This window comes from Actinoplanes rectilineatus, assembly GCF_000962825.1.
GTDB classification, from domain to species: domain Bacteria; phylum Actinomycetota; class Actinomycetes; order Mycobacteriales; family Micromonosporaceae; genus Actinoplanes; species Actinoplanes rectilineatus.
The window spans coordinates 57,531-114,574 of record NZ_JZKF01000011.1; the positions used below are offsets into that span (position 1 = coordinate 57,531).

Consider the following 57,044-nt stretch of genomic DNA (forward strand, 5'->3'; position numbering starts at 1 on the left):
TGACAAACGGGGTGGGTGTGCTTGACGGCCTTCGAAAGCCCCTGGTAGCAAGTGGTCTCATGATCGGGAACACGCGTGACTGGCTGATCGAGCTGCGGCGGCCCGCGCGACGCTGGACCGATGCCCTGCCGGTGGGCAACGGCCGTCTCGGTGCGATGTGCTTCGGCGGCACCGCCGTCGACCGGGTGCAGATCAACGACGACTCCTGCTGGTCCGGTTCGCCGTCGACCGCCGACGGTGACCCGCTGCTCGACGACGGGGAGGCGCGGGCCGCGATCGGCCGGGCGCGCACCGCGGCGCTGGCCGGCGACGTCCGGACCGCCGAGGCCGAGGTGCGCCGCGCCCAGCAGGGCTACACGCAGTCGTACCAGCCCCTGGTGGACCTGATCCTGGAGCAGCCGGGCAGCGATCCGGCGGTGGTCCGGACCCTTGATCTGGGCCGGGCGGTCGCCGCCCACGAGTGGACCGCCGCCGGGAGCCGGATGCGGCAGGAGACCTTCGCCTCGGCGCCGGACGACGCGCTGGTCGTGCACCGCCGGGTGCGCAGCGGCGACCCGGTCACGGTTCGCCTCCGGCTCACCTCGCCGCACCCCACCCTGACGGTCCGGCACGTGGCGGGAGATCTTCACGCGGGGGTACGCCTACCGTCGCACGTCGAACCGTCGTACGTGCCGTTGCCCGACGCCGAGGCCGTCCGTTACGCCCCCGGCGAGGCTCTCGAGGTCTGCGTCGCGGTCGCCGTCACCACCGACGGCCGGGTCGGACCGGACGGACCGGACCTGATCGTCGCCGGCGCCACCGACCTGCTGATCGTCGTCACCACGTCACCGTCGCCGCTCCCACCGGACGCCGCCCGCGAGGTCGCCGCGCAGCCCCCGGCCGCCCTGCTCGACCGGCACGTCCGGGACCACCGGGCCCTGTTCGACCGGGTGCACCTGGAGTTCGGCGCGCCCGTCGCGCTGCCCACCGACGACCGGATCGCGGCCGAGGACCCGGCGGACCACGACCTGGCGGCGCTGGCGTTCCACTTCGGCCGCTACCTGATGATCGCCGGTTCCCGGCCCGGCACCCGCCCGCTGAACCTGCAGGGCATCTGGAACGACCAGGTCCGGCCGCCGTGGAGCAGCAACTACACCGTCAACATCAACACCCAGATGAACTACTGGCCGGCCCTGGTCACCGGCCTGCCCGAGTGCACCGAACCGCTGCACGCCTGGCTGGCGCGGATCAGTGTGCCCGGTGCGCGGACCGCCCGCCGCCTGTACGCCGCCGACGGCTGGGTGGCGCACCACAACGTGGACGCCTGGGGCTTCACCGGCCCGACCGGCCGTGGCACCGACAACCCGTCCTGGTCGTTCTGGCCGCTCGGCGGTGTCTGGCTGGCCCGCCACCTGGTGGACCACTACGACACCACCCTCGACCGCGACCGCCTGCGCGCCGACTGGCCGGTGCTGACCGGCGCGGTCCGGTTCGCCCTCGACCTGCTCGCCGACCTGCCGGACGGTTCGCTGGGCACCGCGCCGTCGACCAGCCCGGAGAACACCTACCTGGCCGGTGACGGGCGTCCCGCCGCGGTCTCGGTCTCCGCCACCGCCGACCGTGTCCTGATCCGTGACCTGCTCGCCGCCGCCCGCCGTCTCGCCCCGGTGGCCGGCGACGACCTGGCCGCCGGTTCGCTGGGGGACCGCATCGACGGGGCGCTGCGGCGGCTGCCGGCGGAGCAGGTCGGTGCCGACGGCCGGATCCGGGAGTGGCTCACCGACCTGCCCGACGCCGAACCCCTGCACCGCCATCAGAGCCACCTGGTCGGGCTGTTCCCCGGGTCGTCGATCGACCCGGACGTCACGCCGGCGCTCGCGGACGCCGCCCGCCGCACCCTCGACGCCCGCGGACCGGAGTCGACCGGCTGGTCACTGGCCTGGCGGATCGCCCTCGGGGCCCGCCTGCACGACGCCGAGCGGGTGGCCGCGACGACCCGGATGTTCCTGCGGCCGGCCGGTGACGAGTTCCGCGGCGACGAGCACCGTGGCGGTGTCTACCGCGGCCTGCTGTGCGCGCACCCGCCGTTCCAGATCGACGGCAACTTCGGGTTCACCGCCGGGGTCGCCGAGGCGCTGATGCAGTCGCACGGCCGGGACCCGGACGGCTTCCGGCGGCTGCGGCTGCTCCCGGCCTGCCCGTGGCCGGCCGGCAGCGTCCGTGGCCTGCGGGCCCGCGACGGCCTGACCGTGGACCTGAGCTGGGTGGACGGCCGGGTCACCGGGATCCGCCTGGCCGCCACGGCCGCTGTCCGTCTCCGGGTCCTGGCGCCGGGCGTACCCCCGCGGGAGATCGACCTGGCCGCCGGCGACATCCGGACCTGGTGATCGGGATTCGTTTCCGTACCCGCCTGGCATGATCAACATGTCTTCATCGTCCTGAGGAGTTCCCATGGCTCGCGCCCGCCTCGTCCTCGACCCCGCCTTCCGGGTCGGACCGGTCCACCGGAGGCTGTTCGGCGGTTTCGTCGAACACCTCGGCCGTCACGTGTACGACGGGATCCACGAGCCCGCCCACCCCAGCGCCGGGCCGGACGGGTTCCGCCGTGACGTGATCGACCTGGTCCGCGAGCTGGGCGTCTCGACGATCCGCTACCCGGGCGGCAACTTCGTCTCCGGGTACAACTGGGAGGACGGTGTCGGGCCGGTCGCCGAGCGCCCGCGCCGTCTCGAACTGGCCTGGCACTCGACCGAGACCAACGAGGTGGGCCTGCACGAGTTCCACAGCTGGCTGGAGCAGGTCGGCTCGGACATGATGCTCGCGGTCAACCTGGGCACCCGGGGCACCGAGGCGGCCATGGCCCTGGTGGAGTACGCGAACATCCCGGAGGGCACCGCCCGCACCGAGCAGCGCACCGCCAACGGCCGGGCCGAACCGTTCGGTGTGAAGATGTGGTGCCTGGGCAACGAGATGGACGGCCCGTGGCAGCTCGGCCACCGCAACGCCGAGGACTACGGCAAGCTCGCCTCCCGGACCGCGAAGGCGATGCGGCAGATCGACCGGGACCTGGAGCTGGTGGTCTGCGGGTCGTCGGCCCGGGACATGCCCACCTTCGGCGAGTGGGAACGCGTCGTGCTGGAGCACACGTACGAAGACGTGGACTACATCTCCTGCCACGCCTACTACCAGGAGCACGACGGCGACCTGGCGAGCTTCCTGGCCTCCGGCGTGGACATGGACGCGTTCATCGAGTCGGTGGTGGCGACCGCCGACCACGTCCGGGCCCTCAAGCGCTCCGACAAGAAGATCATGATCTCGTTCGACGAGTGGAACGTCTGGTACCTGACCAAGTGGAAGGAGCGGGAGGCGGAGTTCACCCTCGACGAGTGGCCGGTCGCCCCGCGCCTGCTCGAGGACATCTACTCGGTCGCGGACGCGGTGACCTTCGGCGGTCTGCTGATCAGCCTGCTCAACCACGCGGACCGGGTCACCTCGGCCAGCCTGGCGCAGCTGGTCAACGTGATCGGCCCGATCATGACCGAACCGGGCGGCCCGGCCTGGCGGCAGACCACGTTCTTCCCGTTCGCGGTGACGTCGGCGGCGGCCCGCGGCGACGCGCTGCGGGTGGCCCTGGACGCCGACACCGTGACCACCGAGCGTTTCGGTGAGGTCCCGGTGGTGGCGGCCGCGGCGACCACCGACGGCGCGACCACCACGGTGTTCCTGCAGAACCGGCACCTCACCGAGACGACCACGCTGACCGTCGACGTCACGGCGTTCGCCACGGCCGGCACGGTCACCGCCCGCAGCATCTGGGACGAGGACGTCTACGCCGTCAACGACCTGAAGGACACCCAGCGCGTCGCTCTGCGCACCAACGACACCGCGACGCTCGACGGCGGCGTGCTCACCGTCGAACTGCCCCCGGTCTCCTGGACCGCTGTCACGATCGCCTGACCCCCGATCGCCCGGGCCGTCGTCGTGGCGGCCCGTGCGGCGGCCCGTCAGCGGATCCCGGAGAAGAACGCGACCAGATCCTCCACCAGCAGATCCGGTGCCTCCAGCGCCGGGAAGTGACCGCCGCGGTCGTGCTCGGCCCAGTAACGGATGTCCGGGTAACGCCGGGCGGCCCACCGGCGCGACGGTCGGGGCAACTCGGCGGCGAAGATCGACCCGCCCACCGGCACCCGCACCGGGTCGTCGGCGGCACCGTCGATCCACCCGGCGACCTTCGCGATGCTCTCCGCGTAGAGCCGCGCCGACGACGCCCCCGTGCCGGTCAACCAGTACAGCGCGACCTGGTCCAGGATCTGGTCCCGGGTCAGCCCGCCGTCACTCCAGCTGATCATCTTTTCGGCGATCCACGCGCACAGCCCGGCCGGCGAGTCCACCAGGGAGTATCCGAGGGTCTGCGGCGCGGTCCGGTGCACCTCGGAATAGGCCGACGACGACTGCCCGCGCTCGCGCATCCGCTCCAGCGCCTCCCGCTCCCGGACGGTCGGCTCACCGAGATCGCTCAGGGCGGGACCGGCGAGCGGCGGGACCAGGTGGACACCGGCCACGTGCTCCGGATCGCGGGCCGCCAGCACACTCGACACGCTCGTGCCCCAGTCGCTGCCCGCCGCGCCGTACCGCCGGTAGCCCAGGCCGTCGACCATCAGCCGGGCCCACGCGTCCGCGATCCGCTCGACGCCCCAGCCCGGCTCGGTGGGCTTGCCGCTGAACCCGTAACCCGGCAGCGAGGGCAGCACCACGTCGAAGCCGCGGGCGGTCAGCGGCGCGACCAGACCGGCCAGCTCGAGCACCGAACCGGGCCAGCCGTGCGTGATCACCAACGGAAACGCGCCGGGCGACGCCGACCGCGCGTGCAGCACGTGGACCGTCAGCCCGTCGATCGTCACCAGGTACTGCGGGACCGCGTTGAGCCGCGCCTCGGCCGCCCGCCAGTCGTAGCCGGTGGCCCAGTGGCGGCACAGCTCACGCACGGTCTCCAGCGGCACGCCCTGCGCCCATCCGGGCACGGGCGCGGGTTCGGGCCACCGGGTCCGTTCCAGCCGGTCACGGAGCAGGACCAGATCCTCGTCGGGTACGCACACCCGGTACGGCCGTAGCTCGACAGCCATCGCACCTCCCGTCGTCGTGCACGCATCCTGCCCGTGACACGTGTCGTCCACGCATCCCGCCGGCACCGGGGTCGCCGGCCGCGGGGCCCGCGTGGGGGCGCTCCGGCGAGGGCGGTATCCACCGAAGGGTAGAGGCCGGTTCTGTCCCCGGGCCGAGGCGCGAGGTCGACATGCGCGCCTACCTTCAGTTCATGACCGTTGATTTCTCCGCCGACCGGCGTACCGGCCGGGTCCTGGCCGTCGCCCGTACGCTCGGGGCGGGCACCATCGGCACCGAACATCTGCTGGCCGGGCTGGCCGGCGTCGACTCCGGCGCCCGGGCGGTGCTCGACGACGTCGACCTGACCCGGCCGGTCGTCGAGTTCCTGCTCAGCGGGCGCGGGGGCCGCTGGACCGGACCGGACGGCGTCGAAGTGGTGGACATGCGGGTCGCCGTCGCCGGTAGCGCCCTGACGCCGGGGGCGAACACGGCGCTGGCCCGGTTCATGCAGCGGCCGGCTCCGGCGCGTACCCCGGAGAATCTGCTCGTGGCGCTCCTGGACGACGAGAAGGCCCACGCGGCGGCCATGCTCCGCGCGTGTGGCGCCGAGGTGGCGCGGGTGCGGCGCGCGGCACGCGGCGGGCAGCTCGTGCGGCCCGCGGACCGGGTGGCGCCGGAGTTGCGGGCCGCGCGGGACGTGCTGATCGGCCGGAGCCGCTACCGGGGGAACGGCCTGCGCGACCGGGCGGTGGCGGTGCTGGCCCGAAACCGGGCCGGCCGGGCGGTCACGCCGGTGCCGGCGCGGGCCCGGACCCGGATCGACTACGCGGCGGCGCCGGTGCTGTGGGCGCGGGCGGAGGCGGACGCCATCGCCGGGCGGCGGGGCGGGCGGGCGCGCACCGACGACCTCCTGGTCGGTCTGCTCGCCGCGTACCAGGTCGCCGAGGCCTACCCGCACCTCGTGCACGGCGGGGTGGAGCAGTACGACGGCGTCCGCGACCTGGTGGAGTCCGGTCTCGACTACCGCAGTGCGGCGACCGGCTCGGCGACCCTGGCGCTGGGGGAGGACGCGGTGCCGCCGAGCCGGCTGCTGCGGCCCGGAGCGGACTGGCCGCGGGACACCGCCGAGCTGCTCCGGCGCCTGATGCAGCACCAGGACAACCGGTCCGCGCGGCTGATCCAGGCCTTCGTCCGGGTCTGATCAGAGGGTCGTCAGCCACTCGCGGAACGTCTGCTCGCCTCGAGGCCCCGGGCCGGTAGGCAGCAGGCCGCCGTTGCTCATCGGCCCGGGGACGGGCAGCGGCAGCACCGGGCGGCGGCGGGCGCCACCCGCGGCGACGAGCTGCCGGGCCATGTCGACCAGCGACTCCTCCCGTGGCCCGGCCAGCTCGGGCGCCATCCCCTGCGGTGTCTGCAGCACCATGTCGGCGAGGGCGCCGGCCACCTCGGCGACCGCGATCGGCTGCACCCGCACGGTGGGGACGAGCGCCACCGGTCCGGGGAGGCGGCTCAGGATCTGCCCGGCGAACTCGTGGAACTGGGTCGCCCGCAGGATCGTCCACGGCACCGTGCCGGCCCCGACGAGGGCCTCCTGGCGCAGTTTGCCCGCGTAGTACGGGTTCGGCACCCGGTCGACGCCGACGATCGACAACGTCAGCAGGTGGCTCACCCCGGCGCGGGCGGCGGCGCCGGTCAGGGCCCGCCCGGCCCGGTCGAAGAACTCCACCGACACCGACTTGCTCATCGTGGTCACGTTGCTGACGTCGACGACCGCCTCGGCACCCGCGAGCGCGGCGTCCAGGCCGGTGCCCTGGACCAGGTCGACGCCCCGGGACCGGGAGAGGACGACCGCCTCGTGCCCGCGTGCCTCGACCGCCTCGACGACCAGTCGTCCCGTCAGTCCCGTACCACCGGCGACCGCGACTCTCATGACCTGCTCCCTCACTCGTTCCCGTGGCTGGTGCCATCAGGACGAGGCGCCCGCCCGGCGTGTGACACCGGGGAGGGTGAGCTGGGACACGGCTGTTCCACCCGTGTGCCCGGTGCGGCCGTCACGGCCGGCGGCGGCCGCGGAGCAGGTAGGCGACCGGGCCCAGAGGCTGGACCAGGAGCAACGGCCACCACACCGCCTTGTGGCCGCGGATGTTGGACGGATGGCGGCGCGTCAGGTCGACCGCGGCGTAGACGGTGAGTGCCAGCTCGACCGGCGCCACCACCAGGATCGTGGTGCGCTGCCAGCGGGGGAGTTCCTGCCACGAGGTGCGGGTCATCGCCTCACCGTAAACGCGTCCGGCCCCGGAGCGGGGAAAACCGGAGCCGCCGGTTCCGAAGGTCCCGGCGCGGGCCGGTCCGCCCTGCCGAAGGTCCCGAGCGGGCCGGTCCGCCCTGCCGAAGGTCCCGGGGCGGGCCGGTCCGCCGCGCGTGGCCGGGCGGGACCATCGGCCGCCAACCGATGCCAACCGGCTGTGCCGGAACAGTCACCGCCCGGCATAACGTCCGGTCATGGACAGCGCCGTGACGATCGAGAAGGACCTGCCCGTGGTGGTCGGCGTCGACGGTATGCCGACCGGGCTGCGGGTGGTGGACGTCGCCGCCGCCGAGGCGGCGAGCCGTGGGGTGCCGCTGGTGGTGGTGCACGCCTGGCCGGGCCGGTACGGGCCGTCCCACCGGCGCCGACCGGGTGTGCCGGACCGCGCGCAGGGGCACCACCTGCTGGAACTCGCGGTCATCCGGGCCCGGAACGCGGTGCCGGACCTGGAGGTGCGGGCCGAGCTCACCGACGAGAGCCCGCCGGAGGCGCTGCTGGCCGCCTCCACCCGGGCCGGGCTGCTGGTGGTCGGGCACCGCGCGGACGCCGGGCACGGCTGGGGCCCGACGGCGGCGTACCTGGCACACCACAGTGCCTGCCCGCTGATGGTGCACCGGGGGACGACGCCGCGCCGCGGTCCGGTGGTGGTCGCCGCGTCCGGGGTGCCCAGCGTGACCGTGGGCTGCGGGTTCGCCGCCGCGGCGCGGGCCGGGTCGGCGCTGGTGGCGGTGCATCTGTGGGACGACCCGGAGAGCGGGCGGGGCCGGGCCGCGGCCGACGAACGGCTGGCCGGTGCGGTGGCGCCGTGGTCGTCGGCCTGGTCGCAGGTGCCGTCCCGGCGGCTGCTGATCGGGGCGGTCGACGTGCCGTACACGGTGGACCGTGCCGCCCAGCGGGCCCGTCTCGTGGTGGCCGGCATGGGGCACAAGGGCTGGGTGGTGGAGGTGCTCTACCACACCGGCGCGGCGGGCTCCGGGCGTACGGCGTGCCCGGTGCTGCTGGTTCCGCCCGCCTGGCCACGGCGCCGTGCTCTGCCGCGTACCACCGAGGAGGCCGACGCCCCGCAGAGAGAGCGTGTGGGACACCGGGGTTGAGGCCCGCTGTTAGCATGATCATCGATCACTGCTGGCAGCGCAGAGCCCCGGAGCACGCTTGCTGTACGTCGGACTCGCCGCTCTCGTGACCGCCGTTCTCCTCCCGGTGGTCACGATGGCGATCAATATCAGTCAGATGGCCTGGATCCGTCACGTCATCCCGGTCCCGCAGAGCCCACCACCGCGCGGGCACCTGATCCGCGGCAATCGCCGGAACCCGTCCCGGATCACCGTCGCCGTGGTGGGCGACTCGTTCGCCGCGGGCTACGGCGCGTCCCGGCCCCGGGAGACCCCGGCCGGCCTGATCGCCGGACGGCTGGCCCGGCGTCTCGGCTGCCGGGTCGACCTGGAGTGCCTGGCCGTGATGGGTGCCCGCACGCCGGACCTGACCCCGCAGGTGGACCGGGCCGTCGCGCTGCGCCCGCACCTGGTCCTGCTGTTCGTCGGTGGCAACGACATCACCAACCTGTCCCCGCCCGGCCGGACCGGCCGGGAGCTCGGCGAGCACGTCCGGCGGCTGCGGGCTGCGGGCGCCCGGGTGGTGGTCGGCGGCTGCCCGGACCTGAGCGTGCCGCCGCTGGTCACCCGGCCGCTGACCTGGCTGATGGCCGGCCTGAGCCGGCGGCTGTCGCAGGCCCAGGCCGCGCACGTGCGGGCGGCCGGCGGCGTGTACGTCGACCTGTTCACCGCGCTGAGCCCGGCGTTCTCGGCCTGGCCGCAGCGGATGCTCAGCCCGGACGGCTTCCACCCGTCCGCCGACGGCTACGTGGTCGCCGCCTCCGCGGTGCTGCCGGCGGTGATGGACGCGTGCACGGGCCTGGTTTCTCCGGTTGAGCTGAGTCCGGTGGGGTGAGGATGCGAGGCTGGGCCGATGGCCCGGTTCCGTCTGCTGACCGACCGTCGCGTCGGTACGAAGATCATCCTTGTGGTGCTGGTGGTCGCCGTGCTCAGCGTGGGGGACGGGCTGTTCGCGATGAGCAGCCTCGGCACCATCAACGACCAGGTGAAGGCCGGCTATCAGCACAGCCTGGAGCTGGAGACGATCGGCAACCTGCGGGCCTCGGTGAACCGGGTCTGGCTGGCCGTCGGCGACGACCTGCTGGCCTCCACCACGGACGCCCGCACCACCGCGACCGAGGCGGTCAGCACCGCCGAGGGCCAGGTCCAGGAGTACGCCGACAGGTACGCGGCCTACCCGCTGACCAGCGAGGCAGCCGGCACCCTGGCCGCGTTCCGGACCGCCTGGTCCGACTATCTGAAGGTCCTGGAGAGCAGCCTGTTGCCGCTGGCCGGCACCGGAAGCGCGACCCGGATCAGCGCGGTACGGGCCGACCAGATCGCGCCGCTGATGACCGAGGTGCGCACCCAGCTGACCGCGCTCGCCGAGATGACCGTGCAGGTCACCGCGGAGCAGGAGGAGGCCGCGCAGAGCCGGTACCGGTCCACGGTGTGGCTGGTGCTGGGCATGCTGGTCGTCAGTGCGGTGGTCGGTGTGGTCCTGGCGGTGCTGGCCAGCCGGATGATCGTCCGGCCGTTGTCGCGGTGTGTCGCGGTGCTGGACCGGATCCGCGACGGTGACCTGACGGCCCGCGCCGACGTGGACGGCCGCGACGAGGTGGCCCGGATGGCCGGCGCGCTCAACGACACCGCCGAGGCGATGGCCGGCATGGTGAGCCGGGTGCACGTCAGCGCGGACGTGCTGGCCTCGGCGTCGGAGGAGTTGTCCGCGGTCTCCGGGGAACTGTCGAAGTCGGCCGAGGAGACCGCCGGTCAGGTCGGCGTGGTGTCCCAGTCGGCCGACCAGGTGTCCGAGGGTGTGCAGGCGGTGTCGGCGGGCGCGGACCAGATGGGCGTGTCGATCCGGGAGATCGCCGACAGTGCCAACGAGGCGGCGTCGGTGGCGGCCGAGGCGGCCCGCACGGCGGAGAGCACCAACAGCAGCGTGGCCCGGCTCGGGGAGGCGTCCGCGCAGATCAGCACGGTGGTCGCGTTGATCACCAGCATCGCCGAGCAGACCAATCTGCTGGCCTTGAACGCGACGATCGAGGCGGCCCGGGCGGGGGAGATGGGCAAGGGGTTCGCGGTGGTCGCCGCCGAGGTCAAGGACCTGGCGCAGGAGACCGCGCGGGCCACCCAGGAGATCACCTCGCAGGTCGGGGCGATCCAGACCGAGACCGACGGCGCGGTGGCGGCGATCGGGGAGATCGCCACGGTGATCGCGACGATCAACGACTACGCGACCACGATCGCCGCGGCGGTGGAGGAGCAGACCGCGACGACGGCGGAGATCGCCCGCAGCGTGGGGCGGACCGCGGAGGGTTCGGCGGCGATCGCGGGCACCATCGCCGGGGTGGCGCACGCGGCGCAGCAGGTCACCGCGGGCGCCGGCGAGACCCAGCGGACGGCGGCGGATCTGGCCCGCACCGCGTCCGAGTTGCAGGCCACGGTGGCGGCGTACCGCACCTGAGTGTGACCAGGGTGACCATGGCGTGTAATCCTATCGAAAGAGTAGGGTTGGTCCGGCGATCATCAAGATCAAGTTAAGGACCGACCATGACGGACGAGCATGCCCGCTGGCGGGAGGCGCGCCGCCGTGCCGTCACCGCGCCGACCGGAAACCTCGCACTGATCGAGACCCGGTGGGGCACCGACGACGCGCAGGCCGCTCTCGTGGGGCAGCCGGAGACCGTGACCAGCAGCACGCTGCGGCGCACGGACCCGCACACCGGCGCCGAACAGCACGGGATCCGGCTCTGGGACGCGGCGTCCCCGGCGATCCGGGACTTCGAGGACATCGACGTCTACCCGTACGACGAGAAGTGGGTCCTGACGGCCCGCTACCGTGACGTGCCCGGCGAGCGCCGGATCCCCTTCGCACACGCGCAGGACGTCGGGTTCACCCGGGACCTGCCGGTGCCGGGCGATCTTCACCTGACGCTCGCGGGACAGGACTACACGCTGAGCGCGTTCGACGATGACGGCCGGCTGCTGCTGGTCTTCGGCGACCCGACGAACCGGACCGAGACCTACGGCTCGGGGCGGTTCCTCTTCGTCGACCGCGAGCCGGGCCAGGAGACCGTCACCCTGGACTTCAACCGGGCGTTCGTGCCGCCGTGCGGCTTCTCGGAGCACTACAACTGCCCGCTCCCGCCCGCGCAGAACCGCCTGGCCGTGCCGGTCGAGGCGGGCGAGAAGCGCCCGATGTTCCGCCCCTCCCTGGAGATATAGAGACATGCAGAGAAGGACCCTGATTCGCGCGCTGGCGGCGGTCACCGCCCTCGGCACCCTGGCGGCCTGCGGCGACTCCTCCGATTCCGCCGCTTCCACGTCCGGCGCCGACGCGATCATCCAGATCGGTTCGCTGTACGAGCCGCAGAACCTGGACAACACCGCCGGCGGCGGCCAGGGCGTGACCGAGGCGCTCAACGGCAACGTGTACGAGGGCCTGTTCACGCTCACCGACAGCGGCAAGGTCGAGCCGCTGCTCGCCAAGGAGAACACGGTCAGCGCCGACGGCCTGACCTACACCTTCACCCTCCAGCCGAACGTGAAGTTCCACTCCGGCAAGGCGCTGACCTCGGCCGACGTCAAGGCCAGCATCGAAGCCGTGACCGCGGAGAACTCCAAGTCGGCCCGCAAGAGCAGCCTGCCGGAGATCAAGGAGATCGCCACCCCGGACGACGCCACGGTCGTGGTGACGCTCGGCGCGCGGTCGATCTCGTTCGTCTACAACCTCAGCTACATCTGGATCGTGAACTCCGCGGCCACCGACCGGACCACGGCCGCCGACGGCACCGGTCCCTACAAACTGGGCGAGTGGAAGCGGGGCTCGACGCTCACGCTGACCCGCTCGGACAGCTACTGGGGTACGGCCGCGAAGAACGCCGGTGTGGTGTTCCACTACTTCACCGACGCGACGGCGCTGAACAACGCGCTGCTCACCAATGCGGTCGACGTGGTCACCAGCGAGCAGAGCCCGGACGCGCTGGCCCAGTTCACCGGCAATGCGGCGTACACGGTGAACAACGGCCAGTCGACCACCAAGCTGCTGCTGGCGTACAACGACAAGGTCGAGCCCTTCAACAACGTGAAGGTGCGCCAGGCGCTGAGCCAGGCGATCGACGACGAGAAGCTGCGCACCTCGATCTGGGGCGAGTACGGCACCGCGATCGGCTCGATGGTCCCGCCGAGCGACCCGTGGTACGAGGATCTGACCGCCGTCAACGCCTACAACGTGGATGCGGCGAAGGCTCTTCTCACCGAGGCCGGGTTCCCGAACGGTTTCGCGTTCACGCTGGACACCCCGAACTACGACCCGCACCCGACCGCGGCCACGTTCATCAAGACCGAACTCGCCAAGATCGGCGTGACCGTCACGATCAACACGATCACGTCCGACGAGTGGTACACCAAGGTCTACAAGGAGCGGAACTTCCAGGCGACGCTCCAGGAGCACGTCAACGACCGCGACGTCGTCTGGTACGGCAACCCGGACTTCTACTGGGGCTACAGCAACACCCAGGTCACCCAGCTGATCGAAGCGGCCGAACAGGCCACGACGACTGACGAGCAGACCGCCCTGCTCAAGCAGGCCAACAAGATCATCGCGGCGGAGGCGGCCAGCGACTGGCTCTACCTCTACCCGCAGATCGTGGTCGCCTCGTCGAAACTCCAGGGCTACCCGGTCAACGGGCTCAACGCCCAGTTCTTCGCCTACGGGATCACCAAGAGCTGATGATCCCGTACCTGCTGCGACGGACGGCGATCCTCATCGGATCGCTCGTCCTCGCGGCGGTGGCGCTGTTCGTGCTGCTCCGCCTCCTGCCGGGCGACCCGGCCAACGCCCTGCTCCCGGTCGGCGCGACCGCCGAGCAGATCGAGGCCGCCCGGCAGGCGCTCGGCACGGACACCCCACTGCCCACCCAGTTCCTCACCTGGCTGGCAGACGTCGCCACCCTGGACCTCGGACAGTCCCTGATCAGCACCCTCCCGGTCGGCCCCGAGATCGCCGCGCGGCTGCCGGTCACCGTGCCGCTGACCCTCGCCGCCTTCGTGCTCGCGGTACTGGTCGCGGTCCCGGTCGGGGTGTTCGCCGCGGCCCGCGCCGACCGCTGGTACGGCCCGGTGATCAACGCGGTCGCCCAGTTCGGCATCGCGGTGCCGGCGTTCTGGGTCGGCCTGCTGCTGATCACCACCTTCGCGTTACGACTCCAGGTGCTCCCGGCCGGTGGCTTCCCCCCGGACGGCTGGGCGTCACCGGACCTCGCGATCGAGGCACTGATCCTGCCGGTGGTCACCGTCGCGCTGGTCATGTCGGCCTCCCTCATCCGGTACGTACGAGCCGCCACCCTGGACGTCCTCGACGCCGACTACCTGCGCACCGCACGGGCGCTCGGCGAATCCCCGGTCGAGGCGTTCCGGCGGCACGGCCTGCGCAACGCCTCCGTCCCGGTGATCGCCGTCCTGGCCATGGAACTCGCCACCACCTTCCTCGGCGCGGTCGTGGTCGAGAGCGTGTTCGCGCTGCCCGGACTCGGCGGGATGCTCACCAAGGGGATCAGCCAGCACGACTACCCGGTCATCCAGGGCGTGATGCTGGTCAGCACCGCGACGGTCCTGCTCGTCGGGTTCGCCGGGGACGTCGTCCAGCGGCTCGTCGACCCCCGGCTGCGGCAGCGGGCCGCGTCGTGAGCCGCCGGTCGTTGCACCTCGGCATCGGGCTGACACTCGTGCTGGTGGTCACGGGGGCGGTGCTCGTCTCGTACCTGCACCTGCCGTTCTCCCCGGACGACACCTCCGGCGGGCGCCTCGCCCCACCCGGCGGCGACCACCTCCTCGGCACCGACAAACTGGGCCGGGACCTGCTCACCCAACTGCTGATCGGCGGCCGGGTCGCCCTCGGCACCGCGCTCGGTGCGGTCGCGGTCGGCGGCGTGCTCGGCGTCAGCGCCGGCCTGCTCGCCGGGTTCGCCACCCGCTGGCTCGACGACACCGTCGCCGTGGTGCTGGACATCCTGATCGCGTTCCCCACCCTGCTGCTGGCGATGCTGCTGGTCGCCGGTGCGGGCGCCTCCCTGGGCACGGCGATCCTGGCGATCGGGCTGGCCATGGCGGCGATCGTGGCCCGGCTCACCCGGGTGCTGGTCAAGCAGGTGCTGTCCCGCGACTACATCACCGCGGCCCGGGTCGCCGGAGTGTCCTGGCCGCGGATCGTGGCCAGCCACGTGCTGCCGAACATCGGGCCGGTCGTCCTGGTCAACCTGGCGCTGCAGGCCGGCCTGGCGGTGCTCGCCGAGGCGAGCCTGTCGTATCTGGGGCTGGGCACACCACCGCCGAACGCGTCCTGGGGGCGGATGCTCTTCGAGGCGCAGGCGAGCGTCCTGACCGCGCCGGTGGCCGCGCTCGCCCCCGGGATCGCCCTGGTCATCCTGGTCATAGGCATCAACCTCACGGCGGACGGGCTACGCAGATGAGTCTCCTCACCGTGGACGGCCTGACCGTCCGCGCCCCCGGCGGCCGGGTCTTGGTGGACGACGTCTCCTTCACGGTGGCGCCGGGCGACCGGGTCGGCCTGCTCGGCGAATCCGGATCCGGCAAGTCGCTGACCGCCCTCGCCGTGATCGGCCTGCTGCCCCGCGGCATCACCGCCACCGGCGAGATCCGCCTCGACGGCGCCGACATGCTCCGCAAACCGCGGGGCCGGGGAAGTGTGGCGGCGACCGTCTTCCAGGAACCGCTGACCGCGCTCGACCCGCTGATGACCGCCGGCAAGCAGATCGCCCTGCCGCTGCGCCGCTTCCGGGGACTGCGCGGCACCGCCCTGCGCGACGGCGTGCACGCCGCACTGGACGAGGTGCTGCTCACCGACACGGAGCGGATCGCCCGGTCCTATCCGCACCAGCTCTCCGGCGGCCAGCGGCAACGCGTCGCCATCGCGATGGCCCTCGCCTGCCGCCCGAAACTGATCATCGCCGACGAGCCGACGACGGCACTCGACGTGACCGTGCAGGCGGAGATCCTCGACCTGCTCGACCGGATCGTCGCCACCCACGGCACGTCGCTGCTGTTCATCACCCACGACCTGCCGGTGGCCGCCCGCATCGTCCGCGACAGCCACGTGCTGCGCGCCGGCAGGATCGTGGAATCCGGTCCGATCGCCGCCCTCGTCGAGAACCCGGCCCACGACTACACCCGCACGCTCGTCGCGAGCGCCCGCCGCTTCGACGAGGCTCTGGAACGGACCCGCCGATGATCCTCTCCGCAGACGGCGTCGGTTTCGGGTACCGCCGCGGCGCGCCCATCCTCACCGACATCTCCCTGGACATCCAGGCCGGCCGCAACCTCGCCCTGGTCGGCGAATCCGGCGCAGGCAAGAGCACCCTGCTGCGCCTGCTCCTCGGCCTGGCCCGCCCCACCACCGGCGTGATCCGCTTCGACGGCGCACCGCTGACCGTCGGACGCCCGTTCCGCCGCGCCGTCCAAGCCGTCTTCCAGGACCCGTACTCGTCCCTCGACCCCCGCCACCGCATCGGCCGCATCGTTGCGGAACCCCTGCGCGGCCTCGGCCTCGGCGCCGACCCGGCGAAGGTGACGGCCGCCCTCGACGCGGTCGGCCTGCCCGCCGACACCGCCGGCCGCTACCCGCACGAATTCTCCGGCGGCCAGCGGCAGCGCATCGCCATCGCCCGCGCCATCGTCGGCAACCCGCGCCTGCTCCTCGCCGACGAGCCGGTCAGCGCCCTGGACCTGACCACCCGCGTGCGCATCGTCGACCTGCTGGCGTCCCTCTGCTCATCGCACGGCCTGACGATCATGCTGGTCTCGCACGACCTCGGGGTGGTCGCGGAACTCTGCGCCTGGACGGCGGTCCTGGAGAGCGGCAGGCTGGTCGAGCAGGGCGAGACCGCGGCGGTCCTGGGCCGGCCGTCGCACCCTTACACCCAGCGGTTGCTGGCCAGCGTGCCCCGGTTGCCGCTTTCTTAGAGGTACGAGCAAGGCGGGCTCCCGCGGTGGCACTAACCTATCGGGCGCTCGCCGGGAGGCGGGTGCCCGGCGGGGTCACCGCTGCGGTGTGGCCCACTCCGTGGTCCCGGGGTGCGGCTCGACGCTCTCGGCGGCGGTTCCGCTTTCTCCGGCCGGGGGTTCGGTGCTTCCGACCGTGGGTCCGGTGCTTCCGGCCGTGGGTTCGGTGCTTCCGGCCGCGCCAGGACGGCCAAGCCGTGGGCGGCGGGGGGAAGGCCGCCGATGAGCAGGGACACCGGCCAGGAGAGGCCCAGCACCAGAACCCCGAACACAGTGAACGTCACGGCGATGAGTGCCGACATGAGCGCGTAGGCCCGGTTGCTCATCCCATCCCGATTCCCTCAATCGATCGGCAGTAATCAGTCAGCCACCCGGTCCCCGAAATTCGGATCTTCTCCCCATATTTCATCCCGTCCCGTCGCCATTTGCGGAATCCCTACCGAAGTAGTCACCCTGGCCCCTGATCTTCTCTACTGCCCTCCCACGCACTCCAGCCGTCGCCAAGGTCGCTGTCAGCTCCCGAATGGACCACAGCCGTCGACCGGACCCGCAACGAATACGCCGCCCTCAACGGCGGCTCGAATCCTCCAGCCGTCATCCAGGGCCGTTTCCGGTGTCCGGAGGAACCATTGCCGACGGCTGGACTTGCGGGGCCGTCGTCCATGGCTGTTCGGGCCGCGCTACTAAGCCCTCGACGACGGCAAGGACGGCCTGGCTGTCGGCTGTTGGCCTGTGCGGCGGGGTCCAGCTCCGGCCCCGGATTCTCGGCGGCGTACGGCCTGGGGGACAAGCTCGGGCCCTCTCGGCCGGCGACTGTCGGCGGGTCAGAGTTTTTCGGGTCGGCCGGGGCGGGGTGCCGGGATCACGGAGAGCTCCAGGATGTCCGGCAGCGCCGCCCTTCCCGGCCCGCCGTCACGCACCCAGTCGACGATGTCGCCCAGCACCGTGTCGTCGAGGACCAGGCCGAACCATACCGGCCGCGCGCCCCGTCGCCGGGCTTCCGGCGCCGGGTGCACCACCAGCACGTTCGACTGGGCGCACACGTCGAGGCACAGGCTGGTCCGGACCCGATGGCCGGCCGGTAACGCCTCCCGCAGCCGTTCGATCTGGGCCGCGTGGTCCACCCCGGGATGTTTGGTCAGGCTGCCGCAGCAGCAGTCCCGGCACACCGTCAGCGTGCATCCTTGCTTTTCACTGTCCGCCACGCCCCCACCGTAGCGACTCCATGATCAACTACGCTGTCCCGGTGTCACCCCGCGCAGCACGTCTGACCGCTCTGCCCACGGCCTTCTGACCTTCGGTCTCGTGGTGTTCAGCAAGTTCGTCCTGATGCAGTACACCTTGCGGCTCCCTCGGCCGACCTGTCCCTCATCGCGTTCCTGGGCGTCATGGTCGTGAGCTTCGCGTTGCCGGCCGGTACCTGGTTCTTCCTGACGCGGAGTGCCCGCCGCCGCCCGGCCGCCTGGTCGATCGAGCAGGGTCGTTTCGTGGTCCCGGCCTCGCCGGACGTGTACGGATACCAGGCCATCGTCGCCTGTTTCTGGACAAGCCGTTCACCTTCCCGGGCCGTTCGCTCCACATCACCCCGGAGTTCCTGGCCTTCACCGCCGCCCACTACCGCGACGTCCCGGACTCCCGTGAGCTGATCGGCACCCCTGAAGGGCTGGCCGCGTTGCAGGCCGCCCACCAGCCCTGACCGCCGGCGAGGGCGGGATCACCGAGCACGCCCGTCAGGAAGGCGAGCCCGGCTGGGCGGTAGGCGGCCGCACTGACCGGCTTCGAGGTGACGCCCGGCCGGGCGGTAGGCGGCCGCACTGACCGGCTTCGAGGTGACGCCCGGCTCACGCGTACCCGGAAGAGGATCAGGCCGCGGGCCGGCAGCCGCACCCAGAAGGTATGCGCCACTGCCGGCCCGCGGCCCGCGACCACTGGTCAGTGACCAGTGACCAGCGTCAGTCCTGGACGCGGATGGCGACCGCCGGGCAGACCGCCGCCGCGTGGTGCACGTCGTCCGCGTCGGTGTCGCCGGGGGTGGACGTGAGCAGCACGGCGATCCCGTCCTCGTCGCGCTGGTCGAACACGTCGGGGGCGGCCATCACGCACTGGCCGGAGGCGACGCACTTGTCCTGATCGAGTGTGATCTTCATGGTTTCACCAGCTCACCGGGAGTTCGTAGACGCCGTAGACGGCGCCGTCGTGTTTGAACGGGATCGCGTCGAGCTCGGTGGCGCGGCGCAGCGTGGGGATGCGGCGGTAGAGGGTGCTGTAGACGACCTGCAGCTCCAGCCGGGCCAGCGGCTGGCCGAGGCACTGGTGGACGCCGAATCCGAAGGCGACGTGCCGCCGGGCGTCCCGGGTCAGGTCGAGGTCGTCCGGCGCGTCGAACATCGACGGGTCGCGGTTGCCGATGTCGTTGGCCATGATGACGCCCTCGCCGGCCCGGATGGTGACGCCGGCGATGTCGATGTCCTCGAGGGCGGCCCGGCGGCGCCCGGTGTGGGTGATGTTGAGGTACCGCAGGAGTTCCTCGACCGCGGACGCGACCAGTTTCGGGTCGTCGGAGTCGCGGAGCAGGGCGAGCTGGTCCGGGTGTTCGAGCAGCGCCAGGGTGCCGAGCGCGATCATGTTGGCGGTGGTCTCGTGGCCGGCGACCAGCAGCAGCACGCCGATCCCGGCGGCGTCGGAGCGTTTCAGTTCGCCGCCGCGGACCCGTTCGGCGAGTTGGGAGAGCAGGCCGTCGTCCGGGTGGTCGAGTTTGCTGCCGATCAGGTCGTCCAGGTAGTCGTGCAGTGCCGTGAAGGAGGCGCTGCGTTCCTCGATCGGGACGGACCGGCTGATCAGGTTGCGGCTGTGGCCCTGGAACAGGTCGTGGTCGGTGTACGGGACGCCGAGCAGTGCGCAGATGACCAGGGACGGGACCGGAAGGGCGAACGCCTCGACGAGGTCGACCGGGCGTGGTCCGGCGAGCATCTCGTCGATCAGGTCGTCGACGATCTTCTGGATCGCGGGGCGCAGCGCCTCGACCCGTTTGATGGCGAACGGGGCGGTGACCATGCGGCGCAGCCGGGCGTGTTCGGGGTCGTCCATCAGGATGAAGCCGATGCTGCCGCCGCCTTTGCTGTCGCGGGGCCGGGCCGGGCCGGGCAGCGGGTAGCCGGGGCTGTCGATGGCGGCGCTGAGCCGCTGGTCGGCGAGCAGGGTGCGCTGTTCGGCGTGCCGGGTGACCAGCCACGGGGTGGAGCCGTCCCACAGTCGTACCCGGGTCAGTGGCGCCTGGTCCTGAAGGTCGTGCAGTGCGGGTGGTGGGTCGAACGGGCAGGCGGCCGCTCGCTCCATGGGGAAGAAGGGGGGAGCGGTGTCGTTCACCATCGGGCGGATTACCTCCTCGAACAGGGCCGTGTGCCGCGGCCGTTTCGGGTGGATTGGTGCCGTTCTTCGCCGTCGAGTCAACTCCTGTCACGACTTTCAGTCAAGTGACTGATTTTTCATGATCGACTGCTCCGAGTGAGTGTTCCCACAGCGCGGCGACAGACCTGCAGCTGACCGCGCTGCCATCGACGGACACCACCAGCCAGTCACTTGACTTAAAATTGGCCCGACGCTTAGCTACGGACGAAACCCCCGGTACCGCTCAGAAAGGTACGACGTTGGATCTCCAAGCGCTGCGTTCCAAGTACAAGGCGGAACGCGACCGCCGCATCCGCCCCGACGGCGCGACGCAGTACCAGCGGACCACCGGCGAATTCGGCTACTACGCGACCGACCCGTACACGCCCCGGACCGAGCGGGAACCGCTCACCGACCGCGTCGAGGCCCTCGTGATCGGCGGCGGCTTCGGCGGCCTGCTCACCGGCGCCCGGCTCCGGCAGGCCGGCGTCGGCAGCATCCGGATGCTCGACGAGGCCGGCGACTTCGGCGGCACCTGGTACTGGAACCGCTACCCCGGCATCCACTGCGACATCGAGTCGACCGTCTACATGCCGCTGCTGGAGGAGGTCGGCTACGTCCCGAAGTGGCGCTACGCCCCCGGCGAGGAGATCCGGCAGCACGCGGTCGCCATCGCCGAGCACTTCGGCCTCTACGACGACGCCGTCTTCCAGACCCGGGTCACCGAGCTGCGCTGGGACGACGAAGCGGCCGAGTGGACCGTGCGCACCGACCGCGGCGACGTGATGCGCGCCCGCTGGGTGATCGTCTCCTCCGGCACGCTCACCCAGCCGAAACTCCCCGGCATCCCGGGCATCGAGTCGTTCCGCGGGCACACCTTCCACACCAGCCGCTGGGACTCCGGCTACGACCTGGCCGGCAAGCGTGTCGGCGTGGTCGGCACCGGCGCCACCGGCATCCAGGTCATCCCGCAGATCGCCGGGACCGCCGAACACCTCTACGTCTTCCAGCGCACCCCCACCTCGGTCGACGTCCGGGACAACCGCCCGATCGACCCGGAGTGGGCGGCGAACCTGGAACCGGGCTGGCAGCAGAAGCGGATGGACAACTTCCTCGCCGTGGTCACCGGCGCCGAGACCGACCAGGACATGGTCGGCGACGGCTGGACCAGCACGCCCGCCCTGCAGCGCACCTTCCTGGTCGGCACCGGCAGCGGCCTCAGCGACGAGGAGCTGGAAGAGGCCGACGCCGTCAAGATGGACGAGATCCGCGCCCGGGTGGCGACCGTCGTCGACGACCCGGCCACCGCCGAACTGCTCAAACCGTGGTACCGCTACATGTGCAAGCGTCCCGGGTTCAGCGACCTCTACCTGCAGACGTTCAACCGGCCCGACGTGACCCTGGTCGACACCGCCGACGTCGGCGGCATCACCCGGATGACCGAGAACGAGGTCGTCGTCGGGGAGACCGCCTACCCGGTCGACTGCGTCATCTTCGCCACCGGCTTCGAGGTGGGCGTCTCCGGCGTCGTCTCCGGCACCCTCCCGGTGTACGGGCGCGACGGCCTGCCGCTGCTGCACCACTGGGCGAAGGGACCGCGTACCCTGCACGGCTTCTACAGTCACGGCTTCCCCAACCTGTTCCACCTCGGATCGATGCAGAACGCCGCGTCGGTCAACTTCGTCCACGTGCTGCAGGAGCAGGCGGGACACATCGCCGCCGTCGTCGCCGAGGCCGGCAAGCGGGGTGTCCAGCGCGTCGAGCCGACCGCGGAGGCCGAGGAGTCCTGGGTGGCCACGATCCGCGAGACCGCGCCGGACACCTTCACGTTCCAGGCCGAGTGCACCCCGGGCTACTACAACAACGAGGGCCGTCCCCGGCCGGTGAGCCACTCCTACGGTCCCGGGCCGGTCGTCTTCCACGAACTGCTGCGCCGGTGGCGTACCGAGGGCGGCATGGACGAGGTGCTGTGGAACGCCTGACCGGACACAGCCCGCTGCGCGGCGCGAACGGGGTCGCCTTCGGCCCCGACGGTCGCCTGCACGTCGCCGAGTTCCTGGCCGGCCGGATCAGCGCGGTCGACCTGCGGACCGGCGACGTGCAGACGGTGGTCGACTCCACCGGTCCGATCCAGGCGCCGGACGATCTCGCGTTCGGCGCGGACGGCTCGATGTACGTCACCGACCTCGTCCCCGGCCGCGTCTGGCGCCGCGACCCGGCCGGCGTGTTCACCCTGGTCGCCGAGGGACTGTCCGCGCCGAACGGGATCACCTGCGTCGGTGACCGCCTGTTCGTCAACGAGATGTCCCCGGCGGCCGCCTGCTGGAACTGTTCCCCGGCGGCGGCGAGCCGCGCGTCCTGACGAGTTCGCTCGCGATGGGCAACGCGATGCAGACCGGCCCGGACGGCCACCTCTACTACCCGCACATGCTCACCGGCGAGGTGTTCCGGATCGGACCCGCGGGCGGTGAGCCCGAACTGGTCGCGGCGGACGTGCACCAGCCGGTGGCGGTGCGCTTCGACCGCGGCGGCACGCTGTTCGTGCTCTCCCGGGACGCCGCCGGCACCCTCACCCGCCTCGACGGCGACCGCCGGCACGTGTCCGTCACCGGTATCGCCGGGATGGACAACGCCGCGTTCGACGAGGACAACCGGATGTTCGTCTCCAGCTACGCCGGCGGTGGCATCCACGAGGTCACCCCGGAGGTCCGGACCCGCGCGGTCGTGCCGAGCGGGCTGGCCGGGCCGTTCGGCATCGCGGCCGGTCCGGACGGGACGCTGCACGTCGCCGACCACTACCGGGTCGACGGCACGCTGACGTCGTTCGCCCACGCGATCACCGCCGACGGCGACCTGCTCCACGTCACGTCCCAGTTCGGGCACGTCAACACCATCGAGCGCGGGTCCGGCCAGGTGCGTTCCCGCGCGGCCGGTCTCCAGAGGCCGACCGATGTGATCGTACGATCGGACGGCGCGATCGTGGTCGCGGAGAGCGACGCGGGCCGCGTCCTGGCGATCGGTCCCGGCGACGACACGGTCACCGTGCTCGCCGACGGACTCGGCCGGCCGGCCGGTCTGGCCGTGGACGGCGACGACGTCCTCTACGTCAGCGACGAGGAACGCGGTGTCGTCTACCGCCTCGGCGAGGGCCCGTCAGCGACCGTCGACCGTGTCGGCGAGGGGCCGCCGGTGATCGTCGCCGAGGGCCTGGACCGTCCGCAGGGTCTCGTCGTGCACCGAGGCGAACTGCTCGTCGCCGAAACCGGGAAACGCCGTGTCGTCGCCCTCGGCCCGCCGCTGCGGGTCATCGCCGATGACCTGCCGATCAGCCCGCCGGACCGGACCGCACCCGCGCTGTTCGTCGGGCGCCTGCCCGGCGTGCCCCGCCCGTTCGCCGGGCTGGCCGTCACCGGCGACGACATGCTCGCCGTCTCCGGCGACGGGACCATCCTGCTGCTGACCGTCCCGCTCCCGCCCGTCCCGTCCGACCCCGCGTCACCCGTTTCGCCTGACCCTTCGTCCCACTCTTCGTCCCACTCTTCGTCGCACCCTTCGTCGCACCCTTCGTCGCACCCGGAGAACACCGCATGAGCGCCGACCGCCGAGTCCTGCGCGCACTGACCGGTCTGCTGCTCGCCCTGTTCGTGTCCACGCTGGCCAGCACGGTGGTCTCCACCGCGCTGCCCCGGATGCTGCACGACCTGCACGGCTCGGCCACCCAGTACACCTGGGTGGTGACCGCGACCCTGCTCGCCGCCACCGCCGCCACCCCGATCTGGGGCAAACTCGCCGACCTGATCAGCAAGAAGGTCCTGATCCAGGTCGCCACCGTGGTCTTCCTGGCCGGATCGGTCGCGTCCGGCCTGGCCCAGAACGCCGAGCAACTGATCGCCGCCCGCGCCGTCCAGGGCATCGGCGTCGGCGGCCTGCAGGCGTTGGTGCAGATCGCCATCGCCGCGATGATCCCGCCCCGGGAACGCGGGAAATACAGCGGCTACCTCTCCAGCGTCACCTCGGTCTCCACGATCGGCGGTCCGCTGCTGGGCGGCTTCATCGTGGACACGTCCTGGCTCGGCTGGCGGTGGTGCTTCTTCATCGGGGTGCCGTTCGCGCTGCTCGCCCTGGTGATGCTGCAACTCACGCTGCGCCTGCCGGTGACCCGCCGCGACAACGTGAAGATCGATTACTGGGGCGCCACGCTGATCACCGGCGGGGTCAGCCTGCTGCTGATCTGGGTGTCGTTCGTCGGCGACGCCTGGCCGTGGGCGTCCTGGCAGACCGCGGCGATGGTCGGCGGCACCCTGCTCCTGCTGGGCCTCGCCACCTGGGTGGAGACCCGGGTGCCCGAGCCGGTCGTCCCCCCGCACATCCTGCGGCAGCGCACCACCGCCCTGGCGATCCTCGGCAGTCTCGCCGCCGGCACCGCCATGTACGGCGCGGCCGTCTTCCTCAGCCAGTACTTCCAGATCAGCCGGGGTCACACCCCCACCGAGGCGGGCCTGCTGACCATCCCGATGATGGCCGGCATCCTGGTCGCCTCCCTGGTGGCCGGCCGCATGATCAGCCGGTCCGGCCGGCTCAAGCCGTACCTGATCACCGGCGCGGTCTCGCTGACCGCCGGCTTCGTCATCCTCGGCTTCGTGACCGCGACCACGCCGCTCTGGCTGATCAGTGTCGCCATGGTCGCCATCGGCGCCGGGGTCGGCATGACCATGCAGAACTTCGTCCTCGTCGTCCAGAACACGGTGGCCCTCACCGACATCGGCGCCGCCAGCGCCACGGTGGCGTTCTTCCGCTCACTGGGCGGCACGATCGGCGTCGCCGTCCTGGGCGCGGTCCTGGCCCGTCAGGTCGCCGACGGAACCGCTGCGGGGGTGCCGGCCGCCACCGCGTACGGTGACGCCACGGGCCTGATCTTCGCGGTGTCGGCGGGGGTGGCCGTCCTCGGCATCGTCGCGGCCGTGCTGCTCCCGTCGATCACGCTGCGCACCAGCCTGGACCGCGCCGACGCCCTGAAGGCCGCCGCGGTGGCCGCCGACACGGCTGACGGCGCCCCACCCCTGGACGCGGTACGCCTGGACGACACCCGCCGTACCTGACCCGCCGGGAACCGCCCGGCCGAGCCGTTGTCGGCGGTGGGGTTTCGTCTCCGGGGTGGCCGTGGACGGTGATGGTCACTCTGCGTTCCCGGACGGTTCGTCGTTCTTGATCGGTGCCGGCGGCAGTGGGTGCCTGATTCCGGTGACACCGGGACAGTGTTGTTGCACATGCCGTAGCGGCATGTGGTGGGGTCGGGACACCACAGCACGAAAGGCTCCGTCTGCGATGTACCACTCCCTCACGCCTCCCCGGCAGGTCAAGATCGGTGATGCCGCTGCGTTCGCCGGGATCACCCCACGCGCCATCCGCCACTACCACCAGATCGGTCTGCTGCCGGAGCCCGAGCGCGGCGGGGACGGCCGTCGCCGCTACGGCTATGGCGACATGATCCGCCTGCTGTGGATCCGCAGGATGGCGGATGCCGGTATCAGCCTGGACGACATGCGGGCGGCCTTCGGCGAAGCCGGAGACCAGGCCCTGGACCAGGCCCCGGACATCGAGTCGGTTCTGAGCAGGCTGGAGGAGACCTTGGCGGCGCAGGAGGCCGCCGTCAAACGTCGGCGCGCGGCTGTCCAGCGCCTGCAGGCGGTGGGCAGCCCGCTGGGACTGCTCTCCGAACCGGTCACGGACCGGCTCAGGCACCTGCCTCCGGGTGCCTTGCGCCCCTCCGATCTGGACGCCCTGCTGGTCACCGAACGGATCTTCGGGCCGCTGGGCGCCGTCATCCAGGCCGGCACGTTCGTCGTGCTGGCCACCCACCCCGACCTGCGGGCCGAGGAGGACCGTCGTGAGGCGGCGGAGGCTGCTCTCGACGACGGCGTCGAACCCGACGACCCGCGCGTCGAAGAGCTCGCCGTGCAGCGATGCGCTCACCAGATGGCCCTGAATCAGGCCATCGAGGCAGCTGGTCTCGACGCGGACGAGGAGAAGATCTTCGAGGTCCACGACGCCGACCGGACAGGGGAGGAGAGCGCGAAGTTGATGAGTGCCGCCACGGCGATCACCAAGATGCCTTACGGCTTCTCTCCTGCCCGGATGCGCTGCCTGGAACTCGCCGGAAGGCTCTTCGGCGAGGCCCTTGCCGCAGCGGGCTCCGCGGACGGCTGCTCGCCGGTTCCTGACACGGTCCGGTAACCGGTCGCGGTCACCTGCATGGAACCACCACGGCCGGGACCCGAGGGTCCCGGCCGTGGTGTCAGTGCGGGTAACGGGGCGGTGTGGCCTATTACGCCGCGGCGGAAGGTGCGGCCGCAGCGGCAGCGGGAGCAGGACGGGCCGGGGCTACCAGGGCGGCGAAGGCCAGGCCCAACACCGTCCACAGCACCGTCTGGACGCCCAGCGAGGTGATCCGGAAGTTCCAGAGCAGGCTCGGCGGGAACGTCGTGGGCACCTCGTCGATGCTGGGGAGCATCAGGTAGGCGACGGTCACCACCACCAGGAAAGCGGCCGCGCCGGCGGCGGCACGGCGCCACTCGGTGTGCTGGGTGCGGGCGGCGATGACGGCGGCCCAGACGGCGATCAGGCCCAGGACCAGGGCGGCCAGGTAGCTCCAGGTGCGCTGGTCGATCGTGGACGGGTCGCCGACGGCCGGCGGGTTGGGCGGGTATTTCAGGAACGGGACGACCACGGCGCCGAGCAGGGCGGCGCCGGCCAGGGACAGGGCGGCCCGGCTGTCGTTCGGGGTGCGCAGGCGGCGGCGCAGCAGTGCGTACGCCGTGGCCAGGATGCCGCCGACGGCGATGCCGTACAGCGAGGTGGCCAGGACCAGGCCCGCCTTCTGGCCCTCGCGGCTGACCAGCGGCTCCTCCTCGGCGACGGCCGCATCGACGGCCGCACCGGCGTCCGGAGTGGAAGCGGCCGCTGCGGCCTCCTCGATGGCGATGGCCGCGTCGACGTGTGTCTCGCCGAACGTGAACGCGAACGCGCCGGCCAGCAGGCCGGCGATCAGTCCGGCCAGCAGCCCGCGCAGGAGCAGCGAACCGAAGCCCCGGGTGACCGGGGCGGCGTCGGACGGCGTGCCGGGACGTGCGGGGGTGGTGGTCAGTGGCACGGGACACCCAGCAGGTGGCGGCCGTCGTGCATCAGCTCGTGGAGATACATCCCACCCTGGGAGAGGGCACCCTGGTCGAAGGCGACCAGGTAGGCGAGCAGCAGCATGACCGCGACCACGCCGGTCGCCGCGGCGATCAGCTGCGGGGAGACGACCGGGGTGCTGGTGGGCTGAACGGACTGAACATCGGACATGAGAGATCACAACCTCCTGCGGGATGACGCGTCCCGCTCGTGGGGCTGCGGCGGACGAGCTCCCTGGCTCCCGGACCCATGATCAGGTCCGGTCACAGTGGCGCGACCGCACCGGGTTCTCACCGGTTTCCCTCGCGTCGCCGCAGTTGGCTGCTCTCAACCTAGTGTCACCGCGTGGACGCGCACAACCGCATGTGCTCCAGTCGATCCGATGATCAGCGAGTGGAGACCACGAGGGGATCACCCGGACGCGCGGGCCTGCCACTTCTGGTTGTCGGCGCCGGTGCACGGCCGCAGCCGGATCTCGCCCTTGCCGTTCTTCACGGCGACCTCGGTCAGGCAGTCACCGTTGCGCCCGAGCCGCAGGGTGGTGTTGAACCACCAGTCCTGGTCGTCGGTGAAGGTGCACTTCGCCACCACGATTCGCGGCCCGGCGGAGCCGTCCTCGGATCCGGAGGGTTCGAAGCAGTGCTTGAAGTTGGTGATGGTGCCGTCGCTGGCCTGGAAGAACTCCTGGTGCTTGTCGTCCGGGTCGCACGGCGTGGTGATCAGGACGTCGCCGTTCGGGCCGCCGGTCAGACAGCGGGCGGGGTCGCTCCCCGTGACGAGCCAACCCTGCAGCAGGGGCGGCGGGGCGGGCACGGCGGCCGCCGGGGATCCGGCCATGCCGAGGACGGCGGCCGTGGCCAGCAGCGCAACGGAACAGCGATGAGGCATTGCCTCACTGTATCGGGAAATATCGTGACAACGGAGGTTTTCAGGTGCGCAGGGTCCGGTTCGGCGACCGGCCGAACGCCGCGCGATAGGCGACCGAGAACCGCCCCGGCGAACCGAACCCCCACCGGGCCGCGATGGCGGCCACCGTGTCACCGCGTACCCGATCAGCGGCCTGAAGTTCCCGGTGGGCGCTCTCCAGCCGGACCCGGCGCAGGTAGGCGGTCGGCGTCACGTCACCGTGCCGGGCGAACGCGGCCTGCAGCCCGCGCACCCCGATCCGGGCCGCGACCGCCACGTCCTCCACGGTGATCGGATCGGCGGCGTGCGCTTCGATGTACGTCATCGCCCGCCGTACCGCCACCGGCGGGACACGTCCGGGGCCGGGCGTGTAGGCGACCCGCATCGTGGTGTTCGGGAAGACCGTCACCGCCGCCGACGCGATCAGGTTCAGCAGGCTCGCGTACACCAGAGGGTTCTGGACCGTGGGGTTCGGGCCGGTGAACGCCTGCACCGCGTAGGCGACCGTGGTCACCCAGTGGCGCCGCATCGCCGGTGACACCGGTGCGGGGCCGTCGAAGCGGAAGTCCGCGGCGTCGACCCCGAGCCGGGGTGCGAGCCGGGCCACCGCGTCCAGGGGGAACCGGATGTTCTGCAGGTCGACGGTGTCCCAGCAGACCAGCAGCGGCGCGCCCAGCGGCACCAGGAACGCGTCTGAGGCGCCGAACCGGTGCTGGTCGCCGTCGTCCACGCTGAACCACCCGGAGCGGACCACCGTGGTGGTGACCGAGTCGAACGGTGCCGCGGACGCCTCCACCGCGCCCCGGTAGCGCAGACGTTCGGTGGTGAGCCGCCCGGCCGCCGCGACGCTGGACCGGAACCGGAATCCGGCGCGGACCGGCCGCAGCCGGGGCTCGTGGTCCACGTAGGCGCGGCTGAGCAGTTCGTGCGCACCGGCGATGTCGGTGGTCTCGACGTCGGACCGGTGGACGCGGACGACGGGGGACGTCACCCTTCGAGCCTACGGCCGCGCCGGCCCGGGAGGCACGGACAGGGACAGCGCGTCAGGCGTACGGTCCAGGAAACGCCGGGTCAGGTCGGCGGCGGGCACCGGCCGGGCGAAGTGGTAGCCCTGGGCGGTGTCGCAGCCCAGCTCGGCGAGGGCGGCGGCGGTCGCCGGATCCTCCACCCCCTCGGCGACCACGGCCAGCCCCAGGTTGTGGGCCAGGTCGACCGCCGAGGCGACCAGGGCGTGACTGCTGCTGTCGGTGACCATGTCGGCCACGAACGACCGGTCGATCTTCAGTTCGTCGACGGGCAGGAGTTTCAGGTACGACAGGGACGAGTACCCGGTGCCGAAGTCGTCGATCGACGCCTTCACCCCCAGTTCGCGGAGCCGGTTCAGCGCGTCGATGGTGGTCGTCGGGTCGGACATCACGGTGTGCTCGGTGATCTCGATGCAGAGCAGCTCGCCCGGCACCCCGACGGATTTCAGCAGGGCGGCCAGCCGGGGCGGGAACGACTCGTCGAGCAGGCTGCGGGTGGACACGTTGACCGCGACCGGCACCCGGTGCCCGGCGTCCAGCCAGTCCCGGGCCTGGCGCAGCGCGAGGACCAGCACCCGGTCGGTGAACCGGTGGATCAGGCTGGTCGTCTCCAGGACCGGGATGAACTCGCCGGGGGAGACCGGACCGCGGGTGGGGTGCTGCCAGCGGGCCAGCGACTCCACCCCGGCCAGCGTGCCGTCGCTGAGCCGGATCTTGGCCTGGTAGTGCAGGGTGAGCTGCTCGTCGTCGGCCAGCCCGCGGCGCAGGTCGCCGAGCAGGCCGAGCCGGGCGGTGGTGTCCTGCGCGGTGCTCGGGGTGAACCGGCGGAACCCCTCGTGCTGTTCCTTCGCGTCGTGCATGGCGCTGTCCGCGTGCCCGAGCAGGGTGGCCACGTCGTCGCCGTCCACGGCGGTCGCCGCACCGATGCTGATCTCCAGGTCGAGGGTGATGTCGTCGAGCTGGAACGGCTGGTCGAAGGCCTCGCGGAGCCGGTCGGCGACGGTCTCCGCGGTCTCCGGGGCCATGCCGTGCAGCAGGATGGCGAACTCGTCGCCGCCGAGCCGGGCGACCATGTCGGTGTCGCGGACCGCATCGGCCAGCCGCCATCCGGCCTCGGCCAGCAGCCGGTCGCCGATGTGCGGCCCGAGCTGGTCGTTGACGTGCCGGAACCCGTCGATGTTGACGGTGAGCACGGTGAGGCCGCCGGAGTCGCCGGGGACGTCCGGGGCGGTCAGGGCCCGCTGGGTACGGGCGGTGAACGCGGCCCGGTTCGGCAGGCCGGTGAGCGTGTCGGTGGCGGCCATCCGTTCCACCTGCAGCCGGTGGGTGCGGGTGGACCAGGCGAACAACGCGATCACCACCATGCTCAGCCCGAAACTGATCATGCTGCCCCAGAGCAGGCGCTCGGAGTCCTGCTGGGCGGTGAGCTGGTGGTCGTCGTACCGGGCCTGGTGGGTGTCGCGCAGCGCGATGAGACGGTTCATGTTGTGCTGGTAGGCCGGTTCGATCACCGTCTCGAGGTTCTCCCGGGCGGCGGCGGTCTGCCCGCGGTCCAGCAGGGTCAGGAAGTAGAAGATGCTCTGCCGGATGTTGACCTGGCGCTGGGCGATGGCCGCGGTGTCCAGCCGGTCCTGGTCCTCGACGTCGCTCGCCGAGATACGCAGGGTCGCCTGGTACGTCTGAGCGTCCACCCCGAGCAGCTGCCGGCGTTCCGGCCCGTTCGGGTCGTTCACGGTGGCCTCGATCAGCATCATCTCCCACGCCGACAGATACACCGCCTGCTCGTACGCCGATACCTCCGCGCCCAGTTCGACGATGTCCCGCACGATCCGGCCGTGCTGCCGGCTGTCGAGCAGCGAGTACCCGGAGAGCAGGGCGAGGGTGATGACCAGCAGCGCGATCATCAACTGCCGGGTGCGGCGCAGCTTGACGCCGGCCGACGACGACAGGCGCAGGTTCATCCGCTCACCACCCGGTTGCGCCCGGCCCGCTTCGCCTCGTACAGCGCCTCGTCGGCGAGTTTGGTGAGCTGTTCCGGGCCGGTGTGCACGGTCGGCGTGCCGGCGGTGACGCCGACGCTGACCGTGACGAAACCCTCGTCGGCGAGGGTGTGCGGCTCGCGCAGGGCGGCCACCGTCCGGCAGGCGCGTTCCGCCACGAGCAGCGCGTTGACCGGCCCGGCACCGGGCATCACGATGCAGAACTCCTCGCCGCCGTAGCGGGCCACCAGGTCGGTGCCGCGCACGCTGCCGCGCAGCGCCTCGGCGACGGTCCGCAGGCACTCGTCGCCGCCCTGGTGCCCGTAGTGGTCGTTGTACTTCTTGAAGTGGTCGATGTCGATCATCGCGACGCCGATCGGGGCGCCGGACCGTTGCGAGCGCAGCCACTCGTCGGCGAGGAACGCGGTCAGTTTGCGCCGGTTCGGCAGGCCGGTCAGCGGGTCGGTGACGGTCAGCAGCTCGAGCTGCCGGTTCGCCTCGCCCAGTTCCTCGGTGCGTTCCGCCACCTTGCGTTCCAGCGACGCGTACACCTGGGCGTTCTCCAGCGACACGGTGAGCTGCCCGGCGATCAGCTCGACCGCGTTGAGCCGCCCGGTGGAGAACGCCCGCCGGTTCAGCCGGTTCTCCAGCAGCAGCATGGCCCGCGGCTGCCCGTGGCCCAGCACCGGCACCGCGAGCAGCGAGCAGTGGTCCAGTCCGGCCAGGTACGGGTCGCGGCTCACCCGGTCGTCCAGGGTCACGTCCTCGACCAGCATCGGCTCGCCGGTGCGTTCGGCGTAGCGGACCACGGTCAGCGGCAGCTGCTCGGCGGTGGGTGCGGTGCCCTCGCCGGGCAGGATCCAGCCGTCGCCGCGGTCGTCACGCACGATCATGTGGACGGCGGTGGCGCCGGTCAGCTGGCTGAGCACGTGCTGCACCCGGACCCGCAGCCGTTCCAGGGAGGTCTCCGAACTCAGCGCCCGGGCCGCGTCCAGCACCGCCATCAGGTCGATGACCTCGCTGGACAGGGTCAGGCTGTGAGCGCGGCCCTGGGTCGCGGCGCGCGGTGTCCACGCCCCGGACAGTGCCGTGGCGAGCACCGGGTGCTCCCGTTTGAGCTGCTGCACCTTGCCGGTCGCGCCCCACGCCGCGTACCCCTGGCAGGCTTCGGCGATCAGCCGGGTGCCGACGTGTTCCAGCCCGTACGCCAGGTGGAACAGCGCCGCCCGCTCGGTGATCAGCGGACCGTGCCAGGAGCGCCCGCCGGCGTCCACGATCGCCGCGTCGTAGGCGAGCGCCGCGGCCGCGTAGTCGCCGTGCGCGGCGGCCCGGGTCGCCTCGGCGAAGTGCTGCAGGTGCCGGAAGTTGGCCGGCTGGTCGGCGGCCCGGGCGGCCAGGAAGTCGCGGCACCGGTCCACCTCGGCCAGCGCTGCCTCCCGCTCGGCGCCGGTGCTCCGCCGGGCCCGGGCCGCGGCGCCGAGCACCCCCACCACGTGGGCCTGGGTGTTCGGGTAGCTGCCGGGGATCGACGGCAGACCCCGTACGCCCTGATCGCTGTCCCGGATCAGGGTGTCGTCGTCGCCGAAGATCGCGGCGGACAGCGCCCGGATGATCGCGTGGAACGTCTGCCCCGGAGTGTCGGTGGCGAATCCGGCGAGGAAGCCGTCCTCGCCCTCGCCGAGGGTGCCGGGCGGTGAGGTCTCGCCGTGCAGGGCCCGGATCAGGCGGCCGATGCTCTGGAACATCGAGGTGGCGCCGCTCGCGCCGACCCGTTCGGCGAACGCCTCGGCGTCCCGGCGCTCCCGGTCCACCGTGGCCAGGTCGGGTGCCCGGTCGAGCAGCTGCGGCAGCGCCGCGAAGTAGGTGTACAGCGCGTTGCGCAGGTCACCGCCGCGCAGCAGGCCGTCGCGGGCCTCGTGGGCCAGCCGGATGGAGTTCTCCAGCGGCTCGAACCAGTGCACGACGCCGAGGGAGTGCAGGAACCTCACCTGTGAGGTCTGCGGCTCGTATCCGTGTGCGTCGCCCACCGCCAGCACGTGCCGCATGGCCCGGTAGGCGTCGCGCCGGTCGCCCCCGGCCGCGATGATCGCCACGCCGAGGTTGCCGAGTGTGCCGGTCAGCGGCGCGCAGACCCCGTGCCCGGTCCACAGCGCGGCAGCCTCGACCACCAGCCAGGCCAGGGTCTGCTTGTCGGAGTAGAACGCCGCCGCGAGCATCCTGTTGATCAGATGGGCGGGCGCGAGCAGGGCCGGATCGGTGACCTCCGGAAGGTCCGCGCCGTCGCCCGCGGTGTCGAGCCAGCGGTGGAAGGCGGCCATCCCGGCACCGATGCGCGGGCCCATCGCGGCCCGGTCCGGCACGTCGACGCCGAGCCGGGCGAGCATGTCCCGGCCCAGGTCCAGGGCCTCGGCCATCCGCAGCCTGCTGCTCAGGGCGCCGACCTGCTCGGCGACCGGGCCGGCCAGCCACACCGGCTCCCCGCCGGTGGCCATGATCTCGCCGAACACCCGGTCGGCGTCGTCGAACCGGCCGAGCGCGCACAGCGCCGCATGCCACTCGGCGGTCGTTTCCGCGTACCCCGCATCGGTTGTCGTCAGCAGACGCAGCGCGGCCGCGAGATGAAGCTCGGCCCCCGCCTGGTTCGCGACCAGCCGGGCGGCGGCCGAGGCCCGCCGCAGGAGATCGGCTGCGGCCACCCGCTCTCCGGGCAGAGCCTTTCCGGGTACGCGGAGAAGCTCAGCGGCCGCAAGATACTGTGGCGCCGCCGCGGCCGCGTGCCGGGGATCCGCCGCGAGCCGGCGCGCCAGTGCGAGCCCCCGCTCGGCGCGCGCCTGATCGTCCAGCCGCCCGTACGCCGCCTGCTGCACCCGGTCGTGCCGGAACCGCACCACGGTCGCGTCGCGGACCAGCAGACCGTCCGCCACCGCCGGCAGCAGCAGCGCCGTCACCCGTTCCCGGGGCAGCCCGCCGGCGACCCGGAGCAGGTTCAGGTCCACCTCGCCGCCCAGGCACGACATCACCTCGACCAGGTCGCGGGTCGGCGCCGGCAGCGCCTCGATCCGGGCGCCCAGCAGATCCACCACGTCGCCGTGCCCGACGAAGCGGCGCACCGTGTCGTCGTCCCAGGACCAGCCGGCCCCCGCGGGCACCAGGGCACCCTGCCGGCGCAGCGCGTTGAGCAGTTCCATCGTGTCGAACGGGTTCCCGCCGGTCCGCATCGCCAGCAGTGACGCCAGCGGCGCGGCGTCGGACTCCGGCATCCGCAGCATCGCCGCGATCAGTGCGGCCAGTTCGGCGTGACCGAGATTGGCCAGCCGCACCTCCCGGCTGTCGCCGCGTTCGCGCCGCATCCGGGCCAGGATCGCGGAGAGCGGATGCGTCTCGTCGACCTCCTCCTCCCGGTACGCGCCGAGCACCAGCAGGCCGGGCAGGTCGGCGTCGAGCACGTCGTCGAGGAACCGGAACGCCCCCGGCGACGCCCACTGCAGGTCGTCGAGGAAGAAGACCACCGGGCTGTCGCTGCTCGCCAGGGTCCGCAGCAGGGTCAGCGCGGCCCGGCGCAGCCGGGCGAAGACCGACCGCGGATCCTCGCCGGCCGGTTCGGACGGCTCCACCCCGAGCAGCGCCCGGAACGGTGGCATCATCATGCCGACCAGGCCGCTGTCCGCGCCGACCGCCTCCTGCAGACGTTCCCGCAGGACCGCGACCACCTCGTCCGGTTCGGCGAGCAGCTGGTTGCCGAGCAGGTCGAACGCCTCCCGGATGGCGTCCCCGCCGATGTCGTGACCGAACTGGGCGAACTTGCCCGCCACGAACCGGCCGCCGGCCCGCGCCACGGCCGGTCGCAGCCGGTCGACCAGGGCGGTCTTGCCCACCCCGGGCGGGCCGGTCACCACCGCCAGCACGCTGTGCCCGGAGACCGCCTCGCTGAGCAGGCCGTTCAGCGCGGCCAGCGGTTCGGCCCGGCCGATCAGGCGGGCCGGTGGGGGCAGCCGCAGCGGGAAGTCCCGTTCGCCGAGCGGGAACACGCCGGGGACGCCCCGGGCGTACCGGTCCCGCAGCACCGCCAGGTCGTGGGCCAGGCCCTCACCGCTCTGGTAGCGCCGGCCCGGCTCCTTGCTCAGCAACCGCAGGATGATCTCGGACAGTGCGGCCGGGACCTGCGGGTGCACCTCGGACGGCGGATCCGGCACCCGGGCCAGATGATCATGGGTGAGGCTGAGCGGATCGCGGTCCCGGCCGAACGGCGGAGCGCCGGTGGCCAGCTCGTACAGGGTGGCGCCGAGGGCGTACAGGTCGGCCCGGTGGTCGACCGGCCGTCCGGTCCGCCCGGTCTGCTCCGGCGCCAGGTAGGGCAGCGTCCCGGCCAGCTCGATCCGCTCGGCCGCCGCACCGTCCTGGACCGCGGTGGTGGCCAGCTCGTAGTCGAGCAGCACCGGCTCGTGCCCCTCGTCGGCCGGGATCAGGATGTTCGCCGGGCTCACGTCCCGGTGGATCACCCCGTGCCGGTGCACGCCGGCCAGGACCAGGGCCAGGCGGTGCGCCAGCTTGATCAGCGGCCCGGCGGCCCAGGGGGAGGGGATCTCGGCGAGGGTACGCCCGGGAATCGCCACCAGGAGCAGTTCGCCGTCCTCCGCCTCCACGTCGGCGAGCCGGGGCGTCCCCGGAACACCGGCCAGGCGTCCCAGGATGTCGCGTTCGGTGCGCAGGCGCTCGGCGGCACCCGGCCCCAGCGGCTGTTTGCGGACCACCCACGTGCCGTCCGCCGCGCGGATCCGGGTGACATGGGTGCGGTCGCTGTCGTAGAGCAGTTCTCCCGGGCCGTCGGACCTCACCCCCTGACGATCGGCTCCGGCGGGCCCGCGTTGAGGATTAGGAACTCGCCGGGACCGCGCAGGCGGGTGCGCAGCCCGGCGGTGGTCCGGGTGCTGTCGAGGCGGACCTCCCGGCCGCCGGGCAGGGCCGTCTCCGCCCGCAGCGCCGGGCGCAGCCGGGTCTCGTCCAGGCCGTCCCGGCGGGCCACCAGCACGCCCAGCCGGTGGCGGCTGATCGCGTCCGGGCCGGCCAGGTGGTGTACGCCGTGGCGTCCCGGGTCGGCGGCCAGTTCGAGGATCGCGGCGGCCAGGTCGGTGACGTGCACCGGGCAGCGGATGTCGTCGGTGAACAGGGCGCCGTCGCGCACGCCGGTGGCCAGCGCGTGGACGAGGCGCTCCTGCGGCGAGTCCCCGTCCCCGATGATCAGCGAGGTGCGGGCGATCACCGCGTCCGGGGTGAGTCCGCGGACGGCGGTCTCGGCGGCCGCCTTGGCGGCACCGTACGCGCTCGTCGGGCCGGGCAGGCTGTCCTCGTCGTAGGGCTCCGGGCGCCCACCGAAGATCGCATCGCTGGAGACGTGGACGAGCCGGGTCCCGGTGCGGGCCGCCGCTGCGGCGACGGTCGCGGCGCCGTCGGCGGTGATCGCCCAGTCGTCCTGCCGGTACGCGGCGTTGACGGCCACCGCCGGCCGCAGCCGTTCGAACAACGCGAACACGTCGTCGCGGCGGCGGATGTCGAGGCTGCGGCTGTCGGTCGCGGTCGTCGCCCGGCCGCCGCGCTGCCGCACCAGCTCCCGGCCGAGGAGCCCGCTGCCCCCGATGATCAGAAAGGTCATCGCAGACCCGCGCTCCACGCCCGGACCGTGGTGCCGGCAAGCGTTCCGACGTCGGTGGTCAGGTAGCGCAGCCGGTCCTCGGTCGCCAGCGCCGCCACCCCGTGCGCGATCGACCAGAACTCGGCGGCCCGCCGCTCCCGGTCGCCCGGCGCCAGGCCGCCCACCGCGTCCAGGAGCATCTGCTGGACGCGGTACGCCTGCGCGAGCACGTCCGGATGGTCGTCCTTGTCGACGCCGGACGCGAACATCACCTCGAAGCGGGCCGGGTCGGCGCGGGCGAACGCCACGTACGCGTCGGCGACGGCGACCAGGCGTTCCACCGGGTCCTCCTCGGTGCGCTCGGTGAACGCCTCCTCCAGCTCGGTGAAGCCGCGCAGCGCGACCGCCGCGAGCATCGCCTCCCGGTCGGCGAAGTGCCGGTAGGGCGCGGTGATCGACACCCCGGCGCGGCGGGCCGCCTCGGAGACGCTGAAGCCCCGGGCGCCGCGTTCGCGGACCAGCGCGATCGTCGCCTCCAGCAGCGCGTTGCGCAGGTCGCCGTGGTGGTAGCCCGCACGCTTCACGGTCACTCCTCGTATTCGATGTTGCAGCCTCTCACATTCTCCCATATTGTCGATGTGTAAGCCTCTAACATTGGAGTACCGATGACCCTGATCAAGGGCGGTCTCGTCCTGTCCGGCGCGACCTTCCGCCGCATGGACCTGCTCATCCAGGGAGACCGCATCGCCGCCGCCGGCACGGGCCTGCCCGCCGGCGACGGTCCGGTGATCGACGCCCGTGGCATGTTCGTCGCACCCGGCTTCGTCGACACCCACCACCACCTCTGGGAGACGACGCTACGGGGCGTGACCGCCGAGTGGTCGATCGTCGACTTCCTGTGGGGCGTGCTGCTGCACCACCGGGCGGCGCACACCCCCGACGACGTCTTCGCCGGCAGCTACGCCGGGGCGGTGGCCGCACTCGACGCGGGCATCACCACCACCATCGACCACGACCACGCCGCCGTCACGCCCGAACACGCCGCCGAGGCACTGCGCGCGGTGGGGGAGTCCGGCATCCGCGCGGTCTGGGCCTACGGACTCGGCGACCCGGCCACCCGCGACCACCTACTGACCCTGCGCCCGCCGAACCCGCTGGTCGAGATCGGTGTGGCCGCCAATGACACCGGCTCGGTCCCCTGGGAACAGACCGTCGCCGAGTTCCGGTTCGCCGCCGAGAACGGCCTGCTCCTCACCCAGCACTCCCGCTCACTCGCCGACATGCCGCCCGACCTCACCTGGCTCGGCGACGCCCGCCTGCTCGGCCCCCGCCAGCTCTTCTCACACGCCAACCAGGCGAGCGACGACGAACTACGGTCGCTGGCCGAAGCCGGGGCGGCGCTCGCCTCCACCCCGGAGACCGAGTCGCAGATGGGCATGGGCCACCCGGCCTGGAACCGGGCCCGCCGCCTCGGCGTGACCGTCGGCCTGGGCACCGACATCCAGACCAACAACCCGGCCGACCCATTCCGCACGATGCGCCTGGCCCTGCGCCTCACCGAGGCCCACGAGCAGGACGGCACGATCGCCGGCGCCATGGCCGGGCGGCCGGCGGGCCTGGCGGACGTGCTGCACGCGGCCACCCTCGGCGGCGCCGCCGCGCTGGGACTCGCCGACCGGATCGGCTCCCTGGAGGTGGGCAAGCAGGCGGACGTGCTCCTGGTCCGGCACGACGGCCTGCACCAGACGCCGATGACCGACCCGCTGGCCGGGTACGTGCTCAACGCCCGCGCCGCGGACGTCGACACCGTGCTGGTCGCCGGCGAGGTCCGCAAACGCGACGGCCGTCTGGTGGGCGACGCGGGCCGCCGGGCGATCGACCTGGTCACCGCGGCCTGGCAGCGACTCGAGCCGGCCATCGCGGCCCGGGGCGGTCTGCTGCCCACCATGCCGGACGGGTTCCTCGCCCAGTTCGCGCAGTCGATGGCCGCCAACGCCCCGGCTGCCCCGCGCTCATAGCCCGGCTGCCCCGCGCTCATAGTCCGGCGGGCCTGCGCTCATAGTCCGGCTGCCCCGCGCTCATAGCCCGGCGGCCACCCGGATCAGCGTGGCCAGGGCGCGGGAGCGGCTCTGCGGGGGCCAGGCGATCACCGTGGTCACCAGGGGGGCGTCCGGGACCGGGACGGCCACCACGCCGCCGCCGATCTGGGACCGCACCGAGTCGGGCAGGACCACGATCGCCCGGCCCAGGACCACCAGCTGCAGGATCTGCGCCGGGTCGCGGACCTCGGGGCCGGGGCCGGGCGGGTACGTGCCGTCGCGCAGCGGCCAGCGGGGCAGCGGCAGGTCCAGGGCGGCCACCTCGGCCATGGTCAGCGAGGCGCGGGTGCTCATCGGATGGCCGGCGGGCAGCAGCACCACCTGGGACTCGGTGGTCAGCTCCTCGACGTCGAAACCGGACAGCGAGTCGAACGGCCGGTGCAGCAGGGCCACGTCGGCCCGCCCGTCGCGCAGGCGTGGTTCCTGCTCGCCGACACCGCACAACTCCACCTCGAGTTCGATGGCGCCGGGCTCTGCCGCGTACCCGTCAAGGATCTTGGCAAGAAGCTCGGCCGACGCGCCTGCCTTGGCCACCAGGACCAGCCTGGCATCGGTCTTCGCGGCCCGGCGGGCCCGGCGCGCGGCCGCATCGACCGCGTCCAGCGCCGCCCGGCCCTCGCGCAGCAGCACCGCACCGGCCTCGGTCAGCGCTACCGACCGGCTGGTGCGGGTCAGCAGGTCCACGCCGAGCCGCCGTTCGAGCTGCTGGATCGCCCGGGACAGCGGCGGCTGGGCGATGCCGAGACGGGTCGCGGCCCGGCCGAAGTTCAGCTCCTCGGCGACCGCCATGAAATAGCGCAACTCCCGCGTCTCCATGACCCATACCCTACGGGTATCGGTCACGACCCAGACGGTGTTGGAGCCCCCGGCCGATCACCGCGAGGCTTACCGGCATGAGCGAACAGAAGATCGTGCTGATCAGCGGAGCGAACAAGGGCATCGGGTACGAGATCGCCGCCGGCCTGGGCGCCCGGGGATACCGGGTCGGCGTCGGCGCGCGCGACGACACCCGCCGTGACGAAGCCGTCGCGAAACTGCGGGCCGGTGGCGCCGACGCGTTCGGGGTGCCGCTCGACGTCACCTCCGACACGAGCGTCACCGCCGCGGCCGCGCAGATCGAGGAACAGTGCGGCCGGCTCGACGTGCTGGTCAACAACGCGGGCATCACCGGCGGCTTCGACCAGCAGCCCACCACGGCCAACCTGGACACCATCCGGACCGTCGTCGAGACCAACGTCATCGGCGTCGTCCGGGTCACCAACACGATGCTGCCCCTGCTGCGCCGCTCGGCCTCGCCGCGGATCGTGAACATGTCCAGTTCGGTCGGCTCGCTGACCCTGCAGAGCACCCCGGACGGTGAGACCGGGCCGATCGCGGTCGCCTACGCGCCGTCGAAGACGTTCCTCAACGGCGTCACCGTCCAGTACGCGAAGGAACTGGCCGGCACCGGCATCCTGATCAACGCGGGCTGCCCGGGGTTCACCGCCACCGACCTCAACGGCTTCCGGGGTACGCGCACCGTCGAGCAGGGCGCCGCGATCGGCATCCACCTGGCGACCCTGCCCGACGGCGGGCCGACCGGCGGCTACTTCAACGACGCGGGCGTCATCCCCTGGTGAGCCGCGGGTAGCGCGGTCACCAGCAGCACACCCAGGACGGCGGCGACCATCGACCACAGCGGGGCGCTCTCCCGGGTCGCCGCCAGCCAGACACCGACCGGAACGCCCAGCGCGACACCCGGCAGGGCGGGCAACAGTTGGGCCGCAGCCAGTCCCAGACCGGTCTGCCCGGGCGTCGCCCCGAGCGCCCGGGCCACCGCGAGCGTGTGCCGGGCGTCCAGCGCGGACGTCCAGGTGCTGACCAGCGTGTTGAACAGCGCCAGCACGACGACCATGCCGAGGACCAGCATCAGCGCGTGGGTCAGCCGGTCGTCGCGCATCGCCGAGTAACCCGGAACGTCCAGATCGGGCTCCCGCGCCATCACGGTCAGCGCCGCGGCCAGGCCGGCCGTGGTGACCAGCGAATTGACCGTGACCAGACGGGACCGGCGCGGCCGGCGGGCGGTGATCCGCATCCCGAGCAGCAGCGGCACCGGCATGCGCCGGGACAACCCGATCGTCCACCGGTGACGCCGCGGCGGATCGGCGGCGTCGGCGAGCGCCTCGACCGTGCCGGTCCGGGCCGCGCGGACCACCTGGCCCAGCGTCGCCCCGACGGCGATCAGGGCCGCCAGCACCAGCGCGGTGACCAGCATCGACGCCGGTGGCACCGGGACACCGGTCGCGCCGATCGCCCCGGCGGCCGGCCGGAACAGCACCGGGGCGCCCAGCCAGCCCGCGGTCACCCCGAGGACCGCGGCGCTCAGGCCGATCAGCAGGTACTCCACCAGGTGCACGCCCGCGATCATGGCCGGCCCGGCGCCGACCACCTTCAGCAGGCCGACCCGGCGGCGCTGCCCGGCCACCCGCCCGCTCACGATGCCGATCACCCCGGCGGCAGCCAGGACGATCAAGAGCCAACTGCCGATCAACATCGCCGTGTACGCCGGAGCGTTCAGCCGGTTGACCTGCCCCAGCCGCATGATCCCGGTGGCGATGTTCCACCCCCGGTAGGTGGAGTCCTTCGACCCGTCAGGCAGGCGCAGCACCGCGAAACCGTCGTCCGCGGCCGGATCCGCCACGGTGAAGCCCATGCTGTACGTCAGCGGCTGGCCCCCGGCCAGCCCGGCGATGTCCCGCTGGTCGACCCAGATCAGTCCGCCGGTGTCCAGGCTGATCGAGCCGGGCTCGTGCCAGCCCGCCGACGGGTACGGCGCATGCGCCACCGTCACCGCGGTCCCGGCGATCGGCAGCCGGTGGCCGTCGACAGTGAGCACATCACCGACCTCCATGCCCAGCGCGGCGGCGAACCCGCGCTCGACGACCGCGACACCGGGAGAGACCCAGTCGCCGTCGGTCACCACCGGACGGTCGACCGCCTCCCTCTGCCTTCCGCGGCCCTCCACGACCACGTTCACGGAGTCCCCGTTCACCGTCATCCTCTTGAACAGCAGCGGCCGGGGCGCGCTGTGCCCGGTGACCCCCGCCTTCGTGGTGATCTTCTCCAGGGCGGCCACCGCCTCGTCGCCGAAGAACGCCGGTTCGATGATCAGATCCGGTCCGGCAGTGGCGGCCTTGGTGCGCTGGTACGCCTGGTCCACGGTGGCCCGCAACGCCATGGCCATGGTCAGCGCCCCGATCGCCGCGGTGATCGCGACGACGAGCAGGACCGTCTCGAGACGGCGACGGCGCAGGTCACGGACCAGCAGCCGGCCCAGCAGCAGCAGACGCCCGGCCATCAGACCAGCACGCTGTCATCGGCGAACATCCCGTCACGCATCGCGATCAGCCGGTCGGCGACCGCGGCGATCCGCGCGTCGTGGGTGACCACCACGAGAGTCTGCCCGGCCTGCCGCAACTCGTCGAACAACCGCAGCACCTCCAGCGTGGCGGCGCTGTCCAGATTGCCGGTCGGCTCGTCGGCCAGCACCACCCGCGGCTCGTTCACCAGGGCGCGGGCGATCGCCACCCGCTGCCGCTGGCCGCCGGACAGCTGCCACGGCTGGTGATGGGCCCGGTCGCTCAGCCCCACCCGGTCGAGCAACTCCCCGGCTCTGTGGCGGGCCGCCCGGGGACTGCGGCCGGCCAGCAGGGCGGGCGTCTCCACGTTCTCCACCGCCGTCAACTCGTCCATCAGGTGAAACGCCTGGAAGACGAAACCCACCTCGTTCTGCCGGATCTTCGCCAGGGCGCGTTCGCTCAGCGCGTCGATCCGCCGCCCGGCCAGCCACACCTCACCCGACGTGGGCCGCTGCAGACCACCGAGCAGCTGGAGCAGGGTGGACTTGCCGCACCCGCTCGGCCCCATGATCGCGACGGTCTGCCCGGCGCCGATGTCCAGGTCGACCCGGTCGACGGCCCGGACCAGTCCGGTGTACTCGCCGTACTCCATGCTCAGCCCGCGGGCCCGTACCATCGTCATCGCTTCGCACTCCACACGCGTTCGCACGCCTCCAGCCATTCCAGGTCGGCCCGCAACCGGAGCACGACACCCTCGAGCAGCAGCCCGGCGACCGGATCGACGGACCGGTCCAGCGCGGCGCGGGCCGCCTCACGAAGCCGCCGCAGCACCTCCCGGCGCTGCGCGTCGACGAGCGCGACCGGATCGGCGAGCCGGGCCGCGGCAGCCGCCACCAGCTTCAGATGAAAATCGGTCAGGTCCGGTTTGGGCCAGCTGACCTCGGACAGCCAGCCCGCCACACGCTGCTGCCCGTCGGGCGTGAGCGCGTAGACCCGCCGGTCCGGCCGGTCCGGCAACCCGTCGGCACGCTCCGAGGTGACGAGGCCGGCTTTGGCGAGCCGGTTCAGCGTGACGTAGATCTGCCCCGCGTTCATGTCGTCGCCGAGGGGGCCGAGGGCGTCGCGGAGGCGGCGGCGCAGCTCGTAGCCGTGGGCCGGTTCCTTGGCGAGCATCGCCAGCACGACATCCTGCACGAGCACCCTCCTCAGTGGACCGGCGTTAATAGATAACGGTTATCCATTCCTCTGTCAATCCGGTCCCTCGGTCGCGGGTGCCCTCACCGTCCCGCCGACCCCGTCCCGCCGACCCCGTCCCGGTGACCCTGTTCCGCCCGCCGTAACCGATCGCACCCGTCCCCTTGATCGGGTGCGCTGACCGCCTGGTCTTCTTGATCGGGTGCACTGACCGCCCGGTCCCCTTGGTTGGGTGCACTGACCGCCCGGTCCCCTTGGTTGGGTGCACTGACCGCCCGGTCTGTCGCTGGCCGTACCCGATCAAGGGGTTGGGTGCGTTCACCGTCTTGGCGGGGGTGGCGATCGCTCCCGATCGAGCGGTTGGGTGTATTGACCCTGCCGAAGGCGGGGGTGGGGGTTCCCGATCTTGGTTTTGGGTGTGTGTGCCGCATGGTGTGAGGGGTTGGGGCGGTAGCGGCTCCCGATCAAGGGGTTGGGTGCGCTGATCGCCCTGCCTGTCGCTGGCCGTACCCGATCAAGGGGTTGGGTGCGTTCACCGTCCTGGAGAGGGTGACGGCCGCACCCGATCGCGGGTTCGGGTGCGGCCGCCTGTCCGGGTGCGGCGGTGGGGGCTCCTGATCTCGGTTTTGGGTGCGGGTGCCGGCCGGTCCGGGGTGCTGGGGCGGTGAGGGCTCCCGGTCGAGGGGTTGGGTGCGGGCACCGTCTTGGAGGGGGGTGGGTGCACCTGATCACGGTGTTGGGTGCGGCCGCCCTTCCGATCACGGGGTTGGGTGCGGCCGCCCTTCCGATTGCGGCGGTGACCGCACCCGATCACGGTTTCGGGTGCGTGTTTCGGCTGGGCTGGCGTGTGGGGTGGGGACTCCCGATCAAGGGTTCGGGTGCGGTTACCTCTGTGTAGGACTCGGTGGGGTCGGCCTTGTCACCGGGTCTGCCTTGTCGCCGGATCGGTTTGGTCGCCGGATCGGTTTGGTCGCCGGGTTGGCCGCTTTGTCACTGGGTCGGTCTGGTCGTCGGTTTGGCCCGCTTTGTCGCCGGATCGCCTTGCCGCCGGTTTGGCCGCTTTGTCGCCGGGTCGGTTTGGCCGCCGGTTTGGGCGCTTTGTCGCCGGGTCGGTTTGGCCGCCGGGATGCTGCTCGCGGACGGCGTGTCCTCCGGCTGCCGCGACCGTCTCCGCGCGTGCTCGCCGCGGTGGCGGTGGCGGTGGCCGGAGGTGGAGGTGGAGGTGGCGGGTGCGCCTGACGAGGCGTCACCGGTGGAGGGTGGCGTCCACCAGGGTCAGGTACCAGTCGGAGTCGGTGAAGCCGGGACCGGTCTCCGGCCCGATGTACGCGTCGATGTGGTGGTTGCCGCCCAGCCCGGGCGTGAACTCGTCGGTGATCAGCCAGGACGCCTGGGAGAGGCGGTCGCAGACCGTGTCCGGTGGGGCCGAGCCGTCTTCCTGGGTGCCGCAGTCGGCGATGGTGAACCGGGTGCCGTGTGGCAGGACGTTCGGGTCGGCGGCGGCGGAGACGAACGGCTGCAGGGTCGTGCCGTCGCTGCTGCGGGGTTCGGTGTCGAGCCAGTATCCGATGTCGTAGGACCAGTTCAGGTATTTTCCGGACGTCGTCTGCCCGGTGCCCTCGTCTTGGACCGCCTGCACGAAACCGGACGGGTAGCTGCCCAGGTCGTCGTCGCCGTGTGAGCAGTCCAGGGTCAGGCAGCCGGTGACCTGCTCGTCCTCGTCGTTGTGGAAGCGTTCGACGGCCGTGTAGTACACCGTGATCTCCCAGCCTTCCGAGATGCGGGACGGGGTCGTCGTGCGCGGTGCTGCCGGAGTTCCCGCTGCGGGGGACGGTGTGCTCACGCGTACCCCGGAGGAGGTCGACGGGGAGGGGGCCGCGCCGGACCACGACAGGGCCGGCGTCGCGGGGGCGCGGGCCTCCGGGTCGGTGCCGCACCCTGCCGCGAGCGCGGCGACCGCCACGACGGCAACCGTGGGGGTACGCATCAGCTGAGCATCCCAAGATCCCCGCGCGGTCACACCTCGTTCAGGGCAGGATGACGCACCGCCGGCATCGGGCCTCGTAGGTGTAGGTGCCGTCGTCGGGCAGCGCGGTCGACGGGGCGAGTTCGCGGATCATGGGTTTGCCCAGTTCCAGGACCTGGGTGTGGGTGGCCTCCAGGGACCGGCACACGTCGCAGACCGCGCGGCGGTAGATCACCTTGGCGGGGGCGAGTTCGAACAGCGCCCGGACCGGGGCGAACAGCTGTCCCCGGTGGTCGAGGTCGATGCCGGCCACGACGACCTTGACGCCGGAGCGGACGGCGACGCCCAGTTCGGCGATGTCGGCGACGGTGAACATGTGGATCTCGTCGACGCCGATCACCTCGACGCCGCCGTCCGCCGCGCCTGCCAGGGTGTGCACTTTGACGGTCTGCAGGCTGCCGCCGGAGCGGGAGGTCACCGCGGTGTCCCGGCCGTGCCGGGCGTTCTGGTAGATCCGGTGCGGGATGCCGGCGTGCTGCAGCGGGGACAGCAGGCTGATCATCTCCAGCGACTTGCCGCCCTTCATCGGGCCGAGGATCACGGTCAAATCCATCCCGAGAAGATGTCACGCCGGTTCGGGCGCGGTGACAACGGCCTTCGCGGAGTGATCCCCGGCTCAAAAGAGGACTTTGAGATTCTTCTTTTAGTAGGGTCGGTCTGTGCGACTCAACCGCTCGACCGACATCAGCCTCCGGATCCTGATGCTGGCCGCCGCCCGCGACGACCTGCTCACCATCGACGAGCTGGCGTCCTCGCTGGCCGTACCCCGCAGCCACCTGGCCAAGGTGGTGCAGCGGCTGCAGCACTCCGGTCTCCTCGACACCGTCCGCGGCCGCAACGGCGGGGTGCGCCTGGCCCCGCAGGCTGTCGCCGCCTCGGTCGGCGCCCTGGTCCGCGACCTGGAGGGGGAGACCGAGGTGGTGGAGTGCGGCGGCGACCAGCCGTGCCCGCTGAACGTGGGCTGCCGGCTGCGCGGTGCGCTGCGCGTCGCACAGGAGGCGTTCTACGCCTCACTCGACCCGATCACCATCGGCGACCTGACCGCGCCACCCATGCGCGAGACGTTGCTGAGCATCGGCCGCCACCCCTTCTGAAGGAGGACCCGTGCTGTCCGCATCCAGCGCCCCGATCATCGAGGCCACCCTGCCCGTCGTCGGCGACCACCTCGAGGCGATCTCCGGGGTGTTCTACCAGAGCATGATCGGTGAGAACCCCGAGCTGCTGAACCTGTTCAGCCGCAGCGCGCAGGCCACCGGCGAGCAGCGCAGCGCCCTGGCCGGGGCGGTCGCCGCCTACGCCGGCCGTCTGCTGCACGGCGAACCCGAATCCCACCTGGTCGAGCGGATCGCGCAGCGGCACTGCGCGCTCGGCATCCGGCCCGCCCAGTACACGATGGTCGGGCGTTACCTGCTCGGCGCGGTCAAGCAGGTGCTCGGCGACGCGGTCACCCCGCCGGTCGCCGCCGCCTGGGACGAGGTCTACTGGCTGTTCGCCGCCCAGCTGATCGGCCGGGAGGCCCGGCTGTACGCCGAGGCCGGCGTGGACGGCTCCGACCCGTGGCGGCGGTACACCGTCGCCAACAAGATCCTCGAGGCGCAGGACACCGTCTCGTTCGTGCTCACCCCCGCCGACGGCCGGCCGGTCCCGGCGTTCGCCCCCGGGCAGTACGTCACCGTCGCCGCCGACCTGCCCGGCGACGGCACCCAGCTGCGGCAGTACTCGCTGTCCCAGGCGTCCACCGGCGGCACCCTGCGGATCACCGTGCGCCGGGTGCCGGGCGGCGCCGTCTCCGGATACCTGCACGACACCGTGGCGGTCGGCGACACGCTGCGGATCAGCCAGCCGTTCGGCGACCTCACCCTGCGCCCCGGCGACGACCCGCTGCTGCTGATCAGCGCGGGCGTCGGCATCACCCCGATGGCGTCGATCCTGGAACACGTGGCACGCACCCAGCCGGCCCGCGAGGTGACCGCGGTGCACGCCGACCGCAGCCCGGACCGGCACCCGCTGCGCGTCGACATGAGCGCCACCGGCGCCAGGCTGCGCTCGTTCCGCAGCCTGGTCTGGTACCAGCAGGCGCTGCCGGCCGCCGAGCCGGACACCTACGCCGGCCGGGTCGACCTGGACCGGGTGCCGGTCCACCCGGACGCCGACGTGTACCTGTGCGGGCCGGTGCCGTTCATGCAGGGCGTCCGGGCCGGTCTGCACCTGCGGGGCATCCCGGACGACCGGATCCACTACGAGGTGTTCGGCTCCGAGCAGTGGCGCCGGCCGGTCCCGGTGGCGGTCTGACCCGTTGCGTCAGCGCGGCGTGCAGGACCATCGTCCGTCGTGCCAGCCGCAGGTCTGCTCGTACCCGGAACGGAACGACCCGAGCCAGGCGATGGCGTCGTCGTAGCGGGTGGGCGGCGACGCCGGGGTGAAGTTCGCCGCGTCGTCGGTGCTGCCGCTCCCGTCGTAGCGGGCGACGAGGGGATAGGGGTGGACCGGCCGGGTCCGGACGACCTCGTCGCCCTCGCGTTTCGTCACGACGAGCCGGTCCGGGGCGACACCGTCCTCGACCCAGGCCAGGGTGGGCGTGAGCGCGTCGAACGCGTCCGGCCCCTGCCCGCCGCCGCAGTGCGCGACGCCGGGCAGCAGGAACAGCCGGGCGAACCGCTGCGTGGCGGCCGCCCCTCCCATCCGCTCGGTGACGGCGTGGTGGTAGGCGATCGTCCCGTACGGCGAGATCGCCTGGTCCGCCCAGCCGTGCCAGAGCAGCAGCTTGCCGCCGGCGGCGCGGAAGGCCGTCAGGTCGGGGTTGCTCGCGTCGTAGATGCCGGCCTGCCGGGAGACCTCGCGGAACGTCGCCGCGTCGTAGCGCAGGTCGTGCAGGGTCGTCGACGGCCGGGCGCCCGGGAAGACGAGGTACTTCAGGGCGTTCGTCGTGTTGCCCTCGGCCACGGCGGGCGCGCCGGTGGCGGTCGGGGTGACCCAGCGGGCCCAGTTCGCCTCCGAACCCACCGGCTCCCCGCCCGGGTACATCCGCCGGCCCTGCTCGTCGCGGGGCCCGTCGTACAGCTTGCGGACGGCCTCGACCTGCGCGCCGGTGAGGCAGTCCGGGCTGTCGCCGGCCGGGCAGCGCAGGGTTCCCGGATCGAACCGGCAGGCCCGCGGGTCGTCGATCTGGCCGTCGGCCAGGCCGTCGCGCGCATCGCACTCGCGCAGGACCGCGGCGTGCAGGGCGGGGAGCTTCGCGGCGGTCAGGATCGGCCGGCCCTGCGCGTCGGTGTTCGCGGTGGCGTGCCAGCCGGTGGACCACACGATCAGTGACGTGAACAGCGACGCCGGGGCGCCGGCGACGATGCCGTCGAAGTCGTGCGGGTACCGCTGCGCCTCGGTCAGCCCCTGGTGGCCGCCCTGCGAGCAGCCGTCGAAGTACGACCAGCGCGGCCCCTGCCCGTAGTAGAGCGTGATGAGCCGCTTGGCGACGAGCGCGACCACGTGGTCGGAGCGGTACCCGAAGTCGACCCGCAGCTGCGGGTCGGCGCCGAAGGTCGCGTCGAAGCCGGAGACACCGGCATGCCCCTGATTCGTGGTGGCGATGACGAAGTCGCCGCGGTCCAGCGGCACGCACCCGTCGGTCGCGTCGGCGTAGAAGTCGACGACACCGCAGAACGCCCCGCACCCGGTCTGCAGGTACCGCTGCCGCCACGTCTCGGTGGGCAGCTGCACGTCGAACTGGATCTGCGGCGCCACCGTCCCCTTGACCTCGCAGACCGGCCAGCCGCCCGGTGAGGTCGCCGGGGCCGCGGACCCGATGACCGCCGGCGCCTCGGGAACGCCGGACAGGTCCTGCCCGGCGAGTGTCGCGCAGTCGACCTCCGGCAGCACCACGGCCGGGCCGGCGGCCGCTGTCGCCGCTGCCCGGGGTGCGGCCTGGCCGCCGCCGGCCGTCAGGAGGACGGCGAGCACCACCGGCAGCGTCCAGACCCATCCGCGCATGTGCATGCGTACCCCCGTCGACGTGACCAGGCACAAGCCAAATCGGAGCGGGTACGAGTGTCAATACCGACCCCGCCATCCGGAGATCACGGCGTCGCGCCGTGCGGTCAGGCGCGCTCCTTGCGGACGGCCTCCCGGGTGGCCGGGGCGACCTCGGCGGCGAACCGGGCGGTCGTGGCGGGGTCGTCGGTGGCCAGGACGACGCCGGTGATGCCGTGCGTGCGGGTCAGGTCGGTGAGCTGCTCGACCCACTGGGCGGGCGGGCCGTTCAGGAAACCGCGGGCGGTCGGGGCGAAGCTGGTCCGGCCCACGTTGAGCAGGCGGCGCACCGCCGACGGCGGCCGTCCGGCCTGCTCGGCGGCGGCGTCGATGCGGGCGTTCAGGGCGGGCAGCGAGTCGATCCCGTCCGGCAGGTAGTCCGCCGACGGGAGCCAGCCGTCGGCCAGGGCTCCGGTCAGGGCCAGCATCCGCGGCTTGTAGGCGCCCACCCAGATGCCGATGCCGTGCGCCGGCCGTGGGCCCCGCTTGGCCCCGCTGACCTGGTAGTACTCGCCGTCGTGGTGGACCCGCTCGCGGGCGTCCACGTCCCACACGTCGCGGATGATCGCGATGGCCTCGGCGAGCGCGTCCACGCCCTGGGCCGGGGTCAGCCGCCGGCCGCCCATCGCCTCGATCGCGTCCCAGAACGCGCCCGCGCCCAGCCCCAGCTCGACACGGCCGCCGCTGAGCACGTCCAGCGACGCCACCGCCCGGGCCAGCACGGCCGGCGGGCGCAACGGCAGGTTCAGGACGTTGCCGGAGAGCGTGATCCGTTCGGTGCGGGCCGCCGCGTACGCCATCAGGGTCCAGGTGTCCAGGAACGCCGGCTGGTACGGGTGGTCCTGGAAGGTGACCAGGTCCAGCCCGTCGCGGTCGGCGGCGACGGCCAGCTCGACGGCCTGCGCGGTCGGGGTGACGAACGTGCCGAACAGCAGCTCGTGTCCGTAGTCGGTCATCGGTCTGTCTCCTCGTCCTTGATCAGGGGGAAGTTGTCGCGGAACAGGCCGGTCGGGTCGTACTGCCGCTTGAGGGTGCGCAGACGTTCCAGCACCGGCGGCGGGAACGCGTCGTGCAGCCGTTCCGGCCGCGGGTCGGTCTCGAAACTCAGGTACAGGCCGTCGAAGTGGTGGGCCAGCCGGTCCCAGGCCCGGTCCAGGCCCTCGCGGGACGCGCCCAGGGCGGTCACCTGGAACTCCGGGGTGCGGTGCGGGAACGCCATCGCGTCCGGCGCCACGTCGGCGATCGCCCCGCCCATGTGCCGCAGCTGGAAGAAGTAGACCTGACCGGAACGGATCAGCGCTGCCGCGTCCCGGGCGAACGCGTCGGTGAGCACCGGCAGGAAACCGGACCGGGTGACCGGCTCGCCGCGGCCCTGGTGCCCCTCGGCGCCGACGTCCGACGCGCCGGCCATCGCCCCCGCGTACGTGGTCAGCACCACCTGCTGCTGGGCGAGCAGTCCGGTCTGCGCGAACGGGGTCAGCCGCTCGACCACCACGTCCGGGTCGGCGCTGTCCACGATCCCGTACATCTGCAGCACCGACTGTCCCTGCCGGGGCGGGCCGGTGACCAGGAAGACCGTGGTGTCGCGGGGCGCCTTGCGGGCCACCTCACCGAAGTCCCGCAGGGTCCGCTCGATGTCCGGGCTGACCAGCACCAGCTGTGCCCAGCCGACCTCGTGGACCTCGTCGACCTCGAACTCGAACGCGGTCGCCACCCCGAAGTTGGCTCCGGCGCCGCGGACCGCCCAGAACAGGTCGGGATGCTCGGTGTCGCCGGCCCGGACCTGTGTGCCGTCGGCCAGGACCAGCTCGACCGCGCGCAGGTGGTCGACGGTCAGCCCGTACGCGCGCCCGAGCAGGCCGATGCCGCCCGCGGTGGCCAGTCCGCCCACGCCCACCCCGCCGTAGTCGCCGGAGCCGAGCGCCCAGCCGTACGGGTCGAGGGCGGCGGCCACCTGCTTCCAGGTCGCGCCGGGGCCGACCCGGATCAGGCGGCGCCGTTCGTCGAGGATCTCGATGCCGTTCATCGCGCCGACGTCGAGGATCAGCCCGCCGTCGTTGGTGGACCGTCCGCTCACGCCGTGGCCGCCGCTGCGCAGCCCGAACGGCAGGTGCCGGTGCCGCCGGGCGACCTCGAGGGCGTCGGCGACCTCGTCCGGGGTCCGGGGCCGTAGCACCAGGGCGGGTTTGCCGCCGCGCATGTAGGTGGAGCGCCGGGCGGCGTAGCCGGGGTCGCCGGGTCGCAACGCCACGTCGGCGAGCGAGGCGGGCAGGGCGTCGTCGCCGATCGCCCGGGGGCCGCGGTCGCCACCCAGCTCGGCGAGGCTCTCCCGCATCTTGGCGGCCATCGCGGGGGAGGCCGCCGCGATCTCGCCGGGCGGTTCGATCGCGATCGTCCGGGTGCGGGCGGTGAGCCAGACCGCGGTGGTCCACGGATCGAGGTCCCCGTCGTCGTCCAGCGGGAACCTCTCCTGGCCGTCCGCCTCGGCCTGTACGGCCAGGGCGGTGAGCTCCTCGGGTGTCATGCGGCCCTTCCCCCTATCGTCTTCTGAGAAGACGATATTCCAATCAGACGGTATTCCCAAGAGATAGCATGGCCGGGTGAGTGACGTGACACCGGCCGACGACCTCGGGGCCGCCCTGGGGCAGCTGCTGCGCGCCTACGCCGACGTGGTCGGCCCGAAACTCGCGGGCTTCCCCCAGGGTGCCCGCGGATACCAGACGATGTGCGAGGTCGTCGGCGGACGGCAGCCCAGCCAGGCGGCGCTCGCGGCGCAACTGGGCATCGACCGGACGATGATGACCTACCTGATCGACGATCTGGTCGCAGCCGGGCTGGTGGAACGCCGCCCCGACCCGGACGACCGGCGTCGCCGTCGCGTGGTGGCGACCGGCAAGGGGACCGCCGCGGTGTCCGAGCTGTGCGGCGAGGTGACCGAAGCCGAACAGTCCGTCCTGGGGGCTCTCGACGAGCAGGAGCGCGCTCTTTTCCGTACCCTGCTGCGCAAGGCCGCCGGAAACGGCCCGGCACACACCGCGGAAGCCTGTTCGATCGTGACCGGCGCGCTGGGGATCTAGGGCTGCCCGGCGGCTCGCCGGGCGATCAGGGACACGCCGAGGGCGGCGGCCAGGAAGACGACGGCCAGGACGGCCCAGCCCGCGGCCTCCCGGGACACCGTCGCCGTGATCACCGCCGGGGCGGCCATCGCGCCCAGGGCGAACCCCGTGCCGTACATGCCCTGGTAGGCGCCGATCCGGTCCGGGGACGCCAGCTCGAAGCTCAGGCTCCAGCCGGCCGCACTCGAGGTGATCTCGGCGAGGGTGTGCACCACCGCGGCGACCACCAGCGTGACCGCGGCGGCCAGGGCCGGGACCTCGCCTGCCGCGGCGTAGAGCAGACAGGCCAGGGCCATCAGCCATCCGGCGTACGCCATCACCCGCCCCGCACCCCGCACATCCCCGGTGCCGCGGCTGAGCCGGACCTGCAGCGCGATCACCAGTGCCGTGTTGACCAGCAGCAGCGGGGAGACCAGCACGTCCGGGGCGTCGGTGTGCCGGACCACCCACAGCGGGACGCCCACCTCGTACAGTCCGAACTGCATGCCGAAGATCCCGCTGAGCACGGTGACCGCGACGAACCGCAGGTCTCGGTACGGTTTCGCGGGTCCGGCGGTGGTGGCCGCGCCGACGTCGACCCGGCTGGCGGGCAGCCCGAGCAACATCACCGCCGACGCCAGGTAGAGCACGCCCGCCGCGGCCATCGTCACCCGGTACGCGCCGCCGGTGCCGATGGCGAGCGGAATCGCGGCGACCGCCGTACCCACGGCGATGCCCGCGTTGGTGACGGTCCGCATGGTGGCCCGGATCCGGATGCGTTCCGGCCCGGGGAACGCCCGGCCGATCACCGCCGACCGCACCGACGATCCGCCCTGGTGGGCGAGGGTGACCAGCGAGGCGACCAGCACCAGCGACACCAGATCCCGGACCAGCACGTACGAGATCAGCGCGATCCCCTCCACCAGGTGCAGGCCGACCATCAGCCGCCGGGAACTCCACCGGTCGGCCAGGTGCCCGAACCCGTAGGAGGAGAGCACCCCCACCCCGCCCGCCACGGTCAGCCCGATGCCCGCGGCCACCGCCGGGATGCCCACCACCGTGATCAGGTAGAGCGTCGTGAGCGTGAAGAACGCACCCCGCCCCACGGTGTCGACGGCGGTCACGACGAGGAGGCGGCGAAGCACATGATCGGTCTGGACGAGGGCGCGCAGCGGAACGGTGGTTGTCACGGCTCCGTTCTCCCGGATTCCGCCTCCACAGCCAATGGATTTAGCATGAGGCTTAATGATTCGGTACGTGCTGGAGCCCACCGACGTCTCGGCGATCCGGTTCGGGATCTCGCCGTTGAGCGAGCTCGGCCTCGGCCTGCGGGCGATCCGGTTTCCGGACGCCTACCCGTTGCAGCGCCCCTGGCGGGACCGGATCGACCCGGTGCTGCCGTTCCTGGACCTGGAGTTGCTGCACGCCTTGGTCGACGACCGCCGGTTCGTCGCCGACTTCGTCAACCCGCGCCCCGCGTCGCCACTGGCCGTCCTCGACGACGAACTGGCCGTGCTGCGCCTGATCACCCCGCGGCGTCTGCGCCACGACCTGGAGAGCGTCCACGGTCACGTCCCCGAGCCGTTCCGCGGTGACCACGACCGGGTGGTGCGCCGGCTGGTCGACGCGCTCGCCGCGGCGTGGAAACTCTGCTTCGCCCCGTACTGGCCCCGGATGCGCGCGGTCATGCAGGCCGACATCCTGCACCGGGGCCGGGTGGCGTCCTCGTCCGGTCTGGGCGCGGCGATCGGCGGGCTGTCCCCGCACGTCTCGTTCGACGGCCGGCACCTGGACGTGCGGCTGCGCAGCCCACTGGCCCGGCTGCGGCCGGTCCGCGGCGAGGGCGTCACGCTGGTCCCGTCGATGTTCGTCACCCGGGCCTCCAACCCGGTCGACGACGACCTCCCGCCGACGGTCATGTACCCGGCCCGCGGCCAGGGCGCCATGTGGTTGGTCACCCGCCGAACGGCCGGACGCCGGTGCGGTCCGTGACCTGCTCGGCGCCGCCCGGGCGGGCCTGCTGGCGGCGCTCGGCGAGCCGGCGTCGTCGACCGAGCTGGCCCAGCGGCTGGGCGTCACCGCGTCGGCGGTCACCCAGCATCTGCGCCTGCTGGAGCGGGCCGGGCTGCTCACCAAGGCCCGGTACGGCCGCAGTGTCCTCTATTACCGCAGCGATCTGGGCGAAGCCCTGGTCACCGTCCCCGGCGAACCCGGGCGGTGATCGCGGCGACGGCCAGGCCGGTGCAGACGACGGTCGCCACGGCCAGCAGGAAGATCGCCGGGTTGACCCAGATCGGGATCGTGTCGAAGGACGCGTTGCACCGGTTGTGCAACGGGAACAGCTGCCCGGGCTCCTGCCAGTTCTCCGACCGGTACGCGTTGTCGTAGGGCTGCCCGAGACTGGCGCACGTCTCCTTGATGTCCCAGGGGTGGGACATCAGGCCGTACACGTAGACGAGGAACGTCGCGATCGCGGCGAGGACGGCGAGCGGTAACCAGATTCGGATCTTCAGCACCACGAGATCCAAACAGTCCTCGTGTACGCGAGTCGACCCTGGACCGCGCTCCTGCACAGCATCTCCACAGGATTGTTCTGGCCGCGCCGAAATTCGGTGGTGGTGCCGCGGGGGAGTGGTTAGTCTCCGGGTTCCGGCTCGATCAGGAGGTTTTGATGATGTGCATGGTTCTCAGCGAGGTGGCCATCACCGCTACGACCCGTGAGTTCGCCGCGATCTGACGTCGGCGTCTCCCCTCGTAGCGGTTCAGCCGGCCGCGGTTCCTCCGCGCCGGCAGATCCTTGGCGCCGTCATGCGGCGCCGACACCTACCGCGCTGACACGAGGAGAATTCGTGGTTTCCGCATCGTCCTTCGAGCCGCTCACTGCGGCTGAAGGCGGACCCAGCCATGTCATCCGTTCCGGCGAGACGATCAAGCGTCCCGCCCGACCCTGGACCGGCACCGTTCATGCACTGCTGCGCCACCTCGAGGACGTCGGGTTCACCGGCGCCCCGCGGGTGGTCGGCATCGACGGCGACGGCAACGAGGTGCTGACCTACGTCGACGGCAGCATCGTCCACCCACACGCGTGGTCGGACGACAACGTCGGGCAGGTCGGCAGACTGCTCCGCGACCTGCACACCGCCACGGCGAGTTTCCGGCCCGCGCCGGACGCGGTGTGGCAGCCCTGGTGGATGCACCAGCAGGGACCTGATTCGGTGATCGGCCACTGCGACGCCGGACCGTGGCACACCGTTGCCCGGGACGGAAAACCGGTGGCGTTCATCGACTGGACCCTGGCCGGACCGGTCGACCGTCTCGACGAGGTCGTCGCCACCGCGTGGTGGAACGCGCAACTCCACGACGACGACGTCGCCGACCGTCACGGCCTGCCGGACGCGGCCGCCCGCGCCCGGCAGCTGCGACTGTTCCTCGACGGATACGAGTTGCCGAGGACTGACCGGCACCAGGTGGTCAGCCGAATGATCGAGTTCGCGATCCGGGACTGTTCCGCCGAGGCGGTCCGGGCCGGGATCACTCCGGACTCGACCGATCCGGCGCCGTTGTGGTCGCTGGCCTGGCGGGCCCGCTCCGCCGACTGGATGATCCGTCACCGCACCCTGCTCGAGCGGGCCGTCACGGCCTGACAGGAGCACAGCCGGGGCCGTCGATTCGTCGGCGGCCCCGGTCGGTGAGGCATCCGGGGCTGCCGGTCACGCGTACCCCCGTAGGGGAGTGACCGGCAGCCCCGGGTCTCAGCTGAGCGTGAAGACGGTGGCCTTGTCGGCTACCGTCAGCGCGCCGGCCGCGTTCTGCCGCAGGTAGCGGCCCGGTGCGACCCGGATCGTCACGCCGCCGCGGGTGGCGACGCGGGTGACCGGGGTGGGTGTGGTGCTCAGGGTGACCGCGGTGCCGGCGACGGCCAGGTACTTCGTGGGCTCGTCGACGGACTGGACCGACTCCGTGCCGTCGGCGGCGGCCACGAAGCGGAACTGGGTCTGCTCCAGTTCGCGCGGGGCTCGGTCGACCCGGACCGCGTCGTCCACATGGCGGACGAAGCTGCGCGGGGCGTCGGCGGGGGAGAGGCGCACGATCGGGCCGCCGTCGCCGACCGGGATGCCGAACAGCGGGGTGCCGTCCTCGTGCCAGTACAGTTTCTGCACCCGGGTGTGCCGGTTCGGGTCGTAGAGCGGGTCGCCGGTGATGTCCCGGTAATCGCGGGCGTGGTAGACGAGGACGTCGGTCACGCCGTCCTCGGCGACCGTGAACGAGTTGTGGCCGGGGCCCCAGCGGTTCGTCGCCTCGGACGTCACGAAGATCGGGTCGGGGGTCTTGACCCAGCTGGAGCGGGCCAGCAGGTCCGACGACGCGGATGCCGTCAGCAGGCCCATGCAGTAGCGGGCGTCCGTTGCGCTGGCCGAGAAGGTCAGGAAGACGCGACCGTTACGGATCAGCACGGCCGGACCCTCGTTGACCTTGTAGCCCTGGATCTCCCAGTCCTTCGTGGGGGTGGTGATCCGGGTCGGCTTGGTCTTCAGCGTCCACGGGTTCGCCATCTCGGCGATGTAGAGGCTGGTGTTGACGGCGATCTCCGGCTCGCTCTGCGCCCACACCAGGTACTGCCGGCCGCGGTGCGTGAAGCTGGTGGCGTCGAGTGTGAAACCGTC

Annotated in this window: 52 protein-coding genes and 1 riboswitch (1 of these 53 only partly in view); of the genes, 25 read left to right on the top strand and 27 right to left on the bottom strand. The window is 72.3% G+C overall.

The annotated features are described in order from the left end of the window. Window positions 1-59 precede the first annotated feature (59 nt). Together WH85_RS11330 and arfA are read left to right on the top strand one after the other, a co-directional pair. Window positions 60-2,366, top strand: a complete 2,307-nt coding sequence (locus tag WH85_RS11330) for a glycoside hydrolase family 95 protein (protein WP_045741744.1) — start codon at window positions 60-62, stop codon at window positions 2,364-2,366. A gap of 64 nt (window positions 2,367-2,430) precedes the next feature. After that, on the top strand, window positions 2,431-3,936 hold the full coding sequence (gene arfA / locus WH85_RS11335) for an arabinosylfuranosidase ArfA (RefSeq protein ID WP_045741745.1): 1,506 nt from the start codon (window positions 2,431-2,433) through the stop codon (window positions 3,934-3,936). Between the two features lie 47 nt (window positions 3,937-3,983). Here the strand turns inward: arfA and WH85_RS11340 are convergent, their stop codons facing one another. Next, a complete protein-coding gene (locus WH85_RS11340) occupies window positions 3,984-5,102 on the bottom strand; it encodes an epoxide hydrolase family protein (protein ID WP_045741746.1) in 1,119 nt (372 codons plus the stop codon). 191 nt (window positions 5,103-5,293) lie between these two features. On the opposite strand from WH85_RS11340, the gene WH85_RS11345 reads away from it, so the two are divergent. Further along, a complete protein-coding gene (locus tag WH85_RS11345; RefSeq protein ID WP_169792433.1) occupies window positions 5,294-6,283 on the top strand; it encodes a Clp protease N-terminal domain-containing protein in 990 nt (329 codons plus the stop codon). On the opposite strand, the gene WH85_RS11350 is transcribed toward WH85_RS11345, so the two are convergent. Both WH85_RS11350 and WH85_RS11355 read right to left on the bottom strand, forming a co-directional pair. Beyond that, the gene (locus tag WH85_RS11350) at window positions 6,284-7,012 is read right to left on the bottom strand and encodes an SDR family oxidoreductase (protein ID WP_045741748.1); all 729 of its coding nucleotides are present in this window, start codon (window positions 7,010-7,012) and stop codon (window positions 6,284-6,286) included. A gap of 121 nt (window positions 7,013-7,133) precedes the next feature. Continuing rightward, on the bottom strand, window positions 7,134-7,352 hold the full coding sequence (locus WH85_RS11355; protein ID WP_045741749.1) for a PLDc N-terminal domain-containing protein: 219 nt from the start codon (window positions 7,350-7,352) through the stop codon (window positions 7,134-7,136). A gap of 232 nt (window positions 7,353-7,584) precedes the next feature. Here WH85_RS11355 and WH85_RS46900 point away from each other — a divergent pair, with 232 nt between their 5' ends. The 9 genes from WH85_RS46900 (at window position 7,585) to WH85_RS11400 (ending at window position 16,467) form a co-directional block, all read left to right on the top strand. After that, window positions 7,585-8,484 (top strand): universal stress protein, encoded by a 900-nt coding sequence (locus WH85_RS46900; protein WP_052720321.1) that lies wholly within the window; start codon window positions 7,585-7,587, stop codon window positions 8,482-8,484. Window positions 8,485-8,542: 58 nt separating this feature from the next. Next, window positions 8,543-9,337 carry an SGNH/GDSL hydrolase family protein gene (locus tag WH85_RS11365; RefSeq protein ID WP_052720322.1) on the top strand — a complete coding sequence of 265 codons (795 nt, stop codon included), beginning with the start codon at window positions 8,543-8,545 and terminating at the stop codon, window positions 9,335-9,337. Between the two features lie 18 nt (window positions 9,338-9,355). Further along, on the top strand, window positions 9,356-10,951 hold the full coding sequence (locus WH85_RS11370; RefSeq protein ID WP_045741750.1) for a methyl-accepting chemotaxis protein: 1,596 nt from the start codon (window positions 9,356-9,358) through the stop codon (window positions 10,949-10,951). Window positions 10,952-11,037: 86 nt separating this feature from the next. After that, window positions 11,038-11,712, top strand: a complete 675-nt coding sequence (locus tag WH85_RS11375) for a DUF1684 domain-containing protein (protein WP_045741751.1) — start codon at window positions 11,038-11,040, stop codon at window positions 11,710-11,712. 4 nt (window positions 11,713-11,716) lie between these two features. Continuing rightward, the gene (locus tag WH85_RS11380; protein ID WP_045741752.1) at window positions 11,717-13,219 is read left to right on the top strand and encodes an ABC transporter substrate-binding protein; all 1,503 of its coding nucleotides are present in this window, start codon (window positions 11,717-11,719) and stop codon (window positions 13,217-13,219) included. Next, entirely contained in the window at window positions 13,219-14,175 is a 957-nt protein-coding gene (locus tag WH85_RS11385; protein ID WP_045741753.1) for an ABC transporter permease, read from the top strand. The genes WH85_RS11380 and WH85_RS11385 overlap by 1 nt, the downstream gene beginning before the upstream one ends. Beyond that, a complete protein-coding gene (locus WH85_RS11390; RefSeq protein ID WP_045741754.1) occupies window positions 14,172-14,957 on the top strand; it encodes an ABC transporter permease in 786 nt (261 codons plus the stop codon). Before WH85_RS11385 ends, WH85_RS11390 begins: the two co-directional genes overlap by 4 nt. Continuing rightward, window positions 14,954-15,736, top strand: coding sequence for an ATP-binding cassette domain-containing protein (locus WH85_RS11395; RefSeq protein WP_045741755.1), 783 nt, complete (start codon window positions 14,954-14,956; stop codon window positions 15,734-15,736). Before WH85_RS11390 ends, WH85_RS11395 begins: the two co-directional genes overlap by 4 nt. Beyond that, a complete protein-coding gene (locus WH85_RS11400) occupies window positions 15,733-16,467 on the top strand; it encodes an ABC transporter ATP-binding protein (protein ID WP_045741756.1) in 735 nt (244 codons plus the stop codon). Before WH85_RS11395 ends, WH85_RS11400 begins: the two co-directional genes overlap by 4 nt. A gap of 863 nt (window positions 16,468-17,330) precedes the next feature. Here the strand turns inward: WH85_RS11400 and WH85_RS11405 are convergent. From WH85_RS11405 to WH85_RS11415, 4 genes are all read right to left on the bottom strand, one after another. Further along, window positions 17,331-17,681 (bottom strand): hypothetical protein, encoded by a 351-nt coding sequence (locus tag WH85_RS11405; protein WP_045741829.1) that lies wholly within the window; start codon window positions 17,679-17,681, stop codon window positions 17,331-17,333. 439 nt (window positions 17,682-18,120) lie between these two features. Continuing rightward, complete coding sequence (locus WH85_RS50285; protein WP_157410935.1) at window positions 18,121-18,321, bottom strand: hypothetical protein; 201 nt, start codon at window positions 18,319-18,321, stop codon at window positions 18,121-18,123. Between the two features lie 137 nt (window positions 18,322-18,458). Further along, complete coding sequence (locus WH85_RS11410; RefSeq protein WP_045741757.1) at window positions 18,459-18,653, bottom strand: ferredoxin; 195 nt, start codon at window positions 18,651-18,653, stop codon at window positions 18,459-18,461. Window positions 18,654-18,657: 4 nt separating this feature from the next. Then, window positions 18,658-19,842 (bottom strand): cytochrome P450, encoded by a 1,185-nt coding sequence (locus WH85_RS11415; RefSeq protein WP_211275334.1) that lies wholly within the window; start codon window positions 19,840-19,842, stop codon window positions 18,658-18,660. A gap of 311 nt (window positions 19,843-20,153) precedes the next feature. Between WH85_RS11415 and WH85_RS11420 the strand changes: the two genes are divergently transcribed. From WH85_RS11420 to WH85_RS11435, 5 genes are all read left to right on the top strand, one after another. Beyond that, on the top strand, window positions 20,154-21,875 hold the full coding sequence (locus WH85_RS11420; RefSeq protein ID WP_211275335.1) for a flavin-containing monooxygenase: 1,722 nt from the start codon (window positions 20,154-20,156) through the stop codon (window positions 21,873-21,875). Further along, window positions 21,863-22,255 (top strand): SMP-30/gluconolactonase/LRE family protein, encoded by a 393-nt coding sequence (locus WH85_RS52215; RefSeq protein WP_063775487.1) that lies wholly within the window; start codon window positions 21,863-21,865, stop codon window positions 22,253-22,255. Before WH85_RS11420 ends, WH85_RS52215 begins: the two co-directional genes overlap by 13 nt. A 14-nt stretch (window positions 22,256-22,269) precedes the next feature. Further along, entirely contained in the window at window positions 22,270-23,484 is a 1,215-nt protein-coding gene (locus WH85_RS11425) for an NHL repeat-containing protein (RefSeq protein WP_063775488.1), read from the top strand. Beyond that, the gene (locus tag WH85_RS11430) at window positions 23,481-24,992 is read left to right on the top strand and encodes an MDR family MFS transporter (RefSeq protein ID WP_045741760.1); all 1,512 of its coding nucleotides are present in this window, start codon (window positions 23,481-23,483) and stop codon (window positions 24,990-24,992) included. Before WH85_RS11425 ends, WH85_RS11430 begins: the two co-directional genes overlap by 4 nt. A 226-nt stretch (window positions 24,993-25,218) precedes the next feature. Further along, window positions 25,219-26,127 (top strand): MerR family DNA-binding transcriptional regulator, encoded by a 909-nt coding sequence (locus WH85_RS11435; RefSeq protein WP_045741761.1) that lies wholly within the window; start codon window positions 25,219-25,221, stop codon window positions 26,125-26,127. 91 nt (window positions 26,128-26,218) lie between these two features. Here WH85_RS11435 and WH85_RS11440 read toward each other — a convergent pair whose 3' ends face one another. The 8 genes from WH85_RS11440 to WH85_RS11475 all read right to left on the bottom strand — a co-directional run bounded on the left by WH85_RS11440 (window position 26,219) and on the right by WH85_RS11475 (window position 37,189). Then, window positions 26,219-27,043 (bottom strand): CbtA family protein, encoded by an 825-nt coding sequence (locus tag WH85_RS11440; RefSeq protein WP_245673901.1) that lies wholly within the window; start codon window positions 27,041-27,043, stop codon window positions 26,219-26,221. Continuing rightward, entirely contained in the window at window positions 27,034-27,237 is a 204-nt protein-coding gene (locus WH85_RS11445) for a CbtB domain-containing protein (RefSeq protein WP_045741762.1), read from the bottom strand. Before WH85_RS11445 ends, WH85_RS11440 begins: the two co-directional genes overlap by 10 nt. A gap of 57 nt (window positions 27,238-27,294) precedes the next feature. Then, window positions 27,295-27,370: riboswitch (cobalamin riboswitch) on the bottom strand. 107 nt (window positions 27,371-27,477) lie between these two features. Next, entirely contained in the window at window positions 27,478-27,954 is a 477-nt protein-coding gene (locus tag WH85_RS11450) for an RICIN domain-containing protein (RefSeq protein WP_045741763.1), read from the bottom strand. A 40-nt stretch (window positions 27,955-27,994) separates the two neighbouring features. Then, window positions 27,995-28,963: an AraC family transcriptional regulator gene (locus WH85_RS46905; protein ID WP_052720323.1), complete on the bottom strand. Its 969-nt coding sequence runs from the start codon at window positions 28,961-28,963 to the stop codon at window positions 27,995-27,997. 9 nt (window positions 28,964-28,972) lie between these two features. Continuing rightward, window positions 28,973-30,958, bottom strand: a complete 1,986-nt coding sequence (locus WH85_RS11460) for a putative bifunctional diguanylate cyclase/phosphodiesterase (protein ID WP_052720324.1) — start codon at window positions 30,956-30,958, stop codon at window positions 28,973-28,975. Further along, window positions 30,955-35,811 carry a diguanylate cyclase gene (locus WH85_RS11465; protein ID WP_045741764.1) on the bottom strand — a complete coding sequence of 1,619 codons (4,857 nt, stop codon included), beginning with the start codon at window positions 35,809-35,811 and terminating at the stop codon, window positions 30,955-30,957. The genes WH85_RS11460 and WH85_RS11465 overlap by 4 nt, the downstream gene beginning before the upstream one ends. Next, window positions 35,808-36,626, bottom strand: coding sequence for a sugar nucleotide-binding protein (locus tag WH85_RS11470; RefSeq protein ID WP_045741833.1), 819 nt, complete (start codon window positions 36,624-36,626; stop codon window positions 35,808-35,810). The genes WH85_RS11465 and WH85_RS11470 overlap by 4 nt, the downstream gene beginning before the upstream one ends. Continuing rightward, window positions 36,623-37,189 (bottom strand): TetR/AcrR family transcriptional regulator, encoded by a 567-nt coding sequence (locus WH85_RS11475; protein ID WP_169792434.1) that lies wholly within the window; start codon window positions 37,187-37,189, stop codon window positions 36,623-36,625. Before WH85_RS11475 ends, WH85_RS11470 begins: the two co-directional genes overlap by 4 nt. Window positions 37,190-37,270: 81 nt before the next feature. Here WH85_RS11475 and WH85_RS11480 point away from each other — a divergent pair, with 81 nt between their 5' ends. After that, window positions 37,271-38,623: an amidohydrolase family protein gene (locus WH85_RS11480; protein ID WP_052720326.1), complete on the top strand. Its 1,353-nt coding sequence runs from the start codon at window positions 37,271-37,273 to the stop codon at window positions 38,621-38,623. A gap of 60 nt (window positions 38,624-38,683) precedes the next feature. Here WH85_RS11480 and WH85_RS11485 read toward each other — a convergent pair whose 3' ends face one another. Beyond that, window positions 38,684-39,520: a LysR family transcriptional regulator gene (locus WH85_RS11485; RefSeq protein ID WP_045741766.1), complete on the bottom strand. Its 837-nt coding sequence runs from the start codon at window positions 39,518-39,520 to the stop codon at window positions 38,684-38,686. Window positions 39,521-39,597: 77 nt separating this feature from the next. Here WH85_RS11485 and WH85_RS11490 point away from each other — a divergent pair, with 77 nt between their 5' ends. Continuing rightward, on the top strand, window positions 39,598-40,323 hold the full coding sequence (locus WH85_RS11490; protein ID WP_045741767.1) for an SDR family oxidoreductase: 726 nt from the start codon (window positions 39,598-39,600) through the stop codon (window positions 40,321-40,323). Here the strand turns inward: WH85_RS11490 and WH85_RS11495 are convergent. The 5 genes from WH85_RS11495 to WH85_RS11515 form a co-directional block, all read right to left on the bottom strand. After that, window positions 40,290-42,041 (bottom strand): ABC transporter permease, encoded by a 1,752-nt coding sequence (locus WH85_RS11495; protein WP_045741768.1) that lies wholly within the window; start codon window positions 42,039-42,041, stop codon window positions 40,290-40,292. The two genes, WH85_RS11490 and WH85_RS11495, sit on opposite strands and share 34 nt — an antisense overlap. Next, entirely contained in the window at window positions 42,041-42,724 is a 684-nt protein-coding gene (locus tag WH85_RS11500) for an ABC transporter ATP-binding protein (RefSeq protein WP_083448937.1), read from the bottom strand. Before WH85_RS11500 ends, WH85_RS11495 begins: the two co-directional genes overlap by 1 nt. Continuing rightward, entirely contained in the window at window positions 42,721-43,236 is a 516-nt protein-coding gene (locus WH85_RS11505) for a PadR family transcriptional regulator (RefSeq protein ID WP_045741835.1), read from the bottom strand. The genes WH85_RS11500 and WH85_RS11505 overlap by 4 nt, the downstream gene beginning before the upstream one ends. A 1,246-nt stretch (window positions 43,237-44,482) precedes the next feature. Further along, window positions 44,483-45,223, bottom strand: a complete 741-nt coding sequence (locus WH85_RS11510; protein WP_063775489.1) for an RlpA-like double-psi beta-barrel domain-containing protein — start codon at window positions 45,221-45,223, stop codon at window positions 44,483-44,485. Window positions 45,224-45,263: 40 nt separating this feature from the next. After that, window positions 45,264-45,815, bottom strand: a complete 552-nt coding sequence (locus tag WH85_RS11515; protein ID WP_045741770.1) for a thymidine kinase — start codon at window positions 45,813-45,815, stop codon at window positions 45,264-45,266. A 106-nt stretch (window positions 45,816-45,921) separates the two neighbouring features. On the opposite strand from WH85_RS11515, the gene WH85_RS11520 reads away from it, so the two are divergent. Together WH85_RS11520 and WH85_RS11525 are read left to right on the top strand one after the other, a co-directional pair. Continuing rightward, the gene (locus WH85_RS11520) at window positions 45,922-46,356 is read left to right on the top strand and encodes an RrF2 family transcriptional regulator (protein ID WP_045741771.1); all 435 of its coding nucleotides are present in this window, start codon (window positions 45,922-45,924) and stop codon (window positions 46,354-46,356) included. A 10-nt stretch (window positions 46,357-46,366) separates the two neighbouring features. Then, a complete protein-coding gene (locus WH85_RS11525) occupies window positions 46,367-47,554 on the top strand; it encodes an FAD-binding oxidoreductase (protein ID WP_045741772.1) in 1,188 nt (395 codons plus the stop codon). A 9-nt stretch (window positions 47,555-47,563) separates the two neighbouring features. On the opposite strand, the gene WH85_RS11530 is transcribed toward WH85_RS11525, so the two are convergent. From WH85_RS11530 to WH85_RS11540, 3 genes are all read right to left on the bottom strand, one after another. After that, window positions 47,564-49,252 carry a tannase/feruloyl esterase family alpha/beta hydrolase gene (locus WH85_RS11530; protein ID WP_045741773.1) on the bottom strand — a complete coding sequence of 563 codons (1,689 nt, stop codon included), beginning with the start codon at window positions 49,250-49,252 and terminating at the stop codon, window positions 47,564-47,566. Window positions 49,253-49,353: 101 nt separating this feature from the next. Then, a complete protein-coding gene (locus WH85_RS11535; protein WP_045741774.1) occupies window positions 49,354-50,241 on the bottom strand; it encodes an LLM class flavin-dependent oxidoreductase in 888 nt (295 codons plus the stop codon). Beyond that, window positions 50,238-51,809: an FAD-binding oxidoreductase gene (locus WH85_RS11540; RefSeq protein WP_052720327.1), complete on the bottom strand. Its 1,572-nt coding sequence runs from the start codon at window positions 51,807-51,809 to the stop codon at window positions 50,238-50,240. Before WH85_RS11540 ends, WH85_RS11535 begins: the two co-directional genes overlap by 4 nt. 76 nt (window positions 51,810-51,885) lie before the next feature. On the opposite strand from WH85_RS11540, the gene WH85_RS11545 reads away from it, so the two are divergent. Beyond that, window positions 51,886-52,362: a MarR family winged helix-turn-helix transcriptional regulator gene (locus tag WH85_RS11545; RefSeq protein WP_045741775.1), complete on the top strand. Its 477-nt coding sequence runs from the start codon at window positions 51,886-51,888 to the stop codon at window positions 52,360-52,362. Here the strand turns inward: WH85_RS11545 and WH85_RS11550 are convergent. Then, entirely contained in the window at window positions 52,359-53,570 is a 1,212-nt protein-coding gene (locus tag WH85_RS11550; protein WP_052720328.1) for an MFS transporter, read from the bottom strand. The two genes, WH85_RS11545 and WH85_RS11550, sit on opposite strands and share 4 nt — an antisense overlap. A gap of 55 nt (window positions 53,571-53,625) precedes the next feature. Here WH85_RS11550 and WH85_RS52860 point away from each other — a divergent pair, with 55 nt between their 5' ends. Then, on the top strand, window positions 53,626-54,372 hold the full coding sequence (locus WH85_RS52860; RefSeq protein ID WP_245673902.1) for a DUF5937 family protein: 747 nt from the start codon (window positions 53,626-53,628) through the stop codon (window positions 54,370-54,372). Between the two features lie 25 nt (window positions 54,373-54,397). Continuing rightward, the gene (locus tag WH85_RS54105) at window positions 54,398-54,601 is read left to right on the top strand and encodes an ArsR/SmtB family transcription factor (protein ID WP_425394632.1); all 204 of its coding nucleotides are present in this window, start codon (window positions 54,398-54,400) and stop codon (window positions 54,599-54,601) included. Here the strand turns inward: WH85_RS54105 and WH85_RS11560 are convergent. Next, window positions 54,573-54,896: a hypothetical protein gene (locus tag WH85_RS11560; protein ID WP_211275336.1), complete on the bottom strand. Its 324-nt coding sequence runs from the start codon at window positions 54,894-54,896 to the stop codon at window positions 54,573-54,575. The genes WH85_RS54105 and WH85_RS11560 overlap by 29 nt on opposite strands. Window positions 54,897-55,229: 333 nt before the next feature. Between WH85_RS11560 and WH85_RS11565 the strand changes: the two genes are divergently transcribed. Beyond that, window positions 55,230-56,024 (top strand): protein kinase family protein, encoded by a 795-nt coding sequence (locus tag WH85_RS11565; RefSeq protein ID WP_045741777.1) that lies wholly within the window; start codon window positions 55,230-55,232, stop codon window positions 56,022-56,024. A gap of 108 nt (window positions 56,025-56,132) precedes the next feature. On the opposite strand, the gene WH85_RS11570 is transcribed toward WH85_RS11565, so the two are convergent. Further along, on the bottom strand, window positions 56,133-57,044 hold the 3' portion of the coding sequence (locus tag WH85_RS11570) for a family 43 glycosylhydrolase (RefSeq protein ID WP_045741778.1). 513 nt of this gene lie beyond the right edge of the window; 912 of the gene's 1,425 nt are visible here — the last part of the coding sequence; its start codon lies beyond the right edge, outside the window — the gene reads right to left on this strand; the stop codon is at window positions 56,133-56,135.

Coding starts and splice junctions, on each gene's coding strand:
- WH85_RS11330 (WP_045741744.1), top strand. CDS start 60: ATGATCGGGAACACGCGTGACTGGCTGATCGAGCTGCGGCGGCCCGCG.
- arfA (WP_045741745.1), top strand. CDS start 2,431: ATGGCTCGCGCCCGCCTCGTCCTCGACCCCGCCTTCCGGGTCGGACCG.
- WH85_RS11340 (WP_045741746.1), bottom strand. CDS start 5,102: ATGGCTGTCGAGCTACGGCCGTACCGGGTGTGCGTACCCGACGAGGAT.
- WH85_RS11345 (WP_169792433.1), top strand. CDS start 5,294: ATGACCGTTGATTTCTCCGCCGACCGGCGTACCGGCCGGGTCCTGGCC.
- WH85_RS11350 (WP_045741748.1), bottom strand. CDS start 7,012: ATGAGAGTCGCGGTCGCCGGTGGTACGGGACTGACGGGACGACTGGTC.
- WH85_RS11355 (WP_045741749.1), bottom strand. CDS start 7,352: ATGACCCGCACCTCGTGGCAGGAACTCCCCCGCTGGCAGCGCACCACG.
- WH85_RS46900 (WP_052720321.1), top strand. CDS start 7,585: ATGGACAGCGCCGTGACGATCGAGAAGGACCTGCCCGTGGTGGTCGGC.
- WH85_RS11370 (WP_045741750.1), top strand. CDS start 9,356: ATGGCCCGGTTCCGTCTGCTGACCGACCGTCGCGTCGGTACGAAGATC.
- WH85_RS11375 (WP_045741751.1), top strand. CDS start 11,038: ATGACGGACGAGCATGCCCGCTGGCGGGAGGCGCGCCGCCGTGCCGTC.
- WH85_RS11380 (WP_045741752.1), top strand. CDS start 11,717: ATGCAGAGAAGGACCCTGATTCGCGCGCTGGCGGCGGTCACCGCCCTC.
- WH85_RS11385 (WP_045741753.1), top strand. CDS start 13,219: ATGATCCCGTACCTGCTGCGACGGACGGCGATCCTCATCGGATCGCTC.
- WH85_RS11395 (WP_045741755.1), top strand. CDS start 14,954: ATGAGTCTCCTCACCGTGGACGGCCTGACCGTCCGCGCCCCCGGCGGC.
- WH85_RS11400 (WP_045741756.1), top strand. CDS start 15,733: ATGATCCTCTCCGCAGACGGCGTCGGTTTCGGGTACCGCCGCGGCGCG.
- WH85_RS11410 (WP_045741757.1), bottom strand. CDS start 18,653: ATGAAGATCACACTCGATCAGGACAAGTGCGTCGCCTCCGGCCAGTGC.
- WH85_RS11415 (WP_211275334.1), bottom strand. CDS start 19,842: ATGGAGCGAGCGGCCGCCTGCCCGTTCGACCCACCACCCGCACTGCAC.
- WH85_RS11425 (WP_063775488.1), top strand. CDS start 22,270: ATGGGCAACGCGATGCAGACCGGCCCGGACGGCCACCTCTACTACCCG.
- WH85_RS11430 (WP_045741760.1), top strand. CDS start 23,481: ATGAGCGCCGACCGCCGAGTCCTGCGCGCACTGACCGGTCTGCTGCTC.
- WH85_RS11435 (WP_045741761.1), top strand. CDS start 25,219: ATGTACCACTCCCTCACGCCTCCCCGGCAGGTCAAGATCGGTGATGCC.
- WH85_RS11445 (WP_045741762.1), bottom strand. CDS start 27,237: ATGTCCGATGTTCAGTCCGTTCAGCCCACCAGCACCCCGGTCGTCTCC.
- WH85_RS11450 (WP_045741763.1), bottom strand. CDS start 27,954: ATGCCTCATCGCTGTTCCGTTGCGCTGCTGGCCACGGCCGCCGTCCTC.
- WH85_RS11460 (WP_052720324.1), bottom strand. CDS start 30,958: ATGAACCTGCGCCTGTCGTCGTCGGCCGGCGTCAAGCTGCGCCGCACC.
- WH85_RS11470 (WP_045741833.1), bottom strand. CDS start 36,626: ATGACCTTTCTGATCATCGGGGGCAGCGGGCTCCTCGGCCGGGAGCTG.
- WH85_RS11480 (WP_052720326.1), top strand. CDS start 37,271: ATGACCCTGATCAAGGGCGGTCTCGTCCTGTCCGGCGCGACCTTCCGC.
- WH85_RS11485 (WP_045741766.1), bottom strand. CDS start 39,520: ATGGAGACGCGGGAGTTGCGCTATTTCATGGCGGTCGCCGAGGAGCTG.
- WH85_RS11490 (WP_045741767.1), top strand. CDS start 39,598: ATGAGCGAACAGAAGATCGTGCTGATCAGCGGAGCGAACAAGGGCATC.
- WH85_RS11495 (WP_045741768.1), bottom strand. CDS start 42,041: ATGGCCGGGCGTCTGCTGCTGCTGGGCCGGCTGCTGGTCCGTGACCTG.
- WH85_RS11500 (WP_083448937.1), bottom strand. CDS start 42,724: ATGACGATGGTACGGGCCCGCGGGCTGAGCATGGAGTACGGCGAGTAC.
- WH85_RS11510 (WP_063775489.1), bottom strand. CDS start 45,223: ATGCGTACCCCCACGGTTGCCGTCGTGGCGGTCGCCGCGCTCGCGGCA.
- WH85_RS11515 (WP_045741770.1), bottom strand. CDS start 45,815: ATGGATTTGACCGTGATCCTCGGCCCGATGAAGGGCGGCAAGTCGCTG.
- WH85_RS11530 (WP_045741773.1), bottom strand. CDS start 49,252: ATGCACATGCGCGGATGGGTCTGGACGCTGCCGGTGGTGCTCGCCGTC.
- WH85_RS11535 (WP_045741774.1), bottom strand. CDS start 50,241: ATGACCGACTACGGACACGAGCTGCTGTTCGGCACGTTCGTCACCCCG.
- WH85_RS11540 (WP_052720327.1), bottom strand. CDS start 51,809: ATGACACCCGAGGAGCTCACCGCCCTGGCCGTACAGGCCGAGGCGGAC.
- WH85_RS52860 (WP_245673902.1), top strand. CDS start 53,626: ATGATTCGGTACGTGCTGGAGCCCACCGACGTCTCGGCGATCCGGTTC.